Here is a 57671-nt window from a genome sequence, read left to right as displayed (position 1 = left end):
CCCGTGGCTGATCCATCGGCTCAGTTACCGCCGCACCAACCACCACCACATCCACGTGCGCGGGTTCAAAGAACGGGGCACCACCACGACGCCGTTCGACATGGTGATGCTCAACGACCTCGACCGCTTCCACCTGGTCATGGATGTCATCGACCGCGTGGACGGGCTGGCCAATCGCGCCGCGGTGCTTCGTCAACGGATGGAGGACGCGCGTATCGCCGCCCGCCGCTACACCCGCGAGCACGGCGAGGACGATCCGGCGATCGCCGGCTGGACCTGGGAGGCGCCGCAGTCGAAGTGAGCCGGGCCGACGCGAGCCGCGGGTAAACTTGCCCGATGCCCGACGCGACGACGGCCGCCCACACCCATCCGGTGGTGTCGCAGCTTTCGGCGCTGCACCGCTTTCGGGTCCACCTCGACATCGCCGTGGTGGTCGTGGTGCTGGTGCTCACCAACCTGATCGCGCACTTCACCACGCCCTGGGCGAGCGTCGCGACCGTCCCCGCCGCCGCGGTAGGGCTGGCGTTGCTGATGCGGGCCAACGGCCTGGACTGGGCCGACCTCGGCCTGGGCCGCGAACACTGGAAGTCCGGGTTCGGCTATGCGCTGGCCGCCGTGGGCGTGGTCGCGTCGGTCATCGCGGTCGGTGTGCTGCTGCCGATGACCCGGCCGATGTTCATGAACAATCACTACGCGACGATCTCGGGCGCGCTGATCGCGTCGATGGTCATCATCCCGCTGCAAACCGTGATCCCCGAGGAGTTGGCCTTCCGGGGTGTGCTGCACGGCGCGTTGAGCCGGGCCTGGGGATTTCGCGGGGTCGCACTGGCGGGTTCCCTGCTATTCGGCCTGTGGCACGTCGCCACGTCGCTCGGGCTGACGAGCAGCAACGTCGGCTTCACCCGGGTGTTCGGCGGCGGTTTCGTCGGGATGCTGGCCGGGGTGACGCTGGCCGTATTGGCCACCGCGACAGCCGGATTCGTCTTCAGCTGGTTACGCCGGCGCAGCGGCAGCCTGATCGCGCCGATCGCCCTGCATTGGTCGCTGAACGGGCTCGGCGCCCTGGCCGCCGCGCTCGTCTGGCACCTGTCGACCTGACGTCGCGTCACACAAGCAGCACGGCGGCGCCGGCGATGCGTCCCCCGGCCAAATCGGCCAGCGCCCGATCCGCTTGTGCGAGCGGGTATTCCGGCGTGGTCACCTCGATGTGATGCCCGGCGGCGAAGTCGAGGAACGCCCGCGCGTCGGCCCGGGTATTCGACGTGACCGACCGGATTTCGCGCTCCTGAAACAGATGGCGTTGATAGTTCAGGCTCGGAATGTCAGACAGGTGAATCCCGGCGATCGACAACGTCCCGCCCCGGTCGAGCGCCTCCATCGCGGGCAGCACCAGATCGCCGACCGGGGCGAACAGGATCGCGGCGTCCAGCGGCACCGGCGGCGGATCGGCCGCGCCTTGCGCCGACGCGGCGCCGAGCTTGCGCGCCAGCTCCTGCGCCTCGGCTCCGCGGGTCATCACGTGCACCTCGGCCCCTTGGGCCAGTGCGACTTGCGCGGTGATGTGGGCGCTGCCGCCGAAGCCGTAGATACCCAGCCGGCCGCCCGGCGGTAGCTCGGCGCGCAGCAGGGAGCGGTATCCGATGATGCCGGCGCACAAGAGCGGTGCGAGCTCGCTGTCGCTGTAGCCGCTCGGCAGGTGGTGTGCGAAAGCCGCAGGGACCGTGGCGAATTCGGCGTATCCCCCGTCGGCGTCCCAGCCGGTGTAGCGCGACTCCGGGCACAGGTTCTCGGCGCCCCGGCGGCAGTACTTGCAGACGCCGCAGGTGTGGCGCAGCCAGGCAATGCCGACCCGATCGCCCACCTCGAAGCCGTCACCGGCCGCCGCGGCACCGACCTCTATGACCTCCCCCACCACTTCGTGGCCGGGCGTCACTCGCTCGCGGTGCACCGGAAGGTCGCCCTCAGCGACGTGCAGGTCCGTGCGACACACACCGCACGCGCGCACGGCCACCAGCAACTCGGATGGCTCGGGCCGCGGCACGTCGGCGGTGACCTGCTCAAGCGGACCGGTTTCCATCGGGCCGGGCCGCCGCACTCGCCACGCGTGCATTGTCGTGCGTCAGGTCCTTCGGATCATCCCGACGATCCACAGCAGGATCACCGAGCCCAGAATCGCGGTGAACAAGGTGAACCACCAGCCGCCGGCGGCGGTGTCGACGAAGAAGCTCAGCAGGAATCCGCCGATCAACGCGCCGATGACGCCGATCACGATGTTCATCAGGATGCCGGAACCGCCGCCTTTGACGATCTTGCCGGCGATCCACCCCGCGATTCCGCCGATGATGATGTAGCCGATCCAGCCGACGCTGGTCAGGGTTGTTGAGCGGGCAAGAAATTCGGTTGCTGCCATGACGTCCATCCGGGTCTCCTTGCGTTCACTGGCAAAGCCCGGCGCAGGTACCGGGTCGTGGTTCCGGTATACCCCGTTTGCCTAACGAACTCAGGCGGATTCGGTCTGCTGCGGCGCTGGCGTGGGAGTGGCCTCTCCCGCGGGCGCTTGGGCCGGCGGAGCGGCCGGCGCGGGCGCGCCTGGAGCCGGCGCCGGGGCAGGTGCTCCGGGTGCCGGGACGGGGGCTCCCGGCGCGGGGGCTCCCGGCGCGGGAGCGGCCGGCGGGGCCGTCCAGGGCTGGATCGACTGGGCGAGCGCCGTGGCCGCGTTCGTGTCCACCGGGTCGTTCGAGGTGCCGAGCCACACGACGAACCAGCGCTGCGGCGGGCTCGCGGTAGCTGACCCGATGACCCCCGTCCAGATCTGGCCGTTCGGCTTGCTCGGGTCGCTGAACTTCACCTCGTAGTACGAGGCGCTTCCGGTGAGCCCGTTGGCGCCGGTCAGCGACGCCGTCGCCTGGTTGATCCGCGTGCCCGGATACGGCATGAAGAACTCACCCATGTCGGAGCCGAGCCGGACGGCGGCCTTGGCGTTGTTGGGTTCGGCGCTGGCGTAAAGCTTTTGGTCCAGCCGGCCCATCACGATGCGGGTGTCGTTGGCGACCGGTGGCGCCTGGTTCGGCGCCGGCGGCTGGCCGATGGTCTTGCTCAGCAACTCCGAGCCGTAGTCGAGGTGCGACGCGTCGGACTCCACCCAGCCGGGGGGCAGCACGAAGCTGAATCCGCCGACGGCATTGCCCAGGCGCCCGGCGTTCGGGTCGGGGGGCGGCGGGGCGTTCGGGTCGACGGGCGGCGGCGGCACGGCGTTGGGATCGCCCGGCGCGGGTTGCGCATTCGGCGCCGGTTGCGCGTTCGGCGCCGGAGCTCCCGCCGGCGGCGGTGCCGCGGTCGTGGTTGCCGGGACCGGCGTCGGGGTCTCGGGATCGGCGTGCGACGTCGCCGGTAACGCGATGGTGACGGCGCTGGCACTGGTCACCGTGGCGATCGCCAGCGTCGCCCACAGTGCTTTGCGACGTGTCGAGTTCGGGTCCACCTGATCCATGGCGACGAACCTACCGTGTTACGGCTGTGACGCAAGGGTGCCTTGCGGACGATGCGATCCGGTGCTCCCGATGTTGCCGATGTGCAACCGGTTTCGCATCCGTGGAGTTCGCCCGCCCGTCACGAGTGAGCGTGGCGTTGCGCCGCGGGATACACCGCCACTTCATGCGCCTTGACCGAGAACCACACCTGCTGGCCCGGCGCCAACCGCAGCTCGGACGCGGCGTCGACGGTGATTTCCGCGGCCAGGCCCGGCGCGCCGTCGGCCTGCTCCGCGGCGCGCACCAAGACCGCGGAACCGCGGACTCCGAGCTCCGCGACCGTCAGCTCGATGCAGTTGCGCGGGCTGCCGTGCGGCCGGTCGCGGTAGACGGCCACCGCCGTCGGCGGGAACACCGCGATGGCGTCCCGCCCCGCACCGAGTTCCTGGGTGGGAATCCCGTGCCAGCGCTCGCCGGAGCGAGCGCGCAGCGCTCCGTCTTCTGCGATCGTCCCGTTGACCAGATTGATCCCCGCAATGCGCGCCGCGAAATGGCTGCGCGGCGCGGCCAGCACCTCGGCCACCGGGCCGAGCTCGGCGACGTTCCCGGACTCCAGCACCAGCACCCGATCGGCCAGGGTCAGCACGTCGAGTAGGTCATGCGTGATCAGGACCACGGCGCAGGCGCCGCGGGTGACCACGTTGCGCAGCACCGCGCGGATGGACGCGGCCGCGCCGACGTCCAGCCCCGTGAGCGGCTCGTCCAGCAGCAGCACGTCGGGCTCGGCCGCCAACGCCCGGGCGATCGCCACCCGCTGGGCCTGGCCGCCGGACAGCTGCCGCGGTTTCCGGTCCGCGAGCCCCTCGGCATCCACCTCGCGCAGCCAGCGCAGCGCCGTCTCGCGGCGCCCGGCGCGCGCGGAATGCGACATGAGAATCCTTCGACGGCTGTGTGGTCCGAAGCCGACGTTGGCGGCGACGCTCATGTGCGGGAACAACAACGGGTCCTGCAGCAGCAGCCCGACGCGACGATCGTGGGTCGCCACGTGCACGCCGGCCGACGTGTCGGTCAACACCCGATCCCCCAACCGCACCAGGCCCTCGTCGGGACGCAGCAGCCCGGCGATGACGTGCAGAGCGCTCGACTTGCCGGCGCCGTTCGGCCCCAGCACCGCGAGCACCTCGCCCGCGGACACCGAAAACTCCACGCCCAGTAGCCGATTGGCCACTACCGCGCGAAGCTGCAACTCGCTCATCGCCGGCTACCTCGCCCCAGTCCCAATCGGGTTCCCGGTCAGCCGGCGGGCACCCAGGCCGAGCACCACCAGCGACGCCACCACCACGAGCAGGATCGACAACGCCACCGCCGCGTTGGCGTCGCTCACCCGCTGTAGGTAAATCTCAAGCGGCAGGGTGCGCGTCACCCCCTGCCGCGAACCGGCGAAGGTCAGCGTCGCGCCGAACTCCCCCAGCGAGCGGGCGAATGCCAGCACCGCGCCCGACGCCATGCCGGGCAGTAGCAGCGGCAGCGTCACCCGCCACCACACGGTGCTGGGCCGAGCCCCCAGCGTCGCCGCGACCACTTCGTAGTCGGCTCCCGCGGTGCGCGCCGCGCCCTCGAGCGAGATCACCAGAAAGGGCAGCGAGACGAAGGTCTGCGCCAGCACCACCGCGGTGGTGCTGAACGCGATGCTGATGCCGGCGGCGTCCAAGTACCGCCCGACCAACCCGAGCCTGCCGAACGCGTACAGCAACGCGATGCCACCAACCACCGGCGGCAACACCAGCGGGACCAGGATCAGCGGCCGCAGCAATCGCACCAGCCGCCCGGTGCCGCGGGCCAGCACCAGCGCCGTGGGCACGCCGAGCAGCACACACAACGCCGTGCTGGCGGCGGCGGTCTTCAGGCTCAGCTGCAGCGCGGTCCGCGACGAAGGGCTGGTGATCAGCGACCAGAAATTCGGCCAGTCGACCTCTATCGCGATCGACAGCAGCGGCAACGCCACGAAGACGATCCCCGCGGCGGCGGGGATGTATACCCAGCGGGGCAGATTCGTCGGCCGGTGCACGATCGCCCTCAGGGCTTGGCGAAGCCCGACTGGGCCAGGATCTGCTGACCCGCGCCGGAGGTCACCAAAGTCACGAATTTCTGCGCCAGGGCCGGCTTTGGCGCCTTCTTCAGCACCCCGATCGGATAGACGTTGACGGCGCTCGCGGCCTCGGGGAACTGCACCGTCGTCACCTTGTTTCCGGCGCTGTGCGCATCGGTGACGTAGACCAGCCCCGCATCGGCCTGCCCGCTGGTGACCTTGTTGAGGACGTCGGTCACGCTGAGCTCCTCACTGACCGGGTTCAGGCGCACCCGGGTGCTGTCTTCGACGCGGTGGGTCGCCGACCCGCAGGGCACCGGCTTTTGGCAGATCACCACGCTGAGACCGGGTTTGGCGAGGTCGGCGAAGGACCCGACGTTTTTCGGATTGCCCGGCGCGGTGACGATCACCAACGTGTTGGCGGCGAAGTTCGTCGGGTTGGCGGCCAGCAGCCCGGCCCTGGTGACAACGTCCATCTGGGCGGTGTCGGCGGAGGCGAAGACGTCGCCGGTCGCGCCCTGGGTCAGCTGGGTCGCGAGCTCCGAGGAGCCCCCGAACTCGAACTCGACGCCACCGCCGGGGTTGTCGGTCTTGAACCGCTCGCCTAGCTGAGTGAACGCGGATTTCAGCGAGGCCGCCGCGAACACCACGATCGATCCGGAGGCCTGCGACGGCCCGGACGGTGACGACGAGGGCGGCTTCGAGCCGCAGGACACGAGGGCCGTCAGCAGCATCGCGGATAGCCCGAAGGCCAGGACCCTGCGCATGGATGAACCCTAACCCGCCGAGGATGCGGTTCGCTTAGGGGCTAAATCGTCGCAAAAACGTGCGGACCGAATAGTTATTCAAATGATTCGCGCGGCGCGCCGCCCGGAATTTCGCCGAATAGCTACTGTCCAGTAACATCGACGGAGATCGACGCCGCAACGTCGGGGTTCAACGTTGAACATGAGGAGGTCATGGCTGTGGAAGTGCTGGTCACCGGCGGGGACACGGAGCTGGGGCGCACAGTGGCCGAGGGCTTCCGCGATGACGGTCACAAGGTGACCCTCGTGGGCGCGCGGCGCAGCGACCTCGAAATCGCCGCCAAAGAGCTCGACGTGGACGCGATCGTCTGCGACACCACCGACCCGGCCAGCCTCGAAGAGGCGCGTGGCCTGTTCCCCCATCACCTCGACACCATCGTCCACGTGCCGGCTCCCGGCTGGGACGGCGGCGACCCGCGCACCTATTCCATGTCCGACACGGCCCGGGCGTGGCGCAATGCGCTTGACGCGACGGTGCTTTCGGCGGTGCTGACCGTGCAGGCCGTCGGCGATCACCTGCGCTCCGGTGGCTCCATCATCGGCGTGGTGGCGGAAAACCCGCCCGCCGGCAGCGTCGACGCCGGAATCAAAGCGGCCCTTTCGAATTGGGCGGCCGGCCAGGCCGAGGTCTTCGGCACTCGCGGGATCACCATCAATGTGGTGGCCAGCGGGCGCAGCGTCCAGGCCGGCTACGACGGCCTTTCGCGCACCCCGCCGTCCGTCGCGACGGAGGTCGCCCGCTTGGCGCTGTTCCTCACCACCTCGGCGGCTCGCCACATCACCGGCCAGACGCTGCACGTCAGCCACGGGGCGTTGGCCAGTTTCGCCTGAGGCTGAATAAGAGCCGTATCCCGTCGCGCGGCGCCGCACTACGGTAGAGCGCGTGGCTATTCGACTCGGTCTGCAGATTCCCAACTTCTCTTACGGCACCGGGGTGGACAAACTCTTCCCCACTGTTCTGGCTCAGGCCCGCGAGGCCGAATCGGCTGGTTTCGACTCGGTTTTCGTGATGGACCACTTCTACCAACTGCCCATGCTGGGCGACCCCGACCAGCCGATGCTGGAGGCGTACACCGCGCTGGGTGCGCTTGCCACCGCGACCGAACGGGTGCAGCTGGGCACCTTGGTAACCGGTAACACGTATCGCAATCCGACGCTGCTGGCCAAAATCATCACCACGCTCGACGTGGTGAGCCAGGGCCGGGCGATCCTGGGCATCGGCACCGGCTGGTTCGAACTCGAGCACGATCAGCTGGGCTTCGAATTCGGCACCTTCACCGACCGGTTCAACCGGCTCGATGAGGCGCTGCAGATCATCCTGCCGATGATCAAGGGCGAACGGCCGACCTTTTCCGGCAAGTGGTATCACACCGACCAAGCGATGGCCAATCCTCGCTTCCGCGAACACATTCCGCTGATGATCGGCGGCAGCGGCGAGAAGAAGACAATCCCGCTCGCCGCTCGGCATTTCGACCACCTCAACATCATCGCCGGGTTCGACGAGCTGCCGGCCAAGGTGCGGGTGGTGCGGGAGCGCTGCGAGGAGATCGGCCGCGATCCGGCCACGCTGGAAACCAGCACCCTCACCACGGCGGTCGTCGACGAGAATTTCAACACCGACCAGATCCCCGCGGAGATGACCCAGCGCATGGTCGTCGGCAGCGCCGACTCGGTCGCCGACCAAATCAAGACCAAGATCTTGGATGCCGGTGTCGACGGGGTGATCATCAACATGCCCTTCTACACACCCGGCATCATCGCCGCGGCCGGCGAGGCGCTGCGGCCGTTGGTCGGCCTGTAGCCGGGACCGCCGCGAGCGGCGGGGCATGACGCGGATCACGTTCGGCGACCAGCGGTAATACCGCCGGTGTGGTTCATTACACAGGCTTACGATCTGGGTTTCCGGGTGGCGGCTTGACTAGCGTGGTAGCTAACTGAATTCGCGCATCAAGGAGCCCCGGCAGGAGCAACGGATACATGAGCCCGCAGCCAGAAGGTACAGCTGAACCGAAGCGTCGGCATCGCGTCGTCATCATCGGGTCAGGTTTCGGCGGACTCAACGCGGCAAAGAAGCTCAAGCGGGCCGACGTCGACATCAAGCTCATCGCCCGCACCACCCACCACCTGTTCCAGCCGTTGCTGTACCAGGTGGCCACCGGGATCATTTCCGAGGGGGAAATCGCCCCACCGACCCGGGTGGTGTTGCGCAAGCAGCGCAACGTCCAGGTCCTGCTCGGCAACGTCACCCACATCGACCTGGCCAACCAGTGCGTCGTGTCGGAGTTGCTGGGGCACACCTACGAGACCCCGTACGACAGCCTGATCGTGGCGGCCGGGGCCGGCCAGTCCTACTTCGGCAACGACCACTTCGCCGAGTTCGCGCCCGGCATGAAATCGATCGACGACGCGCTGGAATTGCGCGGCCGGATCCTCAGCGCGTTCGAGCAGGCGGAGCGGTCAAGCGATCCCGAGCGCCGCAGGAAGCTGCTGACGTTCACCGTCGTCGGGGCCGGGCCCACCGGCGTCGAAATGGCCGGGCAGATCGCCGAATTGGCGCAACACACCATGCGAGGCTCGTTCCGGCACATCGACTCGACCCGGGCGCGGGTAATCCTGCTCGACGCCGCCCCCGCGGTGTTGCCGCCGATGGGCGAAAAGCTGGGCGAGCGTGCGGCCGCGCGACTGGAGAAGATGGGCGTCGAGATCCAGCTGGGCGCGATGGTCACCGACGTGGACCGCAACGGCATCACCGTCAAGGACTCCGATGGCACCGTGCGGCGCATCGAGTCAGCCTGCAAGGTCTGGTCCGCGGGCGTGCAGGCCAGCCGCCTGGGCAGGGACCTCGCCGAGCAGTCGCCGGCGGAACTGGACCGCGCCGGACGGGTCAAGGTGCTGCCCGACCTGTCCATCCCCGGCTACCCGAACGTGTTCGTCGTCGGCGATATGGCCGCCGTCGAGGGCGTGCCAGGGGTGGCCCAGGGCGCCATCCAGGGCGCCAAGTACGTCGCCAACACGATCAAGGCCGAGCTGGCCGGCGCCGACCCGGCGGAGCGGGAGCCGTTCCAATACTTCGACAAGGGCTCGATGGCGACGGTGTCGCGGTTCTCCGCGGTGGCCAAGATCGGCCCGCTGGAGTTCAGTGGTTTCATCGCGTGGCTGATCTGGCTGGTGCTGCACCTGGTGTACCTGATCGGGTTCAAGACGAAGATCACCACACTGTTGTCGTGGACGGTGACCTTCCTGAGCACGCGGCGCGGCCAGCTGACGATCACCGACCAGCAGGCGTTCGCGCGAACGCGGCTCGAACAGCTCGCCGAATTGGCCGCCGAGGCCCGCGGCCCGGCCGAGGCCGCGCGGAGGGCTAGCTAGCCCGCTTATGTAACCTCTAATCCGTTGTGGCGCAAGGGATTACATCTCCATGAGGTTTTGCAGCCGCACCTGGCCCCGGGCGACCACCCGGTCTTCCGAGTCGGTAATGGTGACCAGCCACAGCTGCTGACGCCGGCCGCGGTGGATCGGTTCTGCGGCGCCGTAGACCATCCCCGAGCCGATGGACCGCAAGAAATCGGTGTTGTTGTTGACACCGACGACGTTCCCGCCGCCGCGCGTGGCGAGCCAGGTGTAGGCGGCGACGCTGGCCATGCTCTCGACCATCGAGCAGTACACGCCGCCGTGCACCAGGCCCATCGGCTGCAGCAGCTTCGGCGTGACCTCGAGTTGTGCCCGGGCCCCGTCGGGGCTGAGTTCGGTGAATTGCAGCCCTATTTCGCTGTCGAACGGGGCGGTGAAATCCGGCGGGAGGCTCGCGGGCGGCGGTGGCACGCTCATGTGTCTACACCATGCGGAAACCGCGGGACGCGAGGCCGCGGTGGCAACCGCCGGAAAACAGGCGAGCCCCCTGCGCTGAGGCACGGGGCTCGCCGATCGAGTTGGACCCGGGGTCACTGCAGCCCTCAGGACTCTGCCGCGGTCCGTTGTCTCTCGACCGGAATTAGCATAGGCAAGGCTGCCCTAATATTGCAAGGGTGCGTTGTCGCATCCGGGATCGCGCCGGCGGGCCCGGAGGTGGTCACAGACATTGCCCAGCTTTCGATACGACAGTCGGTAGTAAACAAGGAGTACGCTTGGTGCAACGCTCAGGAGATGACGAACTATGGCCAAACTGACACGGCTCGGGGATCTGGAACGCGCCGTCATGGACCATCTGTGGTCCACCGCAGAACCCCAGACCGTTCGCCAGGTCCACGAAGCGTTGTCGGCACGACGCGACCTCGCTTACACAACGATCATGACCGTGCTGCAGCGGCTGGCCAAAAAGAATCTGGTCTCGCAGATCCGCGACGACCGGGCGCACCGGTACGCGCCCGTACACGGCCGCGACGAGCTGGTCGCCGGGCTGATGGTCGATGCCCTGGCCCAGGCTGAGGACTCCGGCGACAGACACGCCGCGCTGGTGCACTTCGTCGAACGCGTCGGCGCCGACGAGGCGGACGCACTGCGGCGGGCGCTCGCCGAATTGGAAGCAAGCCAACGCAAAACGCCAGCGGCTGGCGCTATCGCTGAGGAGTAAGGGAGACTAGCAGCGTGTCCGCGGCGGCCTTCACCCTCCTCGCGGTGCTGCTGGTCGGCCCGGCGCCGGCATTGTTGGCACGCGCGACGTGGCCGCTGCGCGCTCCCCGGGCCGCGATGGTGCTGTGGCAGGCGATCGCCCTGGCCGCGGTGCTCTCGGCTTTCAGCGCCGGCATCGCGATCGCCACGCGGGTGCTCATGCCCGGCCCCGACGGGCGGCCCACGGCCAGCGTCATCGGTGCCGAGGGCCGGCTCGGCTGGCCGCTGTGGGCCGCATACATCGCCGTCTTCGCGTTGACCGTGCTGGTCGGTGTGCGGTTGATGATCTCGATGGCGCGGGTGGCCATCGCCAACCGGCGACGGCGTGCGCACCACCGCATGGTGGTCGACCTGGTCGGCGTGGGACACGATGCGGCGCTGGCCCAGACGTGTGCGTGGGCCCGTGACCTTCGCGTCTTGGACGTGCCGCAGCCGCTCGCCTACTGCCTGCCGGGCGTGCGCAGCCGCGTGGTGGTCAGCGAGGGAACGCTGAACACGCTCGCCGACACCGAAGTCGCCGCGATCCTCACCCACGAACGGGCCCATCTGCGGGCGCGGCACGACCTCGTCCTGGAAGCCTTCACCGCGGTGCACGCCGCCTTCCCGCGGCTCGTCCGCAGCGCCAACGCGCTGCGGGCGGTGCAACTGCTCGTCGAGCTCCTGGCCGACGACGCCGCGGTGCGCGCCACCGGGCGCACTCCCCTGGCGCGCGCGCTGGTCGCCTGCGCATCCGGCCTAGCGCCGTCGGGGGCGCTGGCCGCGAGCGGTCCCAGCACGGTGGTGCGGGTCCGCCGGCTCGCCGGGCGCGGGAACAGCCTCGCGCTGTCGGCGGCCGCATACCTGGCCGCGGCGGCGGTGTTCGTGGTGCCCACCGTCGCGCTGGCCGTGCCGTGGCTCACCGAGCTGCAGCGCCTGTTCAACCTCTAGCGCACCGCGAAGCGAAACCCCTTGGAGGACCACCACTCCGCTGTGCCACAGTGTTCTCCAACCCGGTTCTCCAACCGGCGAGGCCTAACTGAAAGGCAGGACATGAGTTCGTCGGATTCCCAGCCGAATTCCAAGACCGGCACCGCGCAGATCGGCGTCACCGGCCTGGCCGTCATGGGCTCGAACATCGCCCGCAACTTCGCCCGGCACGGCTACACGGTGGCCCTGCACAACCGATCCGTCGCCAAGACCGACGCGCTGCTCTCCGAGCACGGTGACGAGGGCAAGTTCGTGCGATCGGAGACCATCGAGGAATTCCTGGACGCGCTCGAGAAGCCGCGCCGCGTGCTGATCATGGTCAAGGCCGGCGATCCGACCGACGCCGTCATCGATCAGCTCGCCGACGCGATGGAAAAGGGCGACATCATCATCGACGGTGGCAACGCGCTCTACACCGACACCATCCGCCGGGAGAAGGCGATGCGCGAACGCGGGCTGCACTTCGTCGGTGCCGGCATCTCCGGCGGCGAGGAGGGCGCGCTGAACGGGCCGTCGATCATGCCGGGCGGGCCCGCCGAGTCCTACACGTCGCTGGGACCCCTGCTCGAGGAGATCTCCGCGCACGTCGACGGCGTGCCGTGCTGCACCCACATCGGGCCCGACGGCGCGGGGCACTTCGTCAAGATGGTGCACAACGGCATCGAGTACTCCGACATGCAACTGATCGGCGAGGCCTACCAGCTGCTGCGCGACGGCCTCGGCAAGACCGCCGAGGAGATCGCCGGCGTGTTCGACGAGTGGAACAAGGGCGATCTGGACAGCTTCCTGGTCGAGATCACGGCAAAGGTGCTGCGCCAAAACGACGCCAAGACCGGCAAGCCGCTGGTGGACGTGATCCTCGACGAGGCCGAGCAGAAGGGCACCGGCCGCTGGACGGTGAAGTCGGCGCTGGACCTCGGCGTGCCGGTCACGGGGATCGCCGAGGCGGTGTTCGCCCGCGCGCTGTCGGGTTCGGTGACCCAGCGCAAGGCCACCACCGGGCTGGCGTCCGGCCAGCTGGGCGAAAAGCCAAGCGATGCAAAGCAATTCGTCGAGGACGTCCGGCAGGCGTTGTACGCGTCGAAGATCATCGCTTATGCCCAGGGCTTCAATCAGATTCAGGCCGGCAGCGCCGAGTACGAGTGGGGCATCACGCCCGGCGATCTCGCGACCATCTGGCGCGGCGGGTGCATCATCCGGGCCAAGTTCCTCAACCGGATCAAGGAGGCGTACGACTCCGATCCCGAGCTGCCCACGCTGATCGTGGCGCCGTATTTCCGCAGCGCCATCGAGGCGGCCATTGACGGCTGGCGCCGGGTGGTGGTTACCGCCACGCAGTTGGGTATCCCGATCCCGGGGTTCTCCTCGGCGCTGTCGTATTACGACGCGCTGCGCACCGAGCGGCTGCCGGCCGCCCTGACCCAGGGGCTGCGCGATTTCTTCGGAGCGCATACCTACGGCCGCATCGACGAGGACCCCGGCAAGAAGTTCCACACCCTGTGGAGCGGCGACCGCAGCGAAGTACCCGCCTAGCCCGCGCCAACTAACATGGCCTAGCGGGGGCTGCAGACGGTGGGGCGAGAGCGATGAGATTTCTGGACGGGCACCGACCCGGGTACGACCTGACCTACAACGACGTCTTCATCGTGCCGAACAGTTCCGACGTCGCGTCGAGGTTCGACGTCGATCTGTCCACCGGCGACGGCTCCGGCACCACCATCCCGGTGGTGGTCTCCAACATGACCGCCGTCGCCGGGCGGCGGATGGCCGAGACGGTGGCGCGGCGCGGCGGCATTGTGATTCTGCCGCAAGACCTTCCGATCACCGCGGTGCAGCAGACGGTGGAATTCGTCAAGAGCCGCGATCTCGTCCTCGACACCCCGGTGATGCTGGCGCCCGACGATTCGGTGTCCGACGCGGTAGCGCTGATCCACAAGCGCGCGCACGGCGTGGCCGTGGTGGTCTTCGAGGGGCGGCCCATCGGTCTGGTGACCGAATCGTCGTGCCACGGCATCGACCGCTTCACCCGGGTGCGCGACGTCGCCACCCGTGACTTCGTCAGCGCCCCGATCGGAACCGATCCGCGCAAGATCTTCGATCTGCTCGAGCACGCCCCGATCGAGGTCGCGCTGGTGACCAACCCGGACGACACGCTCGCGGGGGTGCTCACCCGCACCGGGGCGCTGCGAACCGGCCTGTACACCCCGGCCACCGATGCAGGCGGGCGGCTGCGCATCGGCGCGGCCGTGGGCATCAGCGGCGATGTGGGGGCCAAGGCCCGCTCCCTCGTCGAAGCCGGCGTCGATGTGCTGGTCATCGATACCGCACACGGGCATCAGGTCAAGACGCTGGAGGCGATCAAACTGGTCGCATCGCTGGACTTGGGTGTCCCGCTGGCCGCGGGAAACGTGGTGTCGGCGGAGGGCACCCGGGACCTGCTGAGCGCCGGGGCGAACATCGTCAAGGTCGGTGTCGGTCCGGGGGCCATGTGCACCACCCGGATGATGACCGGGGTCGGCCGGCCGCAGTTCTCCGCGGTGCTCGAATGCGCCTCTGCGGCAAGGCAACTCGGTGGCCACGTGTGGGCGGACGGCGGGATCCGGCATCCGCGGGACGTGGCGCTGGCGCTGGCCGCCGGGGCGTCGAACGTCATGATCGGTTCATGGTTCGCCGGAACCTACGAGTCGCCCGGCGACCTGATGCGCGATCGCGACGAGCAGCCGTACAAGGAGAGCTACGGCATGGCGTCCAAGCGGGCGGTGGTGGCCCGCACCGCCGCCGACACCGAGTTCGATCGCGCCCGCAAGGCGTTGTTCGAGGAAGGCATTTCGACGTCACGAATGGGGCTGGACCCGGACCGCGGCGGCGTCGAGGACCTGATCGACCACATCACCTCGGGCGTGCGCAGCACCTGCACCTATGTCGGCGCCTCGAACCTGGCGGAGCTGCACGAACGGGCCGTCGTCGGCGTGCAATCCGCCGCCGGATTCGCCGAGGGACACCCACTGCCGCTGGGCTGGTGACGCCGCCGTTTTCGCTACCATGTGAAGTCCTGGAACCTTGCGGGCCGCAGCAAAGCGTGCGCGGCCCGGAACCGTACTAGAGCGAGAGGGATGACGTGCCGCAGGCACCCGCCGAGGCCCCGTTGCAGCCGGGGGCCTTCCGGGCGGAGCGGCGACTCCCCGCCGCGGCCCCGGTCCGACCGGCGACGCCAGCGCGATAACCGAGCCCCGCCATGAACGTCACCGTCACCGTCGTCAGCGTGCTGGCCATCGCGGTGCTCATCTTCGGCAACGGCGTGTTTGTCGCGGCCGAATTCTCGCTGACCGCGCTGGACCGCGCCACCGTCGAGGCCAACGCGCGCCGCGGCGGCCGCCGCGATCGCCTGATCCAACGCGCCCAGAACAGGCTGTCGTTCCAGCTCTCGGGTGCCCAGATCGGCATTTCCATCACCACGCTGGTGACCGGGTACCTGACCGAACCCATGGTGGCCGATCTGCCGCATCCGTGGTTCGACGCGATGGGCATTCCCGACCGGGTGGGCGACGCGGTCATGGCGTTTCTGGTGATGGTGATCGTGACGTCGGTGTCGATGGTGTTCGGCGAGCTGGTCCCCAAATACCTCGCGGTCGCGCGGCCGCTGACCACCGCGCGCGCCGTCGTCGCCGTCCAGCTGCTGTTCTCGCTGCTGCTCACCCCGGCGATCCGGCTGATGAACGGCACGGCGAACTGGATCGTGCGCGAGCTGGGCATCGAACCGGCCGAGGAGCTGCGCTCGGCCCGCTCGCCGCAGGAGCTGCTGTCGCTGGTGCGTACCTCGGCGCGCAGCGGCTCGCTGGACCCCGCCACCGCCGCGCTGGTGCGCCGATCGTTGCAGTTCGGTGCCCTCACCGCCGAGGAGCTGATGACGCCGCGGTCCAAGATCGTCGCGTTGCAGACCGACGACACGCTCAGCGACCTGGTCGCCGCGGCCGCCGAGTCGGGGTTCTCCCGCTTCCCGATCGTCGCCGGCGATCTCGACGAGACCGTCGGGATCGTGCACGTCAAGCAGGTCTTCAAGATTCCGCGGGCCGATCGCCCGAGTACGCCGCTGGCGACGGTCGCCCAGCCGGTCCCGGTGGTCCCGTCGACGCTGGACGGCGACGCCGTGATGGCCGAGATCCGCGCCAACCCCCTGCAGACCGCGATGGTCGTCGACGAATACGGCGGCACGGCGGGCATGGTGACCGTCGAGGACCTGATCGAGGAGATCGTGGGCGACGTCCGCGACGAACACGACGACGCCACGCCCGACGTCTATGCCGCCGGCGGCGGTTGGCGGGTGTCGGGTCTGCTGCGCATCGACGAGGTGGCCGCCGCCATCGGGTATCGCGCACCCGAGGGGCCCTACGAGACCATCGGCGGTCTGGTGCTTCGCGAAATCGGTCATATCCCGGTGGTCGGGGAAACGGTCGAGCTGACCGCTCTGGACCCGGACGGCCTGCCCGACGCGTCGATACCCTGGCGCGCAACCGTCGTGCGGATGGACGGCCGGCGCATCGATCTGCTCGAGCTGACCGAACTGCGCGGCCACGCCGAACCGGCGATGGGGCTTGGCCACTGATGAACGACACGCTGGGAGTGGTGCTCGCGATCCTGCTGATCGGGGCGAACGCGTTCTTCGTCGGCGCGGAATTCTCGCTCATCTCGGCGCGGCGCGACCGCCTCGAAGCGCTGGCCGAACAGGGCAAGGCGCGCGCGGTCACGGTGATCCGGGCCGGTGAACAGCTGTCGTCGATGCTGGCCGGCGCCCAGTTGGGCGTCACCGTGGCATCGCTGCTGCTGGGCCGGATCGGTGAGGCGGCGGTCGCGAACCTGCTGCGGCGAGGGCTCGGGCTCGCCCACATGAACCCGACGCTGCTGCACACGCTGTCGTTCGCGATCGCGCTGGCGATGGTGGTGACGCTGCACGTGCTGCTGGGCGAGATGGTGCCCAAGAACATCGCGCTGGCCGGCCCGGAACGCACGGCCATGCTGCTGGTCCCGCCCTACCTGGCCTACGTGCGCGCCGCCCGACCGTTCATCGTGTTCTACAACAAATGCGCCAACGCGATACTGCGCGCCCTGGGCGTGGAGCCCAAGGACGAGCTGCACATCGCGGTCTCCCCCGTCGTGCTCAGCGAGATGATCGCCGAATCGGTGTCCGAGGGCCTGCTGGATCCCGAAGAGCACAGCAGGCTGACCCGCGCGCTGCAGATCGGCAGCCGGGTAGTCGGCGACGTGGCCGTACCCCTGGCGGACGTGCGAGCGTTGTCAGTGGACGCGGCCGGTTCGGGCCCGAAGGTCGGCGCCGTCGAGCGAGCTCTGGCGCAGACCGGCTACTCCCGCTTTCCAGTCACGGCGCGCGACGGAAAATTCATCGGCTACCTCCACATCAAGGATGTGCTGACGCTCAACGACGATCCGGAGACCGTGATCGACCTGGCGTTGGTGCGCCCGCTGCCGCGCGTACCCACGTCATTGCCGCTCGCCGACGCGCTGTCGCGGATGCGGCGCAGTAACAGCCATCTCGCGCTGGTGACGAACGGCAGCGGCGACGTGGTCGCGATGGTGGCGATGGAGGATCTGGTCGAGGACCTGGTCGGCAGTATGCGCGACGCATCGTGAAAGACCCGACGTGACGCCGCTCGCGGGCCGCCTGGCGAAGGGCGCGGCCCATGGCCCGTATGATTGAACGGCCGCCGACACACTAGCGTGCTGGCGGGCTCACGGTCTTGGCCAGCAGTACATGCGTTGCCAGAAAGCGGTTCTCAAGGTCCGCCCCGGCGCCATGGGCGGAGCTGTTCGCGCGCCTGACCTGCGATTGCGGGTAGGGCGGATACGCTCGCTCGGGCTGCCGGCCGGTAGGCTGACGAAGTAGCCACTGGCGTCCAATGAGGCCATTTTGGAGGAGAAACATGACTGATCGCGTGTCGGTGGGCAACTTGCGCGTCGCCCGAGTGCTCTACGACTTCGTGAACAACGAGGCCCTGCCCGGCACCGATATCGACCCCGACAGCTTCTGGGCCGGCGTGGACAAGGTCGTCACCGACCTCACCCCGCAGAATCAGGATTTGCTGCGGCGGCGCGACGAGCTGCAGGCCCAGATCGACAAGTGGCATCGGCACCGCGTCATCGAGCCGATCGACGTCGACGCATACCGCGAGTTCCTCGCCGAAATCGGTTATCTGCAGCCCGAACCCGCCGATTTCAGCATCACCACCTCCGGTGTCGACGACGAGATCACCACGACCGCTGGCCCGCAGCTGGTCGTGCCGGTGACCAATGCGCGGTTTGCGCTCAACGCGGCCAACGCCCGCTGGGGTTCCCTCTACGACGCCCTCTACGGCACCGACGTCATCCCCGAAACCGACGGCGCCGAGCAGGGCACGAGCTACAACAGAATCCGCGGCGACAAGGTGATCGCCTACGCGCGCAGGTTCCTCGACGAGGCGGTGCCGCTCTCGTCGGGCTCGTGGGCGGAAGCGACGGGCGTGAGCATCGACGACGGCCAGCTGAAGATCACCAGCGGCCCGGATTCCACGGGGTTGGCCCGGCCGGAGCAATTCGTGGGGTACAGCGGCGAACTGGGCTCCCCCGATTGGTCGGTGTTGCTGGTCAACCACGGGCTGCACATCGAGATCCTGATCGACCCCGAGTCGCCGATCGGCAAGACCGACGCGGCCGGGATCAAGGACGTGGTCCTCGAGTCGGCGGTGACCACCATCATCGACTTCGAGGACGCCGTCTCCGCCGTCGATGCCGACGACAAGGTCGCCGCCTACCGCAACTGGCTGGGCCTGAACAAGGGCGACCTGTCCGCGCAGGTCGACAAGGACGGCGAGACGTTCACCAGGGTCCTCAACCAGGACCGCCACTACAGCACCCCCGACGGCGGCGAGCTTGTATTGCCCGGGCGCGCACTGCTATTCGTCCGCAACGTCGGGCACCTGATGACCAACGACGCGATCGTCGACGCCGACGGCAACGAGGTGTACGAGGGCATCATGGACGCGCTGTTCACCGGCGTGAGCGCGATACACGGCCTCAAGGCCAGCGACGCCAACGGGCCGCTGACGAACAGCCGCACCGGGTCCATCTACATCGTGAAGCCGAAGATGCACGGCCCCGACGAGGTCGCGTTCACCGCCGAGCTGTTCAGCCGCGTCGAGGACGTGCTGGGGTTGCCGCAGACCACGCTGAAGGTCGGCGTCATGGACGAGGAGCGGCGCACCACCCTGAACCTGAAGGCCTGCATCAAGGCCGTCACCGACCGGATCGTTTTTATTAACACCGGTTTCCTGGATCGCACCGGCGACGAGATCCACACCTCGATGGAGGCCGGGCCCATGGTGCGCAAGGGCACCATGAAGAGCCAACCGTGGATCCTGGGTTACGAGGACAACAACGTCGACACCGGCCTGGCCGCCGGCTTCGCCGGTCACGCCCAGATCGGCAAGGGCATGTGGACCATGACCGAGCTGATGGCCGACATGGTCGAGCAGAAAATCGGCCAACCCCGCGCCGGGGCCAGCACGGCCTGGGTGCCCTCGCCCACCGCGGCCACCCTGCACGCGCTGCACTACCACAAGGTCGACGTCATCGAGGTGCAGAAGGAACTGGCCGGCAAGAAGCGCACCGACATCGACCAGTTGCTGACCATTCCGCTGGCCAAGGAGCTGGCCTGGGCGCCGGAGGAGATCCGCGAGGAGGTCGACAACAACTGCCAGTCCATCCTGGGCTACGTGGTGCGCTGGATCGACCAGGGCGTCGGGTCGTCGAAGGTTCCCGACATCCACAACGTGGCGCTCATGGAGGACCGCGCCACGCTGCGCATCTCCAGCCAGCTGCTGGCCAACTGGCTGCGCCACGGCGTTATCACCGAAGAAGACGTCCGCGCCGGCCTGGAACGCATGGCCCCGATGGTGGACCAGCAGAACGCCGGGGACGCGGCCTATCAGCCGATGGCGCCGAACTTCGACGACAACATCGCCTTCCAGGCCGCGCAGGAGCTGATCCTGGCCGGAGGGCAGCAGCCCAACGGTTACACGGAGCCGATCCTGCACCGGCGTCGGCGGGAATTCAAAGCCCGCGCGGCAGGCGGCTGAGTCCACAACAGGGTCATGTGATGGTTCGACGGAAAGGCGGCGCGCACCGGCATGGGTAGGCACAGTTTGCCCGACCCCGAAGACTCCGGCGACGAGCCCGTCGACGATTACGTTGCCGACGATCTGTACGACGATGATCTGGACGCCGGCGAGGACAGCGGCCGTCATCTGAGGCCGGGCCAGGAAACCGACACGCCGGGCGGCTTCAGCGACTACCGCCGCTACCGGGACGCGGGTCACTACGCCGACGAGGAGTACTTCGGCGCCGCCGAGGACGACTACGCCGAAGAGGAATTCGCGGACGAAGGGCATGCCTACCCCGCGGACGAGGCGGATGCCTACCCCGCGGACGACGCCTTCGCCGTCGATCCCGCCGGCGAGTACCCGGATTTTCCGCCCCCAACGGCGAGCGCGGAGCGATCGGATCCGCCGACCGGCGGCCACCGCGGACTCGGCGACTGGCGCGGCGGTCACCGCAGCGCCGGCGGGCGACGCGGGGTCAGCATCGGCGTCATCATCGCCCTCGTCGCCGTCGTGGTGGTGGTGGGCACCGTGATCCTGTGGAGCTTCTTCGGCGACGTGTTATCCCACCGCTCGCACACGGCCGCCGCACGCTGCGTCGGAGGCAAGGAGACGGTCGCCGTCGTCGTCGACCCGTCGCTGGCCGATCCGGTGCAGCAGTTCGCGGATAGCTACAACTCGACGGCGGGTCCGGTCGGTGACCACTGCATGCAGGTCAGTGTCAAACCCGCCGGCTCCGACGCGGTCGTCGCCGGCTTCGTCGGCAAATGGCCGGCCGAGCTGGGCGGCCAGCCGGCGTTGTGGATCCCGGCCAGCTCCGTGTCGGCGGCGCGGCTCTCCGCGGCCGCGGGCCAGAAAACGATCAGCGACAGCCGGTCGCTGGTGAGCTCGCCCGTGATGCTCGCCGTGCGGCCCGAGCTGCAGCCGGCCCTGGCCAATCAGAGCTGGGCCACGCTGCCCGGCCTGCAAACCAATCCGAACGCGTTGGCGGGCCTGAACCTGCCCGCGTGGGGATCGCTGCGGCTGGCCTTGCCGACCAACGGCAACAGCGACGCCGCCTACCTCGCCGGCGAGGCGGTGGCGGCCGCTTCGGCGCCCGCCGGCGCACCCGCGATCCAGGGCACCGCCGCCCTGCGCAGCCTGACCAGCGCCCAACCGAAATTGGCGGACAACTCGCTGACGGAGGCGATGAACACGCTGCTCAAGCCGGGTGACCCGGCGTCCGCGCCGGTGCACGCCGTCGTCACCACCGAGCAGCAGCTGTTCCAGCGCGGCCAGTCGCTGCCGGACGCCAAGAACGCGCTGGGTTCCTGGCTACCGCCCGGGCCGGCGGCCGTCGCCGACTACCCCACCGTGTTGCTCAGCGGCTCGTGGCTCACGCACGAACAGAGCTCGGCGGCCAGCGAGTTCACCCACTTCATGCGCAGGCCCGAGCAACTCGCGAAGCTGGCCAAGGCCGGCTTCCGGGTCAACGGCGTCAAGCCGCCGGCCAGCGCGGTGACCGGTTTCCCCGCGCTGCCTTCCACGCTGTCGGTGGGCGATGATTCGCTGCGCGCCACGCTGGCCGACGCCATGGCCGCGCCGTCGAGCGGCTTGGCCGCGACGATCATGCTCGACCAGTCGATGCCCAGCGAGGAGGGCGGAAAGTCGCGGCTGGCCAACGTGATCGGCGCGCTGAGCGACCGGATCAAGGCGCTGCCGCCCACCGCCGTCGTGGGCCTGTGGACTTTCGACGGGCGCGAGGGCCGATCGGAGGTTGCGGCCGGGCCGCTGTCCGACCCGGTCAACGGCCAGCCCCGCTCGGCCGCGCTGACCGCGGCGCTGGACAAGCAATCCGCATCGGCCGGCGGTGCGGTGTCGTTCACCACGCTGCGCATGCTCTACCAGGAGATGCAAGCCAAATATGTTGCTGGACAACCTAATTCGATACTAGTGATCACGGCGGGGCCGCATACGGACCAATCCCTGGACGGCGCGGGGCTGCAGAATTTCATCCGCACCGGCGCCGACCCGGCCAAACCGATCGCGGTCAACGTCATCGACTTCGGCGCGGACCCCGACCGTGCGACGTGGGAAGCCGTCGCCCAGCTCAGCGGCGGCAGCTACCAGAACCTTTCGACGTCGAGCTCCCCGGACCTCGCCACGGCGATCACCCAATACCTGGGCTAGCACTACCCAATCTCTGACCCTCGGAGATGTCATAGTGCGGGCATACGATCGGGAGCGCCATCGGAGGAGGGGTAATGCGCATCGATTTCACGCCCGACCCACAGCTGTACCCGTTTGAGTCGCGCTGGTTCGACAGCTCGCGCGGCCGCATGCACTACGTGGACGAGGGGGCCGGGCCACCGATCCTGTTCTGCCACGGCAACCCGACCTGGAGCTTCCTGTACCGCGACATCATCGTCGCGCTGCGCGACCGCTTCCGTTGCATCGCACCGGATTACCTCGGTTTCGGGCTCTCGGATCGGCCGGAGGGATTCGGCTACAAAATCGACGAGCACGCACGGGTCGTCGGCGAATTCGTCGACCACCTCGGCCTGGACGGGTACGTGAGCATGGGCCAGGACTGGGGCGGGCCTATCAGCATGGCCGTCGCGGTCGAACGCGCCGACCGGGTGCGCGGGGTGGTGCTGGGCAACACCTGGTTCTGGCCGGCGGAAACCTTCGCGACGAAGGTCTTCAGCAGGGTCATGGGCAGTCCGCCCATGCAGTACGCGATCCTGCGGCACAACTTCTTCGTCGAACGGCTGATCCCGGCGGGAACGGCGCGACGACCCAGCGACGCCGTGATGGCGCACTACCGCGGCGTGCAGCCCAACGCCGAGGCGCGAAAAGGCGTTGCCGAGATGCCCAAGCAGATCCTGGCCGCCCACCCGCTGCTGGGACGGCTTGCCGCGGACGTGCCGGCCACGCTGGGCGCCAAGCCCGCGCTGCTGGTGTGGGGCATGAAGGACGTCGCGTTTCCGCCGGGCCCGAACATCCCGCGGATGCGGGCGACCTTTCCCGACCACGTCCTGGTCGAGCTGCCCGACGCCAAGCATTACATCCAGGAGGACGAGCCCGAACGAATCGCCGCGGCAATCGCCGACCGATTCGGCTAGACGAAAGCCTCCACCGGCGGGCAGGAGCAGACCAGGTTGCGGTCGCCGTAGGCGCCATCGATGCGACGCACCGGGGGCCACACCTTGGGCCGGAATGCCTTGCCGAGCGGGTAAGCGGCCTGTTCGCGGGTGTACGGATGATCCCAATCGGAGACCACCAGGCACTCGGCGGTGTGGGGGGCGCCCCGCAACGGGTTGTCGTCCACGGGCCACTCCCCCTTGCCGACCCGGTCGATCTCGCGGCGGATGGCGATCATGGCCTCGCAGAAGGCGTCGACTTCGGTCAGGCTCTCACTCTCGGTTGGCTCCACCATCAGCGTGCCGGCCACCGGGAAGCTCATGGTGGGCGCGTGGAAACCGTAGTCCGCCAATCGTTTTGCGACATCGTCGACGGTGACGCCGGTCGACTTGGTGATGCCGCGCAGGTCCAGGATGCATTCGTGGGCGACCATGCCGTTCTCGCCGGTGTAGAGCACCGGGAAGTATTCGTCGAGCCGCCGGGCGATGTAGTTGGCCGACGCGATGGCGGTCAGCGACGCCGCCCGCAATCCGTCGGCGCCCATCATCCGGATGTACGCCCACGTGATCGGCAGGATCGAGGCCGACCCGTACGGCGCCGACGAAACCGGCCGGCCGCCAGGTAGTTCGGGCGCGTAGGGGTGACCGGGCAGGTACTTGGCCAGGTGCGAGCGCGCCGCCACCGGCCCGACGCCGGGCCCGCCGCCGCCGTGCGGGATGCAGAACGTCTTGTGCAGGTTCAGGTGGCTGATGTCGCCGCCGAATTTGCCCGGCCGCGCCAGGCCGACCAGCGCGTTGAGGTTGGCGCCGTCGATGTACACCTGGCCGCCGGCGTCGTGCACGGCCGCGCAGATGTCCGCGATGTCGTGCTCGTACACGCCGTGGGTCGACGGGTAGGTGATCATCAGCGCCGCCAGCCGGTCCGCGTGCTCGGCGACCTTCGCGCGCAGGTCGTCGAGGTCGACGTCGCCGTTGTCGCGGCAGGCCACCACCGCCACCCGCAGCCCGGCCAATGCCGCCGACGCGGCGTTGGTGCCGTGCGCGCTGGACGGGATCAGGCAGATGTCGCGGTGCGGTTCGCCGCGGTCGGCGTGGTAGTCGTGAATCGCCAACAGGCCGGCGTACTCGCCCTGCGAGCCGGCGTTGGGCTGCAGCGAGACCGCGTCGTATCCGGTGATCTGCACCAGCCAGCTCTCCAGGTCGGCGATGAGACGCCGCAATCCAGCGCTGTCGGATGGCGGGGCGAACGGATGCAGCCGAGCGAATTCCGGCCAGGTGACCGGCTCCATCTCGGCGGCGGCGTTGAGTTTCATCGTGCAGGATCCGAGCGGAATCATGCTGCGGTCCAACGCAATATCCTTGTCGGCCAGCATGCGCAGATAGCGCATCATCGCCGTCTCGGTGCGGTATTGCGTGAACGCGGGATGGGTGAGGAACCCCGAGGTGCGGGTCGCGATGCCCGCGCACACCGGCTCGGCGGCCTGAACCCCGAATGCGTCCAGCACAATCGCGACATGCTCGGCGGTGGTGGCCTCGTCGCAGGCCACCGACACGTGGTCGGCGTCGACGCGCCACAGGTTGATGCCCTTGGCTTTGGCCGCGGCGATCACCGCGTCGGCGCGCCCGGGAACGCGCGCCAGCACGGTGTCGAAGTACTTGTCGTGCACCAGCGCCGTGTTGGCTGCCGAGCCCAACCCGGCGGCGATCGCCTCGGCGTGGCCATGCACCCGCCGCGCGATCTCGGTCAGGCCGTCGGCGCCGTGGTAGCTGGCGTACATGGCGGCCATCACCGCCAGCAGCACCTGGGCGGTGCAGATGTTGCTGGTCGCCTTGTCCCGGCGGATGTGCTGTTCGCGGGTCTGCAGCGCGAGCCGGTAGGCCGGGGATCCGTCGGCGTCCACCGACACCCCGACCAGCCGGCCCGGCAGCTGGCGGGCGTGCTTGGCGTGCACGGCCAGGTATCCGGCGTGTGGACCGCCGAATCCCATTGGGACACCGAATCTTTGGGTGGTGCCGAACGCGACGTCGGCCCCGATCTCGCCGGGCGGCGTGATCAACGTGAGGGCCAACAGGTCGGCGCCGACGGCGACCAGCGCGCCGCGGTCGTGCGCCTCCTGGGCCAAAGCCGACCAGTCCGTGATCCGGCCGCTGGCACCCGGGAGCTGGGCGATCACACCGAAGAATTCGCCGTCGGGCAGGCCATCGCGCAGGTCGGCGGTCACGATCTCGATGCCCAGCGGCTTGGCTCGGGTGCTCAGCACCGCGGCGGTCTGGGCGAAGACGTCGACGTCGACGGCCAGCCGGTTGGCCGCGCCACGAGCGGCCCGATGCAACAACGTCATCGCCTCGGCGGCCGCGGTGCCCTCGTCGAGCATCGACGCGTTGGCAACCTCGAGGCCGGTGAGGTCGGCAACCATGGTCTGGAAGTTCAGCAGCGCTTCGAGCCGGCCCTGGCTGATCTCGGGCTGATACGGCGTGTAGGCCGTGTACCAGGCGGGGTTCTCCATGATGTTGCGCAGCAGCACCGGCGGCGTCAGCGTGTCGTAGTAGCCCTGCCCGATCATCGACACCGCGACGGTGTTGGCGTCGGCCAGCGCCCGCAGCTCGCTCAGCGCCTCGGCCTCGCTCGCTGCCGGCGGCAACGCGTCCAGACCCGGCGCGGCGCCGTCGGCAAGCTTGTCGAGAATGCCGGTCGGGACCGCTTTGGCCGCCAGCTCGTCGAGCGAGTCGACACCGATGACGGCGAGCATCGCCGCGACGGCCGGGCTATCGGGGCCGATGTGCCGGGCGGCGAACGTTGACTGGTCGGACACTGGCGAACTCCTGACAGGGCAGAGGGACGAGCGGCCCTCTCCCTCTGTCTTCACCCGGTCGCCGGGTGCCTGAGAGATTCGGCGCCGGTGCGCTCGGCGCCTTTCCCCATCGGCGGGTGCGACCGCTGCCAGTCGCACCGCTTTCCAGAGGCATCGTTGTCTTGCGCGGTCCGGGTGCCTGAGAGGTTGACGGAGAGGTGTTGCTCCTTCGGCGTCCGTGACTGGCAATCACGGAACTCTCCCGCGCGAGGGCGATGCGTGCCCCAGCTTACTCGGCCGCCCCCAATTACCCGCGAGCGCGCGGTGCTAGCCGATCTTGCGGTCGCGGTGCTTGCGCCGGGACGCCAGCTCGTCCTCCGGGGCGTCGATCGATTCGCCGCCGTCGGCGCGCTCGCCGGGGAAGTCCGCGATGACACCGGTCAGCTCGCGCATCGCGCCGGACACCGCGATGCCGAACACGCCCTGGCCGCCCTGCAGCAGGTCGACGACCTCTTCGGCCGAGGTGCACTCGTAAACCGTGGTGCCGTCGGAGAACAAGGTGATGTTGGCCAGATCCTGGACACCGCGCTGGCGCAGATGGTCGACCGCGACGCGGATGTTGTGCAGCGAGATCCCGGTGTCGAGCAGGCGCTTGACGATCTTGAGCACCAGGATGTCCTTGAAGGAGTAGAGCCGCTGGCTGCCGGAGCCCGCCGCGCTGCGGATCGACGGAACGACGAGCGACGTGCGAGCCCAGTAGTCGAGCTGGCGGTAGGTGATCCCGGCGATCTGGCACGCGCTCGGCCCCCGGTAGCCGACCAGCTCGTCGGGCACCGAATCGTCGGGGAACAGCCCGGGCTGCACGGCCACGCTCGGCGGGGTGGCGCTGTGGTCGGTCGTGGCGTCCGCGTGGTCAGCTAGGTCTAGCTGCTCTTGACGTGGCTGCTCGCTCACGGTTCGTTCCTCTCGCCGATCGCGCTCGTTTACTAGCTGCGTTCGCAGGCTGCCTCCGCAGCCATGTTTGCTCAGGCCCGAGTGCTAGAGAGCTTACGCTTTCCGACAGCCGCCGCGCCTTAGTCGTAGTCAAAGTATGGCCGCCGCAGGGGTGAGTCGGCGCGCTATCCGCCAGGCGTGTCGACATCGCGGGCGCAGATGAGATGCATCCGTGATATCGCCGTCCACCCTAGTGGCCGCCCCCGCGGATTGCCCGGACCGGCGACGGAACGCCGCTACCTGCGGCTTCCCAAACCCGAGGCGATAGCCAGCTTAGGTGGCCTTGAAATCGTCGGGCGACACGCTGTCGAGGAACTCCTTGAATTTCTCCACCTCGTCTTCGCGGACGGCGGTGTTGGGTTCCTCGTCGCTCTCGTCGGGGATCAGCAGACCGGCCTGGGCGAGCACCGCCTCCTCGACGTAGATCGGAACGCCGACCCGCAGCGCGATCGCCACCGAATCCGAGGGGCGCGCCGACACCGTGATATTGCGGTCGAAGACCAGGTCAGCGTAGAAAGTGCCCTCCTGCAGATCGACGATCCGCACCTCTTTCAGCGAATGCCCAAGCGCCGCAATGAGATCCCTGATGAGATCGTGCGTCAGCGGCCGGGGTGGTTCCACGCCTTGCTGCTCGAGCGCAATGGCGGCCGCCTCGGACTGGCCGATCCAGATCGGCAGATAGCGGTCACCGTTGGCCTCGCGCAGCAAGAGCACCGGCTGGTTCTGCGGCTGCTCCACGCGAATGCCGACAACACGAACTTCGCCCATCTGTGTCTGCCCTCCGCACATGCACCCGAACGCCAAGCTATCGAACGAAAGTCTAGTCCTCAGCGATGCAGAACGTCGCGAACGGCAGACTTGATCAGCGAGGTATGCAAAGTGATAGCGAGCGCCGCGACCTCACGCGCCAGGTCGTCGGCGCGATCGAGAGCGCCGGCCTTGCCGGCTTTGACTACCGGCCCGGCGATTTGGGCGATCAGATCGGACTGCCGGTCGGCCGCCGACCGGAAGGCGCGCAGATGCCGCGGCTCGACGCCGTAGTCGGCCAGGGCGCGTGCGCACTGCAGGATCACCACGGCGTGCTCGTCGAACAGCCCGCCCGGACCGGTGGTGATCACCCCGGCCTTGAGCAGCGCGGTCAGCAGCCCCTCGTCCACACCGGATCGTTCCAGGAGCTCTTCGCGACTCAACCGGATGCGGGTGGGCGCCACCGCGGCCGGATCGGACCCGGCCTCGCCGCCGGCGGAACCGGGATCGCTGCCGGCGACCGAGACCAATCGCGGTACGCCGTAAGGCGATCCGAACGGCGGCAGCTCGCCGTCGGGCTGCGCGTCCAGCTGCGACCTGATCACCTTCAGCGGCAGGTAATGATCCCGCTGAGCGGTAAGGATGAAGCGCAGCCGGGCACAGTCGTACGCGGTGAACCTGCGGTATCCGGAGGCAGCACGCTGCGGCGTCACCAGTCCCTCGGCCTCCAAGAAGCGAATCTTGGAGATCGTGACATCGGGGAAATCCGGCCTCAACAGTTCGAGGACCGCCCCGATCGACATCCCGGCCAGCGCCGGGCTATCGGGTGCGCTCACTAGCCTGAAGATCCTCCCTCGTCGTCACCCTGCTTGGGTCCGGTCAAAAACACCAGACGGAACTTCCCGATCTGCACCTCGTCACCGTTCGCCAGTACCGCCGAATCCACCGGCTCGCGGTTGACGTAGGTGCCGTTGAGGCTACCAACATCGACGACCTGGAAGTCGTTGCCTTCCAACCTGAATTCGGCGTGGCGCCGGCTCACGGTGACGTCATCGAGGAAGATGTCGCTGTCAGGATGCCGGCCGGCTGACGTGATGGCCTGGTCGAGCAGGAAGCGTGAGCCGGCGTTCGGTCCCCGTTTGACGACCAGCAGAGCCGAGCCCGCGGGCAGACCTTCGACGCCGGATACCGCGCTCTCGGTTCCCGCTTGCGCGGGAGCGTCCAGTTCGTTGAGGAAGTCGGCACGGAAAACGGAAGTCGTCTCCACGGTGACTTCGTCAGCGTTCTGGTCCTGCTCTTTCCCTGAGTCCATGTCCGTCACGCGCTGCTCCTCACTGGCCGCTGTGGCGTTGTCTGACCGGGCCGCTCGGCCGGCTCCCCACTAGGCGCTTTGCCTCGTACTGCCGATAACTGCGTTCTCATTGTGATCCGTTTGACCGTACCGCGCACCGGTCGGCGATGTCCCCACGGCTGCGCGATCGAAAGGCTGCAGGGACATTAGCAATCGTCATTCGGTCAGTGTGCCGCGGTAGGCCTCGGCGTCAAGGAGTGTGGCGAGGGCCGACTCGAGCCCGGCGGCGTCGGAAACCTGCACATCCACCAGCCAGCCGGCGCCATACGGGTCGGAGTTGACCAGTTGCGGACTGCCGTCCAGATCGGCGTTGACGGCGGTGACCCTGCCCGACACGGGCGCGTAGAGGTCCGACACCGATTTCGTCGATTCCACTTCGCCGAAGGATTCGCCGGCGACCAGCTCGGCCCCGACGTCGGGAAGCTGAACGAAGACGACGTCGCCGAGTGCCGACTGGGCGAAGTCGGTGATCCCGATCCGCGCCGTGTCTTCCCCGCTGCGGCGAACCCACTCGTGTTCGGCGGTGTAGTGCAGCTCGGCCGGGATATCGCTCACGGTGTTCCTGTTCTGGTTGGTGTGCTCACTTGACGGGCTGAGCGTATTGGTGCGGTTTTGGTTGCCGCAAGGTCGTCACGTCCACCCGGTCGGCCTGCTGCACCGACATCCGCGCACCGACGCGCTTGATGCTGTCCTCGGCGCCGCCCGGAATGTTCATCGCGGCGGCCAGCGTGGGCGGATCGCCAATCGCCAGAATCGAATACGGCGGCGACAGCGTCTTGCCATCGATGGTCAATGAGCCGGGCGTGCCCACCACCCAGGTGTCGACGCCCACCCGCACCGACTGGTGTGCGTCGTTGGTCTCGACCGCCTCGGCGCCCGCGGCACGCAACTCGTTGATCACGTCGAGCATGGCCTCGGGTGATACCCCGGGCCCGGGGTCGTCGATCGTGACGGTGACGCCGGGCCCGGTGGCGCCGACGGAGCCGACCAGAATGGACAGCGCGGCCAGCCGGGCCTGTGCGCTTTGGATCGCTGCCTGGTCGGTGTTGCCCGACGCCTGCAGTTGATTCAGTGTGTTCTGCAGTTCGGCGACTTCTGTGTTCAGCGTGGCCTCGCGCTGCCGCAACGAATCCAGCAGCACCAACAGGTCCGCGGGCCGCGCCGTGTCCAGCGAGTCACCCGATTTCGTCTGGCGGACCTGGGTGATGATGGCGAGCCCCAGAACCAGGCACAGCAGGGCCGCCAATATTCCGAACAAGAGCCGGGAGCGCCCAGCCCGCAGCAGCCCGGACCATCCGGTCCGCCGCACCGACCCGATCTCGGGGCGCGGGCTGTCCGACGGCAATTCGTGGCGGCCGCGCTGGGCGTCGTCGGCCTTGTGCTCACCTTCGGAGTGGCCGTGCCGGGTTGGCGCGTCACGACTTTCGTCGCGGGCGTCCTCTGGCGGCTCCTGGCTCACGCTGACCCCACCTGGGTCATAGCGCCGCTCCTCCTCATCGCTGGTCCCCCTCGCCGCTGCGCGGCTGGGGGCGCCCCCACTGCATCGTCGCCGGCGCGGTCATGCCCCGAACAGCCGTCGCCGCAGCGCGGCCGCGTTGCCGAAAATGCGTATACCCAACACGACGATGATGGCCGTGGACAACTGCGTGCCCACGCCCAGTTGATCGCCGACGTACACGATGAGTGCCGCGACGAAGACGTTGAAGACGAACGACACCACGAAAACCTTCGGATCGAAGATCCGCTCGAGATAGGCGCGCAGCCCGCCGAACACCGCGTCGAGCGCGGCGACCACCGCGATGGGCAGATACGGTTGGACGACCTCGGGCACGGCGGGATGGAAAACCAACCCCAGCACGATGCCGAGCGCCAGCGCCGCGATACCGATCATGCGAGGACTTTTCTCACTAGGGCCCAATCTGCTTGGCGAACTTGACTTCCCGGACCGACCCGGCCGGCAGCGACAGACCGTCGGAGACGTTCACGGTGACGCCGACGCCGTAGGAGATCTCCAGCAGCCTAAGACGCTGTCGTCCCGGGCTGCCATCGAAGACGTCGCGCATCGAGCGCGGCGGCCCCACAGCGAGGATGGTGTACGGGCTGCCGGTTGGGTTGTTGTCGACGAGGATCGCTCCTCCGGCCTGCCGGATCGTTACATTCGGCCCGATCCGAACGCCGCCGACCGAAATGGCTTCGGCGCCGCTGGCCCACAACGAGTTGACGACGAGCTGTAGGTCGCGGTCGAGGATGATCTGCCGGCTGCCGGTCACTCGCTGTTTGGACACGTCGGAAAGATTGGGGCTGGCACCGGGCTCGGTCACGGTGACGGTCAGGCCGGGCCCGATGATCGGGGTGCTCGCCGCGGCCAGGCCGAGCGCGTCCAGGCGGGTGAGCAGCCGCTGTCCCTCGGCGTTGTCGGCCAGCGCGTGTCGCTGGACATCGTCGACCTGCGTCGAGAGCGCGGCGCGCCGCTTGGACAGCCGGGCGGCCGTGTCCTCGGTCGAGCGGACGCTGCGCACCAGCAGCTGTTGGGCGGAGCGCACACCGGGTTCGACCGAGCGGGCCTGAGCGACCGCGGCGGCGAACACGGTGGCGACCAGCATCGCCGCCAGGGCCTGCCAGAGCCAACCGAATACGCGCGCCCGCGCGGGCTGGGGTGTGGCGGTGCGGCTACGTCTTTCGGCCGCGGCGGCGTACCCGGGATCCAGGTGTTCCGACAGCAGGGCGCGCAGCAGCGACGGCACCGGTATCAGCGTCGGCCGGGCCGCCTCGTGGGCGCTGCGGCCGGCGTTGGGGTCGTAGCCGCCGAGCAGGCGGTCGGGTTCAGCCATGCGCGCCCGCTTTGAGCGTGGGCATCCGGCGCACGACCAACGTCAGCTGCACGACGTACAGCACGAACGCCCACAGGTAGGTGTAGAGGCCCCAGATCAAAAATGCCCATCCGACGGCGCCGATCACGCGGCTCCACAACGCGTCCCAGGTGCCCAGCAGGACGAGCGGGAAGCCGGACATCAGGGCGAAGGTGGCGGCCTTGCCGACGTACGTCACCGGCAGCGCCGACAGCCCGCGGCTTCGCAACAGGGGCAGGCTCGCGGCCAGCAGCCCGTCGCGCACCAGCAGCGTGACGACGAACCACCAGGGCAGGACGCCGGCGATCGCCATGACGACGGGCACGGTGACCATGTAGAGGCGATCGACGGCCGGGTCCAGCAGGACACCCAGCCGCGACGACTGGTTCAGCGCCCGCGCGATCTTGCCGTCGGCCCAGTCGGAGGCGCCGCTGAACATCAGGATGGCGACCGCCCAACCGTCGGCATGCGCGAACACCAGCGCGTAGACGAACACCGGGATGAGCGCCAGGCGGATCGCGCTGAGCAAGTTGGGCACGGTCAGTACCCGGTCGGGCGGAGGCACGTGCTCCATGAGCCGTGACCTTAGCCGGGAGACGATGGGGTCCGCAGCGCGGACCACGCCCTGCGAGCGTGCGGCTGGCCGCACACTCGGGCACCAGCGTGCGGCTGGCCGCACGTTGGGCGCCCGGATCGGGACCTAGCGGAATACCCCGGGCAGGCTCAGGGTCGCGAGCGTGTCATCCGAGAGCGGGTTGTCGTTGACCATGTAGGTCCACGTCGACGTCGGCCGGGCCAGCTTCGACAGATCCAATCCCGGCTCCTCTTCGAGCACGTTCGCGGTTTCGAACGTCTGCTGCGCCGCTTCGATCGCGTCCGCGGCCAGCGAGGCGAACGCGTCGACCGCCAACCGGTGGAACTCGTCCAGCGGATTTTGCCGGCCCAGCGCGCGCAGGTGAATGCTCTCGCGGATGTCGGCCAGGTACGCCAGATGGTCGGCCCAGCCGCGGTCCAGGTGGTACAGCATGATCAGCCGGCAGATCGTCTCGAGGCGGTCGTCGGCCTCGTCCTCGGGCATCGCCTTGGCCAGCTCTTCATACCGTTTGGGCGCAAGCTCGGCGAGCTCGTCGCGCGCGGTTGTGGTGCGCAGCAACGTGTTTCGCCGGTCGACGATGATGGCGCGCTGCTGGGCGATCAGCTGGTTGTAGCGCCAGGTGTTCGCGTGCACGTCGAGCATCCGGCCCTCGGCGACGCGCTGGGCGTGATCGAGAAGCCCGGCCGCCTTGGGGCTGACGATCCGGCCGTCCCCATCGGTTTCCATGGGCAGCTTGTTGCGGTCGAGGTTGGCCGCCACGACGTCGTCTTCCCAGCTCGAGAAGAACACCGACGAGCCGGGGTCGCCTTGGCGTCCGGCGCGCCCGCGCAGCTGGTTGTCCAGCCGCTCGGTGTGATGGCGCCCGGTGCCGACCACGTGCAGCCCGCCCAGTTCGGCGACCCTGTCGTGGTCGGCTTCGTCGGATCCGCCGAGCCGGATATCGGTTCCGCGCCCGGCCATCTGCGTGGACACCGTGACCGACTCGTACTTGCCGGCCTCGGCGATCACCTGCGCCTCCTCGGCGTCGTTCTTCGCGTTCAGCACCACCGCGGGCACGCCGCGGCGCAGCAGCCGTTCGTGCAGCTCCTCGGACTCGGCGACGTCGCGGGTGCCGACCAGCATCGGTTGGCCGGTTTCGTGCACCTCGGCGATGTGCTCCACGATCGCGTCGTTCTTGGCCGCGGCGGTGATATAGACCCGGTCCGACTCGTCCTCGCGAATGTTGGGCTCATTGGGCGGAATCGGTGACACTCCGAGCTTGTAGAACTGGCGCAGCTGCTCACCGGCGGCCAGCGCGGTGCCGGTCATCCCGCACACGGTGGTGTAGCGGTTGATCAGCGCCTGCACCGTGATGGTGTCGAGCACCTCGCCCGTCTCGGTGGTCTCAATGCCCTCCTTCGCTTCGACGGCGGCCTGCAGGCCGTCCGGCCAGCGCTGCAGTTGGGCGATGCGGCCGCGCGCGGCGTTGATCAGGTGCACGGCGTCGTCGCGAACGATGTAGTGCACGTCGCGCTGCAGCAGCACATGGGCGTGCAGCGCCACGTTGACCTCGGTGAGCGTGGTGCCGACGTGTTCCTCGGAGTAGAGGTCGATGCCGCCGAGCGCCTTCTCGACTTTGCGCGCGCCGACCTCGGTCAGGTGGACGTTGCGGCTGTCGGCGTCGGTGTCGTAGTCGGTTTCGGCGTCGAGCTCGCCGACCAGCTTGATGATCTCCAGCCGCGGCGTCTCCCGGTGCGTCGTGCCGGCCAGCACCAGCGGCACCAGCGCCTCGTCGACCAGAACGGAGTCGGCCTCATCGATAAGGGCCACATCGGGATTCGGCGACACCAGGTCGGCAACGTCGGTCACCAGCTGGTCCCGCAGCACGTCGAAGCCGATCTCGTTGACGGAGGCGTAGGTGACGTCGCAGTCGTAGGCGGCCCTGCGTTCCTCGCTCGTCGACTCCGCGGTGATCCAGCCGACCGTCAGGCCCATGGCCTCCAGCAGCGGCCCCATCCACTCGGCGTCGCGGCGGGCCAGGTAGTCGTTGATCGTCACGACGTGCACGTGCCGGCCGGCGATCGCGTAACCGGCCGCCGCGATGGCCCCGGCCAGCGTCTTGCCCTCACCGGTGGCCATCTCGATCACGTCGCCGTCAAGCATGCGCAGCGCGCCCAGCAGCTGAACATCGAACGGCCGCAACGCCGTTGACCGTTCGGCGGCTTCCCGGGCGATCGCGAGGAACTGCGCGATGTCGTCGGATTCGGCGAGATCGTCGAGGTTGAGCAGTCCCGCCGCCTTACGCAGCTGCTCGTCGGTGAGGCCGGCGGCTTCCTCGTCGTACTCCGACGAGGCGGTCACCTGAGCGAGCGAACGGCTTCGGTCCTTTTCGGTGCTGGCGCCCAGCAGCCGCCAAAATCGGCTGCTCAGCCGGCCAGGTTCAGCGCGGGTGGTCTTTGGCACAGGTCAACGGTACGTGAACCCTCAGCCGCCTCCGGTGACGAGCCGTCAGGCCAGGTTGGACCGGCGTGGGTAGGCGATGCTCGGATCGGTGAGCACGTTGACGACGGCGGGCAGGCCGCTGCCGAAGGCACGCTCCAGCGCGGGCCGCAGCTCGGCGGGCGCGGACACCAGCTCACCGTGGCCGCCCAGCGCGCGCACCACCTCGTCGTAGCGCGTGCCCGGACGCAACTCCGCGACCACCGAATAGCCGTAAATCGCCTCCATCGGGTGCTTTTCGAGGGCCCAGATTCCGTTGTTGCCGATCACCGACACGACCGGCACGTTGTGTCGCACCAGGGTGTCCCACTCCATGCCGCTGAACCCGAAGGCGCCGTCGCCCTGCAGCAGGACGACCTGGCGGTCGGGGTGGGCCAGCTTGGCGGCCAGGGCGTAGCCGGGTCCGGAACCTAGGCAGCCGAACGGGCCGCTGTCCAGCCAGCAGCCCGGCAGGTAGCTGTCGATCACGCGGCCCGCGTAGGACCCGAAATCGCCGGCGTCGATGACCACGATGGCGTCGCGGTCCAGCAGGGGGGCCAGCTCGGCGTACACCCGCATCGGGTGCAGCGGCGTGCGATCGTCGCCGCGCTCGGCTGTTTCGGAGCCACGCGCCGCGGTTTCGGCCGTGCGCAGCTCGGCGATCCAGTCCCGATGCTCCCCCGGCCCGGCCAGCGTCGTCAGGATCGACGTGAGGTCGCCGTAGAGACCGGCCGCGACCGGCCGGGGATGTTCGCGCGCCGGTTCGGCACGATCCGCCACGACGAGCCGGGTCTGCGGCCCGAACACCTTGCCGAATCCCAGCCGAAAATCCATGGGCACGCCGACGACCAGCGCCGCGTCCGCCTCGCCCAGCGCTTTGGCCCGGGCCCGCGAGAACGCCAACGGGTGGTCGGCCGGCACCACGCCGCGGGCCATCCCGTTCATCAGCACCGGGATCTGCCGCTCCTCGGCGAGACGCAGCAGCGCCGCCTCCGCGTGCCCCCACCACACGTTGGTGCCCGCCATGATCACCGGCCGGTGTGCCGCGGCGAGCAGGTCCGCGGCGCGCTCGAGCGCGGCGCCGTCGGGAGCGGGGCCCGGCCCCACGTCGGCCAGTGCGCCGGGGCGGCCGGGGTCCTCGGATGCGGCGAACACGTGGTCCATCGGGAAGTCGACAAATCCCACGCCCGAGGGGGCACCGACCGCCGCGCGCAACGCTTCGTCGACGAGCAGCCCTGCAGCCTCGGCGGATTGCGCGGTGGCCGCGAACCGAGCCAACGGCGCCACGAACGGCACGTGGTCGATCTCCTGCAGCGAACCCATGCCCCAGCGCCCAGCGGGCGCGCGGCCACCCAGCACCACCAGTGGCGACTGGTTTTGCTGCGCGGCCGCCATCGCGCTCATGCCGTTGGTGACGCCCGGACCAGCGGTGAGCGCCGCCACGCCGGGGACCCTGGTCACCTTCGACCAGCCCTCGGCGGCAAAGGTCGCCGTCTGCTCGTGCCGGGTGTCGATCAGCCGGATACCCTCGTCACGGCAGCCGTCGTAGATGGAAAACAGGTGGCCGCCGGACAACGTGAAAATGGTGTCGATTCCGCTGGCCTTGAGCCGGCGTGCGATGAGCCGGCCGGCATGCACGGTCTGGCTTGACGGAGCGTCGATGCTCATCCAGGCAGCCTATCCACACTGCCTCGGGTAATTTCGCGGGGAAGTGCCCACCATGAGGCTCCGCCGGATGCCTCGGTAGCAAGGAGACGTCGAAGTTGGACCCCAAGCCGTTCAAGGAATCCATCAACTGGTCGGCTGCGCTCCATGACTCCCTGCGCTGGCTGGGCGAAGCCTGGGCGATCAGCGCGGTGTGCCTGATCGTCGTGCTGGTCGTGATCAGGTATGTGACGGTCTGGGGCCGCCAGTATTGGCGGATCACCAGGGGTTACTTCGTCGGTCCGCAGGCCATCAAGGTCTGGCTGATGCTGGGCGTGCTGCTGCTGTTGGTCCTGCTGTCCGTGCGCCTCGCCGTGCTGCTGAGTTACCAGAGCAACGATCTGTTCACATCCCTGCAGACCGCGTTCGAAGGCATTGCGGCGGGCGACGCCAGGGTGAAAAACTCTGGTATTCACGGCTTTTGGATGTCGCTGTGGCATTTCAGTGTGTTGGCAACCATCTTCATCGCCCGCATCCTGGTCGACATCTATCTGACGCAGCGCTTCATCATCGCGTGGCGTGTCTGGCTGACCGCCCACCTCACCGACGACTGGCTCGACGGCAGGGCCTACTACCGGGATCTGTTCATCGACAACACCATCGACAACCCGGATCAGCGGATCCAACAAGACGTCGACATCTTCACGGCCGGGGTCGGTCCGACGCCCAACATCCCGTCCAACGAGACGCAGAACACTTTGTTGTTCGGCGCCGTGCGTGCGGTGGCTTCGGTGATTTCGTTCGCGGCGATCCTCTGGAACCTCTCCGGCGGCCTGAACATTTTCGGCTTCACGCTGCCGCGCGCGATGTTCTGGGTCGTCGTGGTCTACGTCTTCATCGCGACCGTCGTCGCGTTCTGGCTGGGGCGTCCGCTGATCTGGCTCAGCTTCAACAACGAGAAGCTCAACGCGGCATTCCGGTACGCGCTGGTGCGGTTGCGCGATGCCGCCGAGGCGGTGGGCTTCTATCGCGGCGAACGAGTGGAGCGCACGCAACTGATGGGGCGCTTCACCCCGGTCATCACCAACTACCGCAGGTTCGTCCGCCGGACCATCATCTTCAACGGATGGAACTGGTCGATGTCGCAGGCAATCGTGCCGCTGCCGTGGATAATTCAGGCGCCGCGACTGTTCGCCGGCCAGATCGCCTTTGGCGATGTCGGGCAGACGGCGACCTCATTCGGCGAAATTCACGACTCGCTGTCGTTCTTCCGCAACAACTACGACGCGTTCGCGGCGTTCCGGGCGGCGATCATCCGGTTGCACGGGCTCGTCGACGCCAACGCGCAAGGGCGCGAACTGCCGGCGGTCCTGGTCAAGCCGAGTCAAGAGGTGGCCGTCGAGCTCGCCGGCGTCGAAGTGCGCACACCGGCCGGCGACCAATTGATCGATTCGCTTGACGTGCAACTGGATAGCGGCGAGGCGCTGGTGATCACCGGCCGTTCCGGCGCCGGCAAGACCACGCTGCTGCGCAGCCTCGCCGAACTGTGGCCGTACGCCTCCGGGACGCTGTGCCGCCCGGAGGGTGACAACGCGACGATGTTCTTGTCGCAGTTGCCGTATGTGCCGCTGGGCACGTTGCGCACCGTTGTGTGCTATCCGAATTCCCCCGAGAACATCGCGGACGGCGTCCTGCGCGACGTGCTGAACAAGGTCGCGTTGACCCCGCTCTATGACCGGCTCGACGAGGAGCAGGATTGGGCGAAGGTGCTCTCCCCCGGCGAACAGCAGCGCGTCGCCTTCGCGCGCATCTTGCTCACCCGGCCGCGGGCGGTCTTCCTCGACGAGGCCACCTCGGCGCTGGACGAGGGCCTGGAATTCGCGCTCTACCAATTACTTCGAAGCGAGCTGCCGGACTGCGTCGTGGTCAGCGTCAGCCACCGGCACACCGTGGAGCAGCACCACGGAAAACAGCTCCAGCTGCTCGGCGATGGGCAGTGGCGGCTCGGGCCGGTGGAAAAGGAGCCGGCGCCGGTCTAGCGCGTCGCCGCGTCGGCTCCGGCCCGGCGGGCGCGTTCCGCCGAGGCTGTAAATTTGCAGGGGTTTACTCGCACTTTTCCTGCGAATTTACAGGCTCGATGCCGTGCGCCGCTCAGGGCTGCGCTGCCGTCGCCGCGTGGGCCCCGGCCCGGCGGCCGAAGAACGAGCCCTCGCCCAGCTGCGTGCCGCTGGCGTAGCCCTTGCCGTCCTGGGCGATGTTCGACGCGCACGCCCCGACCGCGTACAGGCCCGGCACCACCGTGCCGTCGTCGCGCAGTACCTGCCCGTCCACGGACACGGCCAGCCCGCCGACGGTGAACCCGGCATACATGGCCTTGCCGAGCGACATGTCGAACGCCCCCCACGGCCCTTTGTCTTGCGGCGCAAGGAATTCCGGCTGCTTGTGAAAGTCGGGATCCTCGCCGCGAGCGGCATGGGTGTTGTACCGGTCCAGTGTCGCAACCAGGTTGCCCTCGGGGATTCCCAGCGCGGCTTCCATCTCCGCGACGCTCTCCCACCCGTCAATGAGCGGGACCAGCGGCATCTTGGGGTGTTCCAGGTGCGCCTCGTCGACGATCAGGTACGCCGCGCTGTCGGGCTGATCCATGATGAAACCCGAAGTCCTGGAATGGTAGGAATCCTCGGCGACGAACCGCTGCCCCAGCTTGTTGACGATGATCCCGGTCAGCAGGATCGACGGCGGGTACGGCGGCGCGGTGATGAAGATCTGATCCATGTGCTGGGTGGCGCCGCCGGCCGATACGCCCAACCGGATGCCCAGGCCGTCGTCATAGGTGTTGCCGAGCACGAACGGCTTCTCGGCCAGTTTCGGCGTGTACTTGGCTACCATGTCCGGGTTCATCACGAATCCCCCGGCAGCGATGATGACCGACTTTGCCTTGATCGCACCGGTTTCGGTGAACCGCTTCCACGTCACACCGGTCACCGCACCCGAGCCGTCCACGACGAGCTCGGTGGCCCCGGTCTCGTATCGGACTTGTACGCCCAGGCTCGCGGCCCGTTTGAGCAACAGGTCGATCACCATGCTCGCGCCCCCGGTGTCGCCGGGCACGGGCACCTTGTGGCCGCGCGGCGCCGGCACCGCCTGCTCGAGGAACGGCCACACCTTCTCGTTGCCGGTGAACATCAACCCCTCGGTGTTGGGCTGGATCACCGCCTTACCCGGAAAGTAGCTGCGCTCGAACTGGAAACCCAGGTCTTCCAGCCAATTGAAATGCTCGACGCTGCCGTCGCAGTACGCACGAATCTTGGCCCGCGTAGCCTCGTCGGGTTGCCGGGACACCGCAACGAGGTATTTGTACATCTCTTCCGGCGAGTCGGGATTGCCCGTCGCCTGCTGGACCGCGGTGCCGCCGCCGAGGTAAAAGTGGCCCCCCGCAAGCGAAGTGGTGCCGCCCGCCACGGCCGCCCGCTCGAGCACCAGCACCCGCGCCCCAGCCGCGGCCGCGCTCACCGCCGCGCACCCACCGCCGATACCGAAACCGATCACGACCACGTCGACGTCATCCGACCAGGACGTGACCGTGCCCGCGTCGACGGTTGCTGGTATCTGGGTGCTCACCGTTGCTCCTGTTTGATGTAGTCGTAAAACGCCCGCATTTCGGGCGAGACGTACGCGATCTCCACGAACGGCACGCCCGCCTGCGGAGCCGACACGTAGGCGAACTGAATTCCGCCCGGCATCACGCCCTGCTGCACGACCGGCGCGCCGTGCCCGGCGGCATCGGTCAGCGCCGTGTCGAATTTCTCGGGGCTCTCGGCCTCGATACAGATGTGATGCAAACCCGGGCCCGAGTCGCGCAAAAAGTCACTATAGATACTCTGCCCGCGGACCGGGGAGATCAGCTCCAACTGCATGTCACCGAGATAGCTCAGCGAGATGCTGGCGACGAAGTCGGCGGGCTTGCCGAGGTAGCTGCACGCGTCCGGAGCAAAGTGCACGTCGGGGATCCGCACCCACTTCCGAACGCCTAAAAGGCCGGTGAGGGCCTTTTCGGTGGCATCTAGGTCCGGGGTAACCCATGCGATCTGCGTCGGCGACTGAGTGGGAGCGGTCATCGTTTGGCAGGATAGCCCAGTCCGCCGGCCGGCAGAAAGGGCCGCAAAGACTTTGCCGTAATCCGGCATCCGCCGCCCGCCAGCGCGGGGTGAACACGTTCTAATTCGTGGCCGACCTCAGTGTCCGCTCAATGCTGGGCCAGCAGGTCCACCAGCAGCCGGAGCTGGGTGTCGAAGATCGCCTCGGGATCGGTCAGGGTGTCCGCGCCGTATTGCCCGAACACCTCGAGGCTGATCGCACCCAGCACGCCGGCCCAGAACAAAAAGCACTTGGCGATGACGGAATCGTCGCCGGGAAAACCAAATTCGTGGCGGATCCGTTCGAAGTCCGACGACATCGGTTGTGGCGCAACGGTTTCGGTCAGCCTGATGTCTCCGGTCGCGATCCCCGCGGCGATGGCGTCGAAGATGGCGCCCACCACGCGGGTGCCGACTCCGACAGTGCGCTCCGGCGGCGCGTGATATCCGGGCACCGGGCTGCCGTAGAGCAGGGCCCACTGAGCGGGATGTGCCACGGCCCAACGCCGCGCCGCGCGCGCTATCGCGATGACGTCGTCACTCCAGGCCTCGCCCGCGGTGTCGCGGGCCCGGTCCACCGCGTCGGCCAGGTCGGAATAGGCGTCGATCAAGAGCAGGGTCAACAGCTCGTCGCGGCTGGACACGTACCGGTAGACCGCCGAGGACACCATGCCCAGGTCGCGAGCGATCGCACGCAGCGACAGGCCGGCCGCGCCGCGATCGACCAGGTGGACCCGGCCCAGCTCGACGATGCGTGCCTCGATCTGCTCCCGCGACTCCTGGCGTTTGCCCACGTGACCAGTCTGACACAAACGAGATCACCGCTCTTGCTTTTCGCTGCGCGCTGTGCCACCGTGTCTATTACCGAGAGCACCGCTCTCATACCGCTCAGCGGACAAGACCACCCGAGAGGACGCACGATGGCCACCCGATACGAAGAACCCAACCGGGCCGCCCGGGCCGCGAACGCGGCAATCCGCTGGCTCGCCGAGCTGGGGATCAGCATCGCCGGGACCCGGGCCCTGCGGGTACGTGGGCGCAAGAGCGGAAAACAGCGCGCAGTGGTGATCAACCTGCTGACCGTCGACGGCGTGGACTATCTGGTCTCGCCGCGCGGCAACACCCAATGGGCGCGCAATGTGCGCGCTGCGGGCGTCGTCGAGGTGGGCCCGCGCTGGCGCAGGAGACGCCTGCTGGCTACCGAGCTGGGTGACGCGGCCAAACCCGAGGTGCTGCAACGCTATTTGGCCAGGTGGTACTGGCAGGTCAAGGGGTATGTCGCCGGGCTGACGCCGGACTCCAGCGATGAGGAGCTGCGTGCCGCCGCGCCGTCCATTCCGGTCTTCGTGCTCGCCGCGGGCGGGGCCTCGGGCTGATGAGCCCTAGCTGGTGCGCATCCCCAGATCCTCGCGGACCTGTTCGGAGGTGGACCGCCAGGACACCGCCGCCGGGAAATCGCCCCACATGCTGTTGAAGATCCCGACGATCTGGCCGGGCCCCCCGTCGGGGGCGAGGTAGACCGGCCCACCCGAATCCCCCTGGCGGCTCTGGACGCCGTGGGACATGGTGAACCACCCGTTGTTCACGGCCTCTACCGTCCCGCAGGTCTCGCCGGTGGCGACACCGAAATGGCAGACCGCCTGCCCCGGCTGGATGGTCAGGCCCGGGGTCGACACCAGCGCGCGTCCGCCCGGCAGGATGTTGTTCGCCGGCACGTTGTCCAGCACGATCGCCTCGTAGTCGTTGATCACCTGGTCGGTGGCCACCGTCGAACCGCTGGGAGTGTTGTCCCGGAACGTCGCCAGGTGCCCGATGACGTGGCGGTCCTTGTCGGTGACGACTCCCCCGCCCCGGCAGTGCCCCGCGGTGAACGCGATCTTCAGGCCCGGGTCGACGTAACCCAGGGTGCAGAGGTGGCTGTCCTGGTGGATCTCCATGCCGGGGAAGACCACGATGGGGTCCGCTGCGGCCGTCGCCGCCCGCAGCCCGGGCACCAGTGCCGCGACGGTAACGGAGGCGACAAAAGCGCGAATTGCCAGGCTGCGCACCATGGACTCCGTTCCGTCGGGGCCGGTGCATGCACCGGCCACGGGTTGAGATTACGGCGCAAATCTCGCCGACGTTGAGTCTTTCGCGTGACCTGGTCTTGACGTTACCGTGACGTGGCCAGCGGCACCGCGCCGTCGATTTGACCTGCCCCGCCCGGCACCCAGCCCGGCGGGCCGAACACGTAGCCCAGGCGATCGCGCAGGCGGCTCGCCGATCGCCAATCGCGGGCGATCGCGACGTATTCGCGGATCTGCAGGTTCCAGATGTTGAACGTGTCCACCTGCTTGGTCAGGCCGTAGTGCGGGCGAAACGTCTCCGCCTGGAAGCTGCCGAACAACCGGTCCCAGATGATGAAGATGCCGCCGTAGTTCTTGTCGAGATAAATCTTGTCCATGCCGTGGTGCACCCGGTGGTGCGACGGCGTGTTGAAGACGAATTCGAACGGCCGCGGCAGTTTGTCGATCCGCTCGGTGTGCACCCAGAACTGGTAGATCAGGTTCAGCGACCAACTGAAGAAGACCATCCACGGGGGAAGTCCCAACAGCGGCAACGGAATCCACATCAAAATCTCGCCGCTGTTGTTCCACTTCTGGCGCAGCGCGGTGGCGAAGTTGAAGTACTCGCTGGAGTGGTGGGCCTGATGGGTGGCCCAGATCAGCCGGACCCGGTGCGCGATGCGGTGATAGGTGTAGTACAGCAAGTCCACGCCGAGGATCGCGATCACCCACGTGTACCACTTGGTCACCGACAGGTGCCACGGTGCGACATAGGCGAAGATCGCCGCGTAGCCGAGCAGCGCCAGGGTCTTCCAGGCTGCGGTGGTGGCTATCGACACCAGCCCCATCGAGATGCTCGCCATCGAGTCGCGCGTCAGGTACGCGCCGGACGCCGGTCGTGGGTTCTCGGCGCCGGCCGCCTCGAGGCGCTCCAGCTTTCGGGCCGCCGTCCACTCGAGAATCAACAGCAACAAAAAGAAGGGGATGGCGAACAGCACCGGATCCCGCATCTGCGAGGGCAGCGCGAACCAGAACCCGGTCAAGGCGTGCACACCGATAGATTACGACCATCGGCGCGGGCCGGACGGAGGAGATGGTGAGCGCGTGACCGCAGTGATCGTCATCGGCTCGGGGTTCGCGGGACTATGGGCGGCGCTCGGCGCGGCCCGGCGACTCGACGAGCTCGCCGTTGCGCCGGGCACCGTCGACATCACCGTGTTGAGCGCCAAACCGTTTCACGACATCCGGGTCCGCAACTACGAGGCCGATCTGAGCGCCTGCCGCATCCCGCTCGCCGACCTGCTCGACCCCGCGGGAGTCACACACGTCGCCGCCGAGGTCACCGCGATCGACACGGCCGCTCGCGTCGTCACCACATCCGGCGGCGCGAGGTACGGCTACGACCGGCTGGTATTGGCGTCGGGCAGCCAGGTGGTGAAACCCGCCGTACCCGGGCTGCGGGAGTTCGGTTTTGACGTCGACACCCATGACGATGCGCTTACGCTGCAGCGCCACCTCCGCGGTCTTGCCGATGATCCGCCGACTGCCGCGGCCGCTACCGTCGTCGTGGTCGGTGCCGGGCTCACCGGCATCGAGACGGCCTGCGAGTTGCCGAAGCGGCTGCGCGCGTTGTTCCCCGAGGGTTCGGTCACGCCTCGGGTGGTCCTGGTCGACCACAACGCCGTCGGCTCCGATATGGGCTCCTCGGCACTGCCGGTGATCGAACAGGCCCTGTCGGACAACGGCATTGAGACCAGAACCGGGGTCAGTGTCGCGACGGTGGACAAGGATGGCGTGTCGCTCTCGACGGGTGAGCGGCTCGAGGCGGCCACGGTGGTGTGGTGCGCGGGCATGCGGGCGAGCCCTCTGACCGAGCAGCTGGGCGTGGCCCGGGACCGCCTGGGCCGGGTGCCCGTCGACGATTATCTGCGGGTGATCGGGGTGCCATACGTGTTCGCCGCGGGTGACGTGGCGGCGGCCCGGATGGACGACGAGCACTTGTCGGTGATGTCGTGTCAGCACGGCCGGCCGATGGGACGCTATGCGGGCTACAACGTGATCAGCGACCTGTTCGGTGAGCCGATGCTGGCCCTTCGGATCCCTTGGTACGTAACGGTTCTCGACCTCGGACCGGCCGGCGCGGTCTACACCGAGGGATGGGATCGCATGGTGGTTTCGAATGGCGCACGGGCAAAGTCCACCAAGCGGACCATCAATACCCGGCGGATCTATCCCCCGCTGACCCGCAGCCGTGCCGACCTGCTGGCCGCGGCCGCGCCGGAGTTGCAGGCGCGGCCCTAGTCGCGCTACTCCGGTTGCTGGGCTTTGTCGCCGGCATACCACTGCACCGCGCGAACCCCGGGTTGCAGCGACAGTTCGGCCACCAGCCGCTCCAGCCTCGTCGGCGTATGGCCGTCCATGAGTAGGTGTGCGCTCAAGGTGATTTCGTCGTCGTCGGCGTGCCCGGTGTGGATGCCACGCAGCGTGATGTCGTGGCTGCTGGCGTGTTGCACGATCTGGGCGCGCGCGTACTTCTCGGATTTGGGTCGGCAGACCACCTGCACCAGATAGGGCTGCAGGCTTTCGTCTTCCTCGACGCCGTTGTCGTGGTCGATCAGCCGGCCGAGCGGGCGCCCAAACAGGTGGATGGCGACGACGGTTGCGGTGCCGATCGCCGTGAAGGCCAGATGACCTGAGGCGGCCAGCACACCCACCGCCGCGGAGCACCACAGGGTGGCGGCGGTGTTGAGGCCCCTGACGTTGAATCCCTCGCGCAGGATCACGCCTCCGCCCAGAAAGCCGATGCCCGACACCACATATGACGCGACCCGGGTGGGGCTGCTGTCTTCGGTGGCGACCGCGTACAGCACGAACAACGTTGCGCCGCCGGCGACAAGCGCGTTGGTGCGCAGGCCGGCCAGGCGTGCCCGCCATTGCCGTTCCAGGCCGATGAGGGCGCCGCAGCCCACCCCGACCGCCAGCCGGAGCGCGAAATCGGCGACGCTCAGCGTCTGCATGCCGCACTCCTTCCCCCGGATCATCCCCCGCCGCGCTTCCCGGCGGCTCACCACATGTAGCCACATCCAGGTGAACGGCAGGTGGCTACGGGTGTGCTGCAACTACTGCGCGGCGGCCCGCTGACTGAGTTGTTGGGGGCAGTAATACTTCGCGGCGATGGCCAGGAACACCGTTGCGTGGGCGGTGGTCAACGCGGGATTGCTTCTCTGCAGGTCGCCGACCAGCTCCGGGCCGGATTTGCCGGTGCCTATCCACGCACATGCCGCTTTGGCGGAAGCGATCGCTTGTTCGGGGCTGGTGTAGTTGATGCCCGCGCCACGCACCGTCGCCAAGAAGGAGACGTCGTCGCCCCCGCCCGGATCCCCGGACGCGGGCGCCGCAAGCCCGATCACGGTGGTGACGCCCAGCAGTGTCAGGAGCAGTCTCATGACTCCGCGCCGGTGGTCAGGCCTTGGATAACTGATGGGGGCAGTAGTACTTGGCGGAGAGCAAGGCGAAATTGGATGCCATCTCCATGTCCATTCCCGGGTTGTGCATTTTCACGTCGTGGACCAGCTCCAGGCCCGACTCGCCGTTGTTCAAGCACGAACACACCGCTCGGCCGGCGCCAACGGCCGCGCTCGGGCTCGAAAAGCTGAAGCCGGCCTGGTGCAGTGCGGCGATGAAGCCCGCGTCGTCCCCGTCGGGTTCCGGAGGTGGAGCGGCATGGGCCGGCGCGGCGAAGCCGATCATCGCGGAAACGCCGAGCAATGTCAGTAGTGTTCTCATGACTCACCAACTTTCCAATTATGTTGCGCGCTAGCCCAATTGGGCTTCCGACGGCACGACCTTGGGCTTGTCTCCCTTGGAGAGGTGCACCGCGTGGATGCCCGGTTTCTTCGAGAGTTGCTCGAGCAGGGCGTCCAGGCCTTCTTGGTCGACGTTGTGGTGCTGCACGCTTTCGGGCTTTTCCGATATCTGCGCGACCAGACGCTTGAGTTGCTCCGGCGATTGCTTGTCTTTGAGGTCTTTGATCTTGTTCAGACGGCCGCGGACGCCGGCGTTCACGACGGTGGGGCCCCCGGCACCCATGGCGCTGCCGAGCATTCCCGCCATCGACATCGAGCTGAGCAGACCCTCGCCCAGGGAGGCCGCGGGCACGGCGTCCGGCCCGGCGGCCGACAGGGCGGCGGCGACCGTCCTGATCGCTGGGGTGGCAGTGGCCCAGTTCGGCGGAATCGACAGCTTTCCGACCAGCGTGCCGGCATTTCCCATGCTTGCCGACACTGCGCTGTAGAGCGTGCCCCGGCCGAAGCCCAACGCTCCGAGCCCGGCGCCCAGCGCGTCTTTCGGCAGCGCGCCATAGCCCGCGGGTGGGGCGAACTTCAGCCACTGCGACAGGGGAAAGTTGATCAGCAAGCCGATGTCGTTGAACTGGGTGGTGTAGCCGAGCGGAACCTTGATGGCGCTGTACAGCGCTGTGTACCAAGCATTTCCGTTGGGCACCGTGTTGAGCAGACCCGCCATCGTGGAGTTGTAGTTGGTGGCGAGCCCCGCGAGAAACGACAGGATGGGGTTGTTCGTGATGAGCGAGCTGGCCGAGGTGGCGGTTGACGCCGCATTGCCCGCCGGGGATGCGGCGGCGGCGGTCACCGCAGCCGCCTGCATCGCCGTACCCGACGTGCTGGTGGTCTGTGGCGGCTCGGTGAACGGGGTCAACCGGGATGCTGCGGCTGACGAGCTGAAGTAGCTGTCCATCGCCAGGGCGTCCTGGGCCCACATCTCGGAGTACTCGGTCTCGGTGGCCGCGATCGCCGCGGTGTTCTGCCCGAACACGTTGGTCGCCACCAACTGTGCGAGCAGGGCGCGGTTTTCCGCGATCACCGGCGGGGGCACGTGTGCGGCGAACGCCGTCTCGTAGGCGCTTGCGGCCGCGGTCGCCTGGGAGGCAGCTTCGTGGGCCTGGACCGCGGTGCCTTGCATCCAGGCGATATAGGGGGCGGCCGCGGCCGCCATGGACAGCGACGACGGCCCTATCCAGGGCCCGCCGGTCAGGCTGGCGACCACCGACGAGTAGGACGACGCGGTGGACTGCAGTTCGGTGGCCAAATCATCCCAGGCCACCGCGGCGGCGAGCAGCGACTCGGCTCCCGGGCCGGCATACATGCGGCCCGAGTTGAACTCCGGCGGAAAGGCTCCATAAAACATGGCTAAACCCCTTTTCAGTCTTCGAGCGCCGGGATCACGATGATGGTGGCCGCGGCGGGGTCGGCCTCGGCGACGACGCCGCCCAGCGCCTTGGCCGCCGCCCCACCGCCGGAGTATGTGGCGCTGGCGGCCAGGGCTCGTCCCGCCAGGCTCGACAGGGCCATCTGGCTGAAGGCGCCGCCCTCGCCGGCGAGGGCGGCCTCCGGGGCGGCCGCGAGGTTCGCCGGCAGCACCGAGGCGAGCGTCCGGATCGCCGGGGCGGCTTCGGTCCAGCCCTGCGGCACCGACATGCTTCCAACCAGGGGCGCCTTGCCCATCGACCCCGTCACCTGGCTGACAGCGGAGCTCAGCATGGGCTTGACGGCGTTGGCGCCGCCGGTCAGTGGCGCCAATGCGCCGCTGATGGCTTTCGGGCCCGACAAATAGGCGGCGGCTCCCTGCCCGTTTTGGCCCCACGCATACGCCTGCCCGAACGACAGGAACGGACCGCCGGGTATGGCGGTCAACCCCTGCAGCGAGTACGGCCCGGTGAGGGTCGACCAGATGGTGTTCCAGTCCGTCAGGCTCTGCGGCACCGGCGGCAAACCGACTCCCGTCGCGGCCGCCGTCGACGTCGCGTTGGTCGTTGCGTTGCCCGTTGCCAGGCTCTGCAGCGTGCTCGGTGTCGCGGTGACCAGTTGGGAAAGCTGCGACGCCGTGTTCGAGCCGGACACGGTGCTGGACTGCGCAACCGCGGCCGCTTGCGTTGCGCCGCCCGCGTCATTCGTGGTTTTCGGCGGCTGGACGAACGGGGTCAGCTGCGACGCCGTTGCCGACGCACCCGCATAGGCATACATGGCGGCGGCATCCTGCGCCCACATCTCCATGTAGTGCGCCTCGGTCGCGGCGATGGCCGGGGTGTTCTGGCCCAAGAAGTTCGTGGCGACCAGCGCCGCGAGCAGGGCCCGGTTCGCCGCGATCACCGGCGGAGGCACCGTGGCCGCGAACGCAGTCTCGTAGGCGCCCGCGGCCAGCTTGGCCTGCGTCGCCGCCTGCTCGGCCTGAACACCGGTGGCATTCATCCACGCCACATACGGCGCCGCGGCCGCCGCCATCGCGATCGAGGACGGACCCGTCCACGGCCCGGCGGTCAGGCCCTCGATGGTCGACCCGTACGACGCCGCCGTCGACTGCAACTCGGCGGCCAACTCATCCCACGCCGCGGCGGCGGCCAGCAACGGCCCAGCTCCCGCCCCGACGTACATCCGGCCGGAGTTGACCTCCGGCGGCAACGCCCCGAAATCCAACATCTATTACCTCCGGTCCCCTATTCGGCCGCCATGCTAGGCGTCATTAAGCATCGAGCCAGCAAACGTGTCGTGCTCTAATGGAATCCATTGATTTCGCCGCGGAGTGCATGAGTTTGATTTGCACTCGTCGGAGACAGCCGGACCCCTACCCTCCCTTAGCTGTGAATGTCACAGCATGCATCGAGCCGCTCTGCCCGTGCCCGCCTGAGCTAGGAATCATGGTGATCGAAACTTATTCACTATGCGTTCCCGACGAGTAATCAGGATGTAAAACATTAATGTCACGTTTCCCTGGTGCGGATGTGAGAACTCTGTTTCACAGTTAACGCAGCGCAATGCTGAACGGCCTGCTCAGAACGCATATTGGCACGTCAAACCGCAGGCCCGATGCCCGCGCAGCGGGTCTGCTATTTAGTGTCGTCGATCACATTTCGGCGGCGCAGGTGATCGCGTTAATTGCGGTTAACGCCAGTAATTAGTTCTTTGTTCGCAAACTTTACATCGCACTATTGCATCATAGGCAGCAATGATATTGATGAAAGCGCTCTATCGACATGGAATGCAAAGCGCATTGCAATTGCATATCGATCACACATGTGTCGACTGAAACATCAGCATCGATGATGAACGTATGTCCCGCGGACGTGCGCAAATTACGCACAGGTTCGGCAGCTTATGTACCACCTGGAAGCCGCGGTCCGGCCCGGTGGTCCCCGGCTTGCGGCGCCGCGCCGCGGGCTTCGCGGCGGCCCCGCGCACCGGCAGCGCCGAATTGACGGTTAATTGTCATGCAAACCTCCCCTGAATTTCACCAAGGGTAAACCTGGCTCTCTGCCACAGCGCTGATTAGCTGCTGCCGGTTGCCTGTGAGGTCGAAAGCCGCCGTTCCCACTGCTAAATGGCGTAGTTCAACTGGTTCCCTGCGCCCGGCAGCGCGCCCACACGGTTGCCGAACGCTCACGTGAACAACGTGGAGCTTGTGAGATAGTGCGAGACGGCCTCTACCCCGCGGCCGGCGGGCGCGCCACGAAAGTCACGCGGAAGCCGTATTGCGGCACCGCGCGGCCCTCCGCCCGAGCGCCCATATGTCCGGCCACCGGTACCGAGGGCGTGCTGGCCGAGACGGGTGGGGCCGTCCCATCCCCCGGGGCGCTGACGAGCGTCGAGGCGAGCGGACTGTGCACCGGGGCGGGCGCGGCCCAGCCTTGCGGCACCGACAGCGGGCCGACGAGACCTCCCCTGCCCATGGCGGCGGTGACCGAGTTGACCAGGGTCACGCCGCCCGGCGGACCCTCCACGGCGCTGGCCGCCGTTGCGCTGGCCGCACCTTCCGCTGCGTCGGCAACGCCGCCGGCGGCTTGATTCATCGACATGAAGTCGGAGGCAACGCCAAGGTATCTGGCCGGCATGTAAAACCCGGACCCGAAGATGGTGTTCCAGATATTGGCGTTGGGTCCAAAGTTGTTCCAGATCGCGGAATTCAGGAGATCGTCCAGGCTGGCCGGGGCAGACGCCGTCGTACCGGCCGGCGCTGCCAGACTCTGCAAACTGCCGGGCACCGCGGACATCAGCTGCGAAACCGTGCTTTGCCCGGTGCCCGCCGACGTGGCCGCGGCCTGGCCCACCGCGGCCGACTGTGCCGGCGACGCGGCGGAATTGGTGGTCTCCGTGGGCGGGTCGAACGGCGTCAGCTGGCTGGCGACCGCCGAGGCGCCGGCATAGCCGTACATGGCTGCGGCGTCCTGGGCCCACATGTCGGCGTACTCGGCCTCCGTGCCCGCGATCGCGGGGGTGTTCTGGCCGAAGAAGTTGGTGGCGATCAGCACCATCAGCTGAGCGCGATTGGCTGCGATCACGGGCGGCGGCACCGTGGCGGCGAACGCGGCCTCGTAGGCCGCGACGGCAGCCTCCGCCTGGATCGCGGTTTCCTCCGCCTGCGCCGCGGTGGTGCTCATCCATGCCACGTACGGCGCGGCCGCGGATGCCATTGAGGCCGACGCCGGGCCGTACCACGCCTGGCTGGTCAATTCCGAAAGCACGGAGTCGTACCCTTGCGCGGTGGCCCGCAATTCCGCGGCCAGTCCATACCAGGCCGAAGCCGCGGCCAACAGCGGGCCGGCGCCGACCCCCGAATACATGCGGCCCGAGTTGATTTCGGGAGGAAGCATGGCGAAATCCATTGGCGCGGTCATTCGTCAGCCTCCTCCCCTTTGCTAGGCGGTGTCAGGTGGCCCCGTTGGCGCTGGTGCGCACTAGGGGCGATTGGACAAGCGCACTCCGCAGCTGCGGTTATCCCGCCGAGGGCGGGCGTGTGACGAACGAGGGTCTGAAGCCGTACTGGGGGGGCATGCTGCGGCCGAAGCCCGGGCTGCCGGCCAGCGGCACTCCGGGCATGCCTGCTGCCATCGCCGGCGGCGGTGCCACCATCGGCGTGGCATTGATTGCGGAAGACAGCTGGGGCGCGGCCCCCGTCCAGCTCGCCGGTACCGTCAGCCCGCCGACCTGGGGTGCCGCGCCCAGCCCCGCCGACACGGTGTTGCCGACGGCGCCGAGGCCGCCCGCCGGAGAGACCGCCTGCACTAGGCCGAAGGCTGCCGCTCCGTCCGCCGCGGCGCCGGCCGCCTCGCCCGCGCCGGCCGCCGCGTCGCCCGCGCCTTGCGTCATGAAGTTGGAGGCGGTGCCTAGGTAGTTGCCCGGCATATAGAACCCGGAAGAGAAGATGGTGTTCCAGATATTGGCGTTGGGTCCAAAGTTATTCCAGATCGAGGAATTCAGGAGATCGTCCAGGCTGGCCGGGGCGGACGCCGTCGAGGCCGCCGGGGAGGCCATGCTCTGCAGCGTGCCCGGGACCGACGTCATCAGCTTTGACAGCGTGCTTTGCCCGGTGCCCGCCGAGGTGGCCGCGGCCTGGGTCACCGCCGCCGACTGAGCCGTGGTCGCGGCGGGGTTGACGATCGGTTGGGGCGGGTCAAACTCGGTCAGCCTGCTCGCCGCGGCCGATGACCCTGCATAGCCGTACATCGCGGCGGCGTCTTGGCCCCACATCTCCCCGTATTGGGCCTCCGTCGCCGCGATCGCGGGAGCGTTGAGGCCCAAGAAGTTGGTCGAGACCAGCGACGCCAGGTGGGCGCGGTTGGCCGCGATCTCTGCCGGGGGAACCGTGGCCGCGAAAGCGGTGTCGTAGGCCGCCGCGGCGGCCTCAGCCTGGGCGGCAGTCTCTTCGGCTTGCACCGCGGTGGTGTTCATCCACTCGACGTAGGGTGCGGCCGCGGCCGCCATCACCGCCGATGCAGGACCATGCCATTCCTCGTCGGTCAGTGCCGAAAGCACCGCCCCATACGACAGCGCCGTGGACCGTAGCTCCGCGGCCAGGCCCTTCCATGCCGACGCCGCCGCCAGCATCGAGGCCGAACCCGCCCCGGTATACATCCGAGCCGAGTTGACCTCCGGAGAAAGCATCGCAAAATCCAGCGTCACTGTTCGCGTCCCTCTCTTACTAGTTGCATCGCGTCGGGGTTGGAGGTGCTCCTAGTTAGGCAAGGCTAAGCTAACGAAGAGTTCATCACGCCACAAGGTCCCGCATCCCGCACGTCGTGCCGGGCACTGCCATGCCTTGGACAGTTGCTGCCCTACCAGCCGGCGTTTGGCGTGAATTGTGTTGCGGTCAAGGCGAATCCAACACCATTCGGGTGACCGGCAGCCGTCGTCACCGCTTCCGGATGCCTAATGGCAAGCGACATCGCCCCCTCCTCGCATCGCGTTGCAGATGGATTGCTGGCGCCGTCGCGCCGCCGCGGCGAGGCCGAGCAAGACACTACACCGAAACGATAACCGTTTTCATTAGGAGCCGATGAGGCGGGCCGGGGTTGCCGGGCCAAGCACGATCAGGACCGTGGAAACGCGGCCGTGGTCGGTCGTAACGAAATGGTCGTCGCTCTGGAAGACGGAATATCGTCGGGGCTCATTTCGCTCTCACCTCCTCACGGCCAGGGCACACGGGGGTGCCAACTGCGTCGCACATTGGGGAGGAGACCCGAGTAGCCACCCAGGCGCCGCACCCCTCTCGTCAGAGCTTTGGCACCACACGGCGTATCCGGATCGAACCGGAAGCCACTTGGGCTCAACCCTTAAAGCCGGGAAGAGCTGTCCTGACCCTGGGCGTCTCTCGACGTTCGAGGTCAGTGGCCTATATCCATGTAGACGCCTCACCTAGCGAGGTGCATACGAAGCCATGGTGGCATTCGGACCGGGGCGAGTCAACTTAGCTGCCGGCCGATTTGCGGTGCGCGAAAAGGGCGCGCTAGGTCGACTTCTTCTCGGCCACCGCCGCGCTCAGCCCCTCGGCCAGGTCGTCACTGGTGAGCTCCTTGAACCGCAGCAGGTCGCGCTCGCTGAATTCGGTTGTGTCGCTGGACAGTACGGCGTCGAGGTCCTCGTCGTCCAGGCGGAAGCTTCGGTGGTCGCGAGCCTTCTCCACCACATTGCGCACAAAACCAGCGTTGCCGAGCGTATCGATACCGCGGATCAGATCCCCATCTTCCGAGTAGCTTTCGTCGAGGTAGAACTTCGTGTACGACGGCAGCAACGCCTGGGCCGATTCGTCGGTGATGACATCCTCGTTTTCCCGCCCCATCAGTTGGGTCAGCGCGACAAGTTCGTCCGGGGTATAGCTGAAGAACTCGATCACAGTCGAAAAGCGCCGTCGCAGACCCTGATTCACCTCGAGCATCTTGTCCATTGCCTTGGCATAGCCCGCACCGAAGACGACGAGCTCGTCGCGATGATTCTCCATGTACAGCAGCAGCGTATTGATGATCGCATTGCCGTAGGGGTCGCCCTGGTGATAGCCGCGCTCGTGCAGGGTGTGCATCTCATCGAAGAAGACCGCCCCGCCCAATGCGCCCTCGAGCATCTCCTCGGTGTTCTTCTCCGCGTCGGCCATGTAGCGCCCCAATAGCTTGGTGCGGCTGGTCTCCACCACCAGCGGCTTGCGCAGCACGGTGAGCCCGCACAGTTGCTTGGTGAACGCCCGCGCCACCGATGTCTTGCCGGTTCCCGGCGGCCCGAGCAACAAGGTGTGGCGCGATGTCACCGGCACCGGCAGCCCCATCTTGGCTCGGGCCAGATTCACCTTGGTCGTCGATTTGATGAGTTTGATTTCGCGTTTGGCTTTTTCCATGCCGAGCATCGCGTTGAGCTCGGCGTCGCCTTCGGCCAGATATTTGGCGGCCTCCTCGGCGTGGCGGGCGGCTTCCGTCTGAGCGCGGGTCGGCGCGCTGTCCGGGTCCCACGGGTCCGTACGGGCCTCGATCGTCTCCGGGTCGGTCAATATCAGCCGATAATCGTTGTTGTCCAACGCTTCCCGGGCCGGCGTGAATTTGGGATCCCGCGAATACACCCGGCGTAACAGCTCGGCGGCCTCCTCCTCGCGACCGAGGTGGCGCAAGCACATGCCTTGGGTGTAGAGCGCGACATTGGCGGCACCCGGCACCCGGTCCGCCTCGATGGCCGCCTGGCCGCGCCGGACGGCCTCCTCGAACACCCCGAGCGACGCCAGGGCGGTGGTGGCCATCGCCGCACCCGCGGCTTTGAGTTCGGGGTTGCGCCAGACCTTCCCCTCGGGGAACTGCAGGAGCACGTCCGGCCATCGCCCGGTGCGGAAGTACAGCACGCCGCGCACGTAGGTGACCAGCTCTTCGTCGAATGGATGCCTGGGCTCGACGCCGTCGAGCAGTTTCGCGGCTTCCTCATAATGTTTCGCCTCGGCGAGCGCCGCGGCATACGCGCAGGCGAGCGACTCCCCGCTGGTGACCGCCAGCCGCAGGAACAGCCCGTCGGATACCTCTGGCCGGAACTGCAATTCGGTGACCCCGAGACGGCGGATCTCCCACCCGAACGTCCTGATCGACGCCCACGCGCCGGCGAGCACCTCGAGGCTCTGGTCACCGGCGAGCACCCGCGCCAGCCATGCGTCGCACATGTCGGGGTCGATGGTGGACGCCATGGTGAACATCTGCAATGCCACCTGCGGGTTGTGGCTGGGCTGCAGCCCGTTGACCGAGATGCCGGACGCCAACAGGCCGGCGACCATCGCGTTACGGGCGTCCTCGGGGGTTGATTGCGGACGACTCATTGCGCTGCAGGCAAGGCCGCAGCGTTCTCCCGCACCTGGGCCACCGGCAGCACCAACTCATCGCCCTCCAGCAGGTCCCGGGTGGGCACCACCAGTAAGGGCCGAGCGGTCGGGGCGGGCAGGCTGGCACGCACCGCTGCTAGTTGGCGGCCGGTGAGCCGGTTGAGTCCGTGCGGCAACCCCTTGGGGGTTCGCTTGTCGCTGTGGTAGCGCACCCACGCGGAAACCAGCGGCCGGCCGCCCGATGTAGTGAGCCGGATGGTGACCACGGTCGCCTCGGTGTCGGGCTGCCACAGGTCGTCGATTGCCTCCGTGGTGATGTCCGACGGCGTCAACCAAAAACTGGTCGCGAACCCGTTGAAATGCTTGAGGTAGCGCCAGCCTGGGCGGCTCCAGGTCGGTTCGAGATCGGCCAGCACGGCCTTGTCGACCTCGGCGAGCTCGTCGGCCGTCAGCGGCCGGGCCGCGCAGCCGTGGCCATCGAGGTCTTGGGCGAGGCGTTCGGTGGCCGCGACCAACGTCGACGCCAACGAATCACGGGCTGCGACGGCGGCGACGTTGCGCTGGGGATTCATCCGCAGAACCAGCCAGGTGCGGCGCACATACGAGGCGGGCTGGTCGCCCACCACTTCCCACTCTTCGGGCCCCCAGTCGTCGAGCTTGGACAGCTCGGCGGCGTTGCCGCCGCGGCGTATCTTCACCGACACGATGTCGATGCCGTCGAGGTGGATGTCGAACTGGTGCAGCCCCTCGGCGACCGCCTGCACCAGCAGGGTGGGGGCCGACGCCGTCGTGCGATGGTGGCGGTGGCGTCCGGGAGCGTCCTCCTCACCGCCGTCAACCGCGATCACTGAAATCAGGCGGCCCGCGTACTCGCGCACCCCGACCGTGTCGCGTCCGTACTTACGCTGGTAATCGACTGCGGGCGTGCAGCCGGCGGCCAGCGCGGTGCCCGGATCGGCGGACCAGTCCCACAACCACGTGGCCAACCCGGAGGTGAGTGTGAGGCCGTGGTGGGTGACCAGCGACAGCAGCGTCACGATCACCGCCAGGCCGACCCCGACCCAAAAGGCGATGCGGTGCTCACCCTGCCAGGAGTCTGGGCAGTGGCTGGCCACCAGCAGGATCACGACGTCGACCAAGAACACCGCGGTGACGCGCAGCCACGACAACGACAACCCGAATCTGCGTTGAGGATTCATTACTATCGTCGCTCCGCCCTCATTGCTGCTTCCGTCGCTTCATCATCGTCGCGACACCGAATATTGCGCCGCCGATGAGTAGTGCCCCGGTCAGTCCGCCGGCGGCCACCCACACGGGCACCATATCGCGGTGCGGGGGCGGTTTGGGCACCGTCAGCGGCGCCGACAATTGCTGCGGCGGTTTTGCCGGGCCTTCGGGCACATCCCAGGTCAGCGCCGCCACCGGGTCGACCACGCCGTACCCGATCTGGTTGTCCACACCGCGCGCGGGCGCCCTGGCCGTGCGGGTCAAGCGGTTCATGACCTGGTACGCCGACAGTTGCGGGAACCTGGCGCGGACCAGCGCAGCCACCCCCGACACGATCGCCGCCGAGAAGCTGGTGCCGGCCGGAACCAACAGTGTGTTGTCCGGGCCGTCGATCGCGTTGATCAAGCCGTCGTCGCGGGGCGAGAGCCCGATGACGTCGGTTCCGGGTGCGGCGATGCCCACCCACGGCCCGGCGATGCTCGACGAACCTTGGCCCTGACCGCCTTGGGTCATCGGCCGACCGTCCGGGTCCACCGCACCGACCGTCAGCACGTAGTCGCTGAACCAGGATGGCGTGACGACGGTGGTGACCGCGTTCCAGTTGCGAGGATCCTTGGGCTGCAACGGATCGAAGATCGGGTTTTGCTTGCAGTCTTTCTTGCTACTGTCCCCGGCCGCGGCGATGATGACGGCGTTCTTGTCGACCGCCGCGTAGCGGACCGCCGCACCCAGCGAGCGCTGGTCGATGATGTTGCGCGCACTCATGCAGGTGACATCGGAGATGTTGATGATCTGGGCACCCAGGTTTGCGGCATGCACGATCGCCCGCGCCATCGTCTCGACGTTGTCGACCTTCGCCCGGGTCTGCGGATCCTCGTCGCCGGTGTAGGCATCCTTGAGACCGAACGCCTGGCTGGACTGGCGGATCGCGATGATGTCGACTTCGGGTGCGACTCCGCTGAAGGCGTCGGGCGCCTGTCCCGCGGGTGGCGGGGGC

General features: G+C 68.0%; 51 protein-coding genes and 2 riboswitches (1 of these 53 running past the window's edge). Of the genes, 17 read left to right on the top strand and 34 right to left on the bottom strand.

From position 1 onward, the window contains the following. Both A5745_RS06370 and A5745_RS06365 read left to right on the top strand, forming a co-directional pair. On the top strand, positions 1-301 hold the final stretch of the coding sequence (locus tag A5745_RS06370; protein WP_076115498.1) for a phosphoketolase. Its footprint begins 2096 nt before the window's first position; the window shows 301 of its 2397 coding nt (coding positions 2097-2397); its start codon lies beyond the left edge, outside the window; it ends in the stop codon at positions 299-301. A gap of 35 nt (positions 302-336) precedes the next feature. Next, on the top strand, positions 337-1098 hold the full coding sequence (locus A5745_RS06365; RefSeq protein ID WP_076115497.1) for a CPBP family intramembrane glutamic endopeptidase: 762 nt from the start codon (positions 337-339) through the stop codon (positions 1096-1098). 7 nt (positions 1099-1105) lie between these two features. On the opposite strand, the gene A5745_RS06360 is transcribed toward A5745_RS06365, so the two are convergent. The 6 genes from A5745_RS06360 to modA form a co-directional block, all read right to left on the bottom strand. Beyond that, positions 1106-2110 (bottom strand): zinc-binding alcohol dehydrogenase family protein, encoded by a 1005-nt coding sequence (locus A5745_RS06360; protein WP_076115496.1) that lies wholly within the window; start codon positions 2108-2110, stop codon positions 1106-1108. Positions 2111-2119: 9 nt separating this feature from the next. Further along, positions 2120-2419, bottom strand: coding sequence for a GlsB/YeaQ/YmgE family stress response membrane protein (locus tag A5745_RS06355; protein ID WP_076058058.1), 300 nt, complete (start codon positions 2417-2419; stop codon positions 2120-2122). 81 nt (positions 2420-2500) lie between these two features. Continuing rightward, positions 2501-3490 (bottom strand): alanine and proline-rich secreted protein Apa, encoded by a 990-nt coding sequence (locus A5745_RS06350; RefSeq protein WP_076058060.1) that lies wholly within the window; start codon positions 3488-3490, stop codon positions 2501-2503. Between the two features lie 119 nt (positions 3491-3609). After that, on the bottom strand, positions 3610-4725 hold the full coding sequence (locus tag A5745_RS06345; protein WP_076115495.1) for a sulfate/molybdate ABC transporter ATP-binding protein: 1116 nt from the start codon (positions 4723-4725) through the stop codon (positions 3610-3612). A gap of 6 nt (positions 4726-4731) precedes the next feature. Further along, on the bottom strand, positions 4732-5538 hold the full coding sequence (locus A5745_RS06340) for an ABC transporter permease (protein ID WP_076115494.1): 807 nt from the start codon (positions 5536-5538) through the stop codon (positions 4732-4734). Between the two features lie 8 nt (positions 5539-5546). Further along, positions 5547-6326: a molybdate ABC transporter substrate-binding protein gene (gene modA, locus A5745_RS06335; RefSeq protein WP_076115493.1), complete on the bottom strand. Its 780-nt coding sequence runs from the start codon at positions 6324-6326 to the stop codon at positions 5547-5549. Between the two features lie 192 nt (positions 6327-6518). Here modA and A5745_RS06330 point away from each other — a divergent pair, with 192 nt between their 5' ends. From A5745_RS06330 to A5745_RS06320, 3 genes are all read left to right on the top strand, one after another. Further along, positions 6519-7196 carry an SDR family oxidoreductase gene (locus A5745_RS06330; RefSeq protein WP_076058064.1) on the top strand — a complete coding sequence of 226 codons (678 nt, stop codon included), beginning with the start codon at positions 6519-6521 and terminating at the stop codon, positions 7194-7196. A 52-nt stretch (positions 7197-7248) separates the two neighbouring features. Further along, on the top strand, positions 7249-8166 hold the full coding sequence (locus A5745_RS06325; RefSeq protein WP_076115492.1) for an LLM class F420-dependent oxidoreductase: 918 nt from the start codon (positions 7249-7251) through the stop codon (positions 8164-8166). A gap of 176 nt (positions 8167-8342) precedes the next feature. After that, positions 8343-9734 carry an NAD(P)/FAD-dependent oxidoreductase gene (locus tag A5745_RS06320; RefSeq protein ID WP_076058066.1) on the top strand — a complete coding sequence of 464 codons (1392 nt, stop codon included), beginning with the start codon at positions 8343-8345 and terminating at the stop codon, positions 9732-9734. A 39-nt stretch (positions 9735-9773) separates the two neighbouring features. Here A5745_RS06320 and A5745_RS06315 read toward each other — a convergent pair whose 3' ends face one another. After that, complete coding sequence (locus A5745_RS06315; RefSeq protein WP_076115491.1) at positions 9774-10193, bottom strand: PaaI family thioesterase; 420 nt, start codon at positions 10191-10193, stop codon at positions 9774-9776. 325 nt (positions 10194-10518) lie between these two features. Between A5745_RS06315 and A5745_RS06310 the strand changes: the two genes are divergently transcribed. From A5745_RS06310 to A5745_RS06270, 9 genes are all read left to right on the top strand, one after another. Next, positions 10519-10935, top strand: coding sequence for a BlaI/MecI/CopY family transcriptional regulator (locus A5745_RS06310; RefSeq protein WP_076058070.1), 417 nt, complete (start codon positions 10519-10521; stop codon positions 10933-10935). A gap of 14 nt (positions 10936-10949) precedes the next feature. Continuing rightward, a complete protein-coding gene (locus A5745_RS06305; RefSeq protein WP_076058072.1) occupies positions 10950-11900 on the top strand; it encodes a M56 family metallopeptidase in 951 nt (316 codons plus the stop codon). A gap of 102 nt (positions 11901-12002) precedes the next feature. Beyond that, positions 12003-13472 (top strand): NADP-dependent phosphogluconate dehydrogenase, encoded by a 1470-nt coding sequence (gene gndA, locus A5745_RS06300; RefSeq protein ID WP_076115490.1) that lies wholly within the window; start codon positions 12003-12005, stop codon positions 13470-13472. A 53-nt stretch (positions 13473-13525) separates the two neighbouring features. Continuing rightward, the gene (locus tag A5745_RS06295) at positions 13526-14962 is read left to right on the top strand and encodes a GuaB1 family IMP dehydrogenase-related protein (protein WP_076115489.1); all 1437 of its coding nucleotides are present in this window, start codon (positions 13526-13528) and stop codon (positions 14960-14962) included. 212 nt (positions 14963-15174) lie between these two features. Beyond that, positions 15175-16542 (top strand): hemolysin family protein, encoded by a 1368-nt coding sequence (locus A5745_RS06290; protein WP_076115488.1) that lies wholly within the window; start codon positions 15175-15177, stop codon positions 16540-16542. Further along, the gene (locus tag A5745_RS06285) at positions 16542-17585 is read left to right on the top strand and encodes a hemolysin family protein (RefSeq protein WP_076058080.1); all 1044 of its coding nucleotides are present in this window, start codon (positions 16542-16544) and stop codon (positions 17583-17585) included. The genes A5745_RS06290 and A5745_RS06285 overlap by 1 nt, the downstream gene beginning before the upstream one ends. Positions 17586-17875: 290 nt before the next feature. Further along, positions 17876-20065, top strand: a complete 2190-nt coding sequence (locus tag A5745_RS06280) for a malate synthase G (protein ID WP_076115487.1) — start codon at positions 17876-17878, stop codon at positions 20063-20065. Between the two features lie 51 nt (positions 20066-20116). Then, the gene (locus A5745_RS06275; RefSeq protein WP_076115486.1) at positions 20117-22255 is read left to right on the top strand and encodes a substrate-binding domain-containing protein; all 2139 of its coding nucleotides are present in this window, start codon (positions 20117-20119) and stop codon (positions 22253-22255) included. 74 nt (positions 22256-22329) lie between these two features. Then, on the top strand, positions 22330-23190 hold the full coding sequence (locus A5745_RS06270; protein WP_076115485.1) for a haloalkane dehalogenase: 861 nt from the start codon (positions 22330-22332) through the stop codon (positions 23188-23190). Here the strand turns inward: A5745_RS06270 and gcvP are convergent. The 12 genes from gcvP to A5745_RS06210 form a co-directional block, all read right to left on the bottom strand. Then, positions 23187-26021: an aminomethyl-transferring glycine dehydrogenase gene (gene gcvP / locus A5745_RS06265; RefSeq protein ID WP_076115484.1), complete on the bottom strand. Its 2835-nt coding sequence runs from the start codon at positions 26019-26021 to the stop codon at positions 23187-23189. The genes A5745_RS06270 and gcvP overlap by 4 nt on opposite strands. Positions 26022-26177: 156 nt before the next feature. Then, positions 26178-26275: riboswitch (glycine riboswitch) on the bottom strand. Positions 26276-26327: 52 nt separating this feature from the next. After that, entirely contained in the window at positions 26328-26954 is a 627-nt protein-coding gene (locus A5745_RS06260) for a MerR family transcriptional regulator (RefSeq protein ID WP_076058090.1), read from the bottom strand. Positions 26955-27266: 312 nt separating this feature from the next. After that, a complete protein-coding gene (locus A5745_RS06255) occupies positions 27267-27761 on the bottom strand; it encodes a bifunctional nuclease family protein (protein WP_076058092.1) in 495 nt (164 codons plus the stop codon). Positions 27762-27820: 59 nt separating this feature from the next. Beyond that, a complete protein-coding gene (locus A5745_RS06250; RefSeq protein WP_076058094.1) occupies positions 27821-28576 on the bottom strand; it encodes a MerR family transcriptional regulator in 756 nt (251 codons plus the stop codon). Beyond that, the gene (gene garA, locus A5745_RS06245) at positions 28576-29052 is read right to left on the bottom strand and encodes a glycogen accumulation regulator GarA (protein WP_369805035.1); all 477 of its coding nucleotides are present in this window, start codon (positions 29050-29052) and stop codon (positions 28576-28578) included. Before garA ends, A5745_RS06250 begins: the two co-directional genes overlap by 1 nt. A gap of 195 nt (positions 29053-29247) precedes the next feature. After that, a complete protein-coding gene (gcvH, locus tag A5745_RS06240) occupies positions 29248-29646 on the bottom strand; it encodes a glycine cleavage system protein GcvH (RefSeq protein WP_076058098.1) in 399 nt (132 codons plus the stop codon). 25 nt (positions 29647-29671) lie between these two features. Then, on the bottom strand, positions 29672-30436 hold the full coding sequence (locus A5745_RS06235; RefSeq protein WP_240562942.1) for a DUF881 domain-containing protein: 765 nt from the start codon (positions 30434-30436) through the stop codon (positions 29672-29674). A 213-nt stretch (positions 30437-30649) separates the two neighbouring features. After that, a complete protein-coding gene (locus A5745_RS06230) occupies positions 30650-30982 on the bottom strand; it encodes a small basic family protein (protein WP_076058102.1) in 333 nt (110 codons plus the stop codon). 16 nt (positions 30983-30998) lie between these two features. After that, a complete protein-coding gene (locus A5745_RS06225; protein WP_076058105.1) occupies positions 30999-31922 on the bottom strand; it encodes a DUF881 domain-containing protein in 924 nt (307 codons plus the stop codon). Then, complete coding sequence (locus tag A5745_RS06220) at positions 31915-32514, bottom strand: CDP-alcohol phosphatidyltransferase family protein (RefSeq protein WP_076115482.1); 600 nt, start codon at positions 32512-32514, stop codon at positions 31915-31917. The genes A5745_RS06225 and A5745_RS06220 overlap by 8 nt, the downstream gene beginning before the upstream one ends. A gap of 126 nt (positions 32515-32640) precedes the next feature. Then, positions 32641-34977, bottom strand: coding sequence for an accessory Sec system translocase SecA2 (gene secA2 / locus A5745_RS06215; RefSeq protein WP_076115481.1), 2337 nt, complete (start codon positions 34975-34977; stop codon positions 32641-32643). Positions 34978-35022: 45 nt separating this feature from the next. Then, positions 35023-36660, bottom strand: a complete 1638-nt coding sequence (locus A5745_RS06210; protein WP_076115480.1) for an acetolactate synthase — start codon at positions 36658-36660, stop codon at positions 35023-35025. A gap of 95 nt (positions 36661-36755) precedes the next feature. On the opposite strand from A5745_RS06210, the gene A5745_RS06205 reads away from it, so the two are divergent. Further along, positions 36756-38675: an ABC transporter ATP-binding protein/permease gene (locus tag A5745_RS06205; protein WP_076115479.1), complete on the top strand. Its 1920-nt coding sequence runs from the start codon at positions 36756-36758 to the stop codon at positions 38673-38675. A gap of 112 nt (positions 38676-38787) precedes the next feature. On the opposite strand, the gene A5745_RS06200 is transcribed toward A5745_RS06205, so the two are convergent. The 3 genes from A5745_RS06200 to A5745_RS06190 form a co-directional block, all read right to left on the bottom strand. Then, entirely contained in the window at positions 38788-40257 is a 1470-nt protein-coding gene (locus tag A5745_RS06200) for an FAD-binding protein (RefSeq protein ID WP_076115478.1), read from the bottom strand. Next, positions 40254-40754 carry a VOC family protein gene (locus tag A5745_RS06195; RefSeq protein WP_076115477.1) on the bottom strand — a complete coding sequence of 167 codons (501 nt, stop codon included), beginning with the start codon at positions 40752-40754 and terminating at the stop codon, positions 40254-40256. Before A5745_RS06195 ends, A5745_RS06200 begins: the two co-directional genes overlap by 4 nt. 128 nt (positions 40755-40882) lie before the next feature. Beyond that, positions 40883-41566 (bottom strand): TetR/AcrR family transcriptional regulator, encoded by a 684-nt coding sequence (locus A5745_RS06190; RefSeq protein ID WP_205866278.1) that lies wholly within the window; start codon positions 41564-41566, stop codon positions 40883-40885. Between the two features lie 126 nt (positions 41567-41692). On the opposite strand from A5745_RS06190, the gene A5745_RS06185 reads away from it, so the two are divergent. Next, on the top strand, positions 41693-42148 hold the full coding sequence (locus A5745_RS06185) for a nitroreductase/quinone reductase family protein (protein WP_076058117.1): 456 nt from the start codon (positions 41693-41695) through the stop codon (positions 42146-42148). 6 nt (positions 42149-42154) lie between these two features. On the opposite strand, the gene A5745_RS06180 is transcribed toward A5745_RS06185, so the two are convergent. Together A5745_RS06180 and A5745_RS06175 are read right to left on the bottom strand one after the other, a co-directional pair. Beyond that, positions 42155-42823 (bottom strand): hypothetical protein, encoded by a 669-nt coding sequence (locus A5745_RS06180; protein ID WP_076115510.1) that lies wholly within the window; start codon positions 42821-42823, stop codon positions 42155-42157. Between the two features lie 101 nt (positions 42824-42924). Further along, positions 42925-43869, bottom strand: a complete 945-nt coding sequence (locus tag A5745_RS06175; protein ID WP_076058120.1) for a sterol desaturase family protein — start codon at positions 43867-43869, stop codon at positions 42925-42927. A gap of 52 nt (positions 43870-43921) precedes the next feature. Here A5745_RS06175 and A5745_RS06170 point away from each other — a divergent pair, with 52 nt between their 5' ends. Then, on the top strand, positions 43922-45118 hold the full coding sequence (locus A5745_RS06170) for an NAD(P)/FAD-dependent oxidoreductase (RefSeq protein WP_076115476.1): 1197 nt from the start codon (positions 43922-43924) through the stop codon (positions 45116-45118). A gap of 5 nt (positions 45119-45123) precedes the next feature. On the opposite strand, the gene A5745_RS06165 is transcribed toward A5745_RS06170, so the two are convergent. From A5745_RS06165 to A5745_RS06120, 10 genes are all read right to left on the bottom strand, one after another. Beyond that, on the bottom strand, positions 45124-45834 hold the full coding sequence (locus A5745_RS06165; protein WP_076058157.1) for an MgtC/SapB family protein: 711 nt from the start codon (positions 45832-45834) through the stop codon (positions 45124-45126). A gap of 102 nt (positions 45835-45936) precedes the next feature. After that, entirely contained in the window at positions 45937-46263 is a 327-nt protein-coding gene (locus A5745_RS06160) for a DUF732 domain-containing protein (RefSeq protein WP_076058124.1), read from the bottom strand. 16 nt (positions 46264-46279) lie between these two features. Further along, positions 46280-46603 carry a DUF732 domain-containing protein gene (locus A5745_RS06155; RefSeq protein WP_076058126.1) on the bottom strand — a complete coding sequence of 108 codons (324 nt, stop codon included), beginning with the start codon at positions 46601-46603 and terminating at the stop codon, positions 46280-46282. Between the two features lie 30 nt (positions 46604-46633). After that, the gene (locus tag A5745_RS06150; RefSeq protein WP_076115475.1) at positions 46634-48022 is read right to left on the bottom strand and encodes a PPE family protein; all 1389 of its coding nucleotides are present in this window, start codon (positions 48020-48022) and stop codon (positions 46634-46636) included. A gap of 14 nt (positions 48023-48036) precedes the next feature. Beyond that, positions 48037-49311, bottom strand: a complete 1275-nt coding sequence (locus tag A5745_RS06145; protein WP_076115474.1) for a PPE family protein — start codon at positions 49309-49311, stop codon at positions 48037-48039. A gap of 1001 nt (positions 49312-50312) precedes the next feature. Continuing rightward, on the bottom strand, positions 50313-51503 hold the full coding sequence (locus A5745_RS06140; protein ID WP_076115473.1) for a PPE family protein: 1191 nt from the start codon (positions 51501-51503) through the stop codon (positions 50313-50315). Positions 51504-51600: 97 nt separating this feature from the next. Next, positions 51601-52770: a PPE family protein gene (locus A5745_RS06135; RefSeq protein ID WP_076115509.1), complete on the bottom strand. Its 1170-nt coding sequence runs from the start codon at positions 52768-52770 to the stop codon at positions 51601-51603. A gap of 592 nt (positions 52771-53362) precedes the next feature. After that, a riboswitch (M-box (ykoK) riboswitch) is annotated at positions 53363-53535 on the bottom strand. A gap of 76 nt (positions 53536-53611) precedes the next feature. Continuing rightward, complete coding sequence (gene eccA / locus A5745_RS06130; protein WP_076115472.1) at positions 53612-55444, bottom strand: type VII secretion AAA-ATPase EccA; 1833 nt, start codon at positions 55442-55444, stop codon at positions 53612-53614. After that, a complete protein-coding gene (gene eccE, locus A5745_RS06125) occupies positions 55441-56646 on the bottom strand; it encodes a type VII secretion protein EccE (RefSeq protein ID WP_076115471.1) in 1206 nt (401 codons plus the stop codon). The genes eccA and eccE overlap by 4 nt, the downstream gene beginning before the upstream one ends. Positions 56647-56665: 19 nt before the next feature. Further along, positions 56666-57671: S8 family serine peptidase (locus tag A5745_RS06120; protein ID WP_175879775.1), on the bottom strand; the 1006-nt coding region annotated here is incomplete at its 5' end.

The sequence above is a fragment of the Mycobacterium sp. IS-2888 genome, assembly GCF_001954215.1.
Lineage (GTDB): Bacteria > Actinomycetota > Actinomycetes > Mycobacteriales > Mycobacteriaceae > Mycobacterium.
Note: the sequence above shows the minus strand (reverse complement) of the source record. Positions and strands in the feature narration are given on the sequence as shown.

What these genes read in the sequence shown, in the direction of transcription:
- A5745_RS06255 (WP_076058092.1), bottom strand. Translation starts at nt 27,761, where the DNA reads ATGGGCGAAGTTCGTGTTGTCGGCATTCGCGTGGAGCAGCCGCAGAAC.
- garA (WP_369805035.1), bottom strand. Translation starts at nt 29,052, where the DNA reads ATGGACTCAGGGAAAGAGCAGGACCAGAACGCTGACGAAGTCACCGTG.
- A5745_RS06180 (WP_076115510.1), bottom strand. Translation starts at nt 42,823, where the DNA reads ATGGTGCGCAGCCTGGCAATTCGCGCTTTTGTCGCCTCCGTTACCGTC.
- A5745_RS06350 (WP_076058060.1), bottom strand. Translation starts at nt 3,490, where the DNA reads ATGGATCAGGTGGACCCGAACTCGACACGTCGCAAAGCACTGTGGGCG.
- A5745_RS06140 (WP_076115473.1), bottom strand. Translation starts at nt 51,503, where the DNA reads ATGACCGCGCCAATGGATTTCGCCATGCTTCCTCCCGAAATCAACTCG.
- A5745_RS06155 (WP_076058126.1), bottom strand. Translation starts at nt 46,603, where the DNA reads ATGAGAACACTACTGACATTGCTCGGCGTTTCCGCGATGATCGGCTTC.
- A5745_RS06195 (WP_076115477.1), bottom strand. Translation starts at nt 40,754, where the DNA reads ATGACCGCTCCCACTCAGTCGCCGACGCAGATCGCATGGGTTACCCCG.
- A5745_RS06150 (WP_076115475.1), bottom strand. Translation starts at nt 48,022, where the DNA reads ATGTTTTATGGAGCCTTTCCGCCGGAGTTCAACTCGGGCCGCATGTAT.
- A5745_RS06345 (WP_076115495.1), bottom strand. Translation starts at nt 4,725, where the DNA reads ATGAGCGAGTTGCAGCTTCGCGCGGTAGTGGCCAATCGGCTACTGGGC.
- A5745_RS06280 (WP_076115487.1), top strand. Translation starts at nt 17,876, where the DNA reads ATGACTGATCGCGTGTCGGTGGGCAACTTGCGCGTCGCCCGAGTGCTC.
- A5745_RS06225 (WP_076058105.1), bottom strand. Translation starts at nt 31,922, where the DNA reads ATGGCTGAACCCGACCGCCTGCTCGGCGGCTACGACCCCAACGCCGGC.
- A5745_RS06290 (WP_076115488.1), top strand. Translation starts at nt 15,175, where the DNA reads ATGAACGTCACCGTCACCGTCGTCAGCGTGCTGGCCATCGCGGTGCTC.
- A5745_RS06145 (WP_076115474.1), bottom strand. Translation starts at nt 49,311, where the DNA reads ATGTTGGATTTCGGGGCGTTGCCGCCGGAGGTCAACTCCGGCCGGATG.
- modA (WP_076115493.1), bottom strand. Translation starts at nt 6,326, where the DNA reads ATGCGCAGGGTCCTGGCCTTCGGGCTATCCGCGATGCTGCTGACGGCC.
- A5745_RS06165 (WP_076058157.1), bottom strand. Translation starts at nt 45,834, where the DNA reads ATGCAGACGCTGAGCGTCGCCGATTTCGCGCTCCGGCTGGCGGTCGGG.
- A5745_RS06230 (WP_076058102.1), bottom strand. Translation starts at nt 30,982, where the DNA reads ATGATCGGTATCGCGGCGCTGGCGCTCGGCATCGTGCTGGGGTTGGTT.
- A5745_RS06210 (WP_076115480.1), bottom strand. Translation starts at nt 36,660, where the DNA reads ATGAGCATCGACGCTCCGTCAAGCCAGACCGTGCATGCCGGCCGGCTC.
- A5745_RS06270 (WP_076115485.1), top strand. Translation starts at nt 22,330, where the DNA reads ATGCGCATCGATTTCACGCCCGACCCACAGCTGTACCCGTTTGAGTCG.
- eccA (WP_076115472.1), bottom strand. Translation starts at nt 55,444, where the DNA reads ATGAGTCGTCCGCAATCAACCCCCGAGGACGCCCGTAACGCGATGGTC.
- eccE (WP_076115471.1), bottom strand. Translation starts at nt 56,646, where the DNA reads ATGAATCCTCAACGCAGATTCGGGTTGTCGTTGTCGTGGCTGCGCGTC.
- A5745_RS06310 (WP_076058070.1), top strand. Translation starts at nt 10,519, where the DNA reads ATGGCCAAACTGACACGGCTCGGGGATCTGGAACGCGCCGTCATGGAC.
- gndA (WP_076115490.1), top strand. Translation starts at nt 12,003, where the DNA reads ATGAGTTCGTCGGATTCCCAGCCGAATTCCAAGACCGGCACCGCGCAG.
- A5745_RS06285 (WP_076058080.1), top strand. Translation starts at nt 16,542, where the DNA reads ATGAACGACACGCTGGGAGTGGTGCTCGCGATCCTGCTGATCGGGGCG.
- A5745_RS06365 (WP_076115497.1), top strand. Translation starts at nt 337, where the DNA reads ATGCCCGACGCGACGACGGCCGCCCACACCCATCCGGTGGTGTCGCAG.
- A5745_RS06355 (WP_076058058.1), bottom strand. Translation starts at nt 2,419, where the DNA reads ATGGACGTCATGGCAGCAACCGAATTTCTTGCCCGCTCAACAACCCTG.
- A5745_RS06320 (WP_076058066.1), top strand. Translation starts at nt 8,343, where the DNA reads ATGAGCCCGCAGCCAGAAGGTACAGCTGAACCGAAGCGTCGGCATCGC.
- A5745_RS06275 (WP_076115486.1), top strand. Translation starts at nt 20,117, where the DNA reads ATGGGTAGGCACAGTTTGCCCGACCCCGAAGACTCCGGCGACGAGCCC.
- A5745_RS06295 (WP_076115489.1), top strand. Translation starts at nt 13,526, where the DNA reads ATGAGATTTCTGGACGGGCACCGACCCGGGTACGACCTGACCTACAAC.
- A5745_RS06185 (WP_076058117.1), top strand. Translation starts at nt 41,693, where the DNA reads ATGGCCACCCGATACGAAGAACCCAACCGGGCCGCCCGGGCCGCGAAC.
- A5745_RS06360 (WP_076115496.1), bottom strand. Translation starts at nt 2,110, where the DNA reads ATGCACGCGTGGCGAGTGCGGCGGCCCGGCCCGATGGAAACCGGTCCG.
- A5745_RS06315 (WP_076115491.1), bottom strand. Translation starts at nt 10,193, where the DNA reads ATGAGCGTGCCACCGCCGCCCGCGAGCCTCCCGCCGGATTTCACCGCC.
- A5745_RS06330 (WP_076058064.1), top strand. Translation starts at nt 6,519, where the DNA reads ATGGCTGTGGAAGTGCTGGTCACCGGCGGGGACACGGAGCTGGGGCGC.
- A5745_RS06160 (WP_076058124.1), bottom strand. Translation starts at nt 46,263, where the DNA reads ATGAGACTGCTCCTGACACTGCTGGGCGTCACCACCGTGATCGGGCTT.
- A5745_RS06135 (WP_076115509.1), bottom strand. Translation starts at nt 52,770, where the DNA reads ATGCTTTCTCCGGAGGTCAACTCGGCTCGGATGTATACCGGGGCGGGT.
- A5745_RS06220 (WP_076115482.1), bottom strand. Translation starts at nt 32,514, where the DNA reads ATGGAGCACGTGCCTCCGCCCGACCGGGTACTGACCGTGCCCAACTTG.